We start from the raw sequence: 50,641 nt of genomic DNA, 5'->3' as shown, positions 1-50,641 counted from the left end.
GCCTTGGGCCGAAGCCAGCCCACCCGCTCGGCCAGGAGGCCCACCCCAAAGGCCACCCCCAAGGCCAGGACAAGGCCGCCCACCTAGAGCACCTGGGACCAGTTCACCGCCCGCACGCTGGGCACGTTGCGCAATCGCTCATCCAAAAGCCTCTGCTCGGCCTCGCTCAGATCTACCCGGGTGCTGATGCGGAAGAGGGAGGACAACGGAGAGGTGGGGCTCGAGGTCACCCCCATGGCGCTCTTCCCCAACGAGGCGATGGCGTCCATGATGTCCCGAAGGAGCCCAGCCCGGTCGTCGGCCAGCACCTCGAGCTGCATCACCCGCCCCAGCCCCTCCCAGTAGGCCGGCACCACCCGGGCCGCATCCTGCTCCATCAGGCGGCGCATGTTGGGGCAGCCCATCTTGTGGATGGTAACCCCCCGCCCCCGGGTGATGTAGCCCAAAATGGCATCCCCCTTGGCTGGCTCGCAGCAGCTTGCCAGCTTGATGGGGGCCTGCAAATCCGGCTCCAGGCGGATGCCAAGGCCATTCCTAAGGGGCCGAGGCCGAGGAGGGGGCGGCTCGGACCGGGGCAGCAGCAGGCGGGCCACCTGCTGGGGGGCTACCCGACCTCCCGCGATGGCCGCGTAGAGGTCCTCGGGGGCTGGGCTTTTGATGAGCTTGCGCCCTACCTCCTCGAGCTGGCTTTCCAAGGGCTTGGGCAGCCCCCGCCGCTTGAAGTATTTCTCCAGCATGCGCATCCCCTTCTCCAGGGTCTCGGCCCGCTCAAAGGCGCGGAAGAACATGCGGATTTTCTGCTTGGCCGAGCGGGTCTTGGCATACTCCATCCAGTCCTTGGAGGGATGCGCGGTCTTGGCGGTGAGAATCTCCACGATCTCGCCGTTTTGCAGCTCATAGCTAAGGGGCACGATGCGCCCGTTGACCTTGGCCCCCACCATGTGGTGCCCCACCTCGGTATGAATGTGGTAGGCGAAATCCACGGGGGTCGAGCCTTTGGGCAGGTTGATGATCTTGCCCTTAGGGGTGAAGACGAAGACCCGCCCCCCTAGGAGCTCCTTGGTCACCGCCTCCACAAAATCGCGCGAGCTGCTGAACTCCTGCTGCCAGTCCTGGATGTTCTTGAGCCAGCCCACCCGCCGCTTCAGCTCCTCGGGGTCGGTCAGGCCCTCCTTGTACAACCAGTGCGCGGCGATGCCGAACTCGGCCACCTGGTGCATCTCCTTGGTACGAATCTGCACCTCCAGGGGCAGGCCGTTCACCGCTATAACGGTAGTGTGCAACGACTGGTAGCCGTTGGGCTTGGGCACGGCAATGTAGTCCTTGACCCGGCCCGGAATGGGCTGCCACAGGGCGTGCACCAGGCCCAGCACGTGGTAGCAGACCTGCTTCTCCCGCAACGCGTTCTCCTCGGTGTTGGGGCTCTTCCTGGGCTCCAGGATGACCCGAAGGGCCAGAAGGTCGTAAATCTGCTCCAGCGCTTTTCCCTCCCGCTGCATCTTCTTCCAGATGGAGAAAAGGTGCTTGGTGCGGCCCGCGACCTCAAAGCGCTGAACCGATTGGCGCAAGATGAAGTCGCGCGAGAGGGCCTGTTCCAACTTCTCCCGGGCCGCCTGCACCGCCGCCTCCCGCTCCGCCCGGTGGCTCCTGAGTCGGGCTTCCAGGTTGGCGAAAGCCTCGGGCTCGAGGTAGCGGAAGGAGAGGTCCTCCAGCTCGAGCTTGACCTGCCCAATCCCCAACCGGTGGGCCAGGGGTGCGTAAATTTCCAAAGTTTCGCGGGCGATGCGCTGTTGTTTCTCAGGGGGCATGTACTCCAGGGTGCGCAGGTTGTGCAGCCGGTCGGCCAGTTTGACCACGATAATCCGCACGTCCTCGGCCATGGCGATAAACATCTGCCGCAGGTCTTCGGCGTGCTTTTCCTCAGCGGGCTTATCCTCCTGGGCGGCGTGGGCCAGCTTGTAGAGCTTGGAAACCTTGGTCTCGCCCTCCACAATTCTGCGCACCGCTGGGCCAAAGCGCTCTTCTAGCTCCTCCGGCCGCACCTCGGTATCCTCAATGGTGTCGTGCAGAAGGCCGGCCATTATGGTCTCGGCGTCCAGCTTCAGCTCGGCCAGAATCTGCGCCACAGCCACGGGGTGGGTGATGTAGGGCTCCCCGCTTCTGCGCTTTTGCCCTTGGTGGGCCAGATAGGCAAACTGCAAGGCCTTTTGCACCCCAGCCTGCGCATCGGGCGAGAGGTAGTGGAGGTAGGGGGCCAAGCTCTCCCAAAGGGCCTCTACAGACAGGGACTCAGACTGGGGAGCAGGGGTAGAAACCGGTTCGGGGGTATGTGGGGTCATGGCAAGAAACTCGGCCCGTCTTCCGTCGGGCCCCCAGGTTGGCCTCCCTCAGTCTACCACCTCAGCCTCCTTGACCGCCCTAAACCCAGGGTTAAAATCGGCCCCATGAGCAACCCCAGGCCCCTTCTGGCCCTAGGCGACCTCACCTGGGACGTGCTGGCCAAACCCGACACCCTGCTCCTGCCTGGGGGCGACACCACCGGACGGGTTTTGCTGATGGGGGGAGGCAGCGCCGCCAACGTGGCGGTTTGGGCAGCGCGGGTGGGTTACCCCAGTGCCTTCCTGGGGGCGGTAGGCCGCGACCGCTTCGGCGAGTTCGCTGTGCAGGAGCTGGAGGCCGAGGGGGTATCCTCCCACATCGTCTGGAAACCCCACACCCCCACCGGGGTAATCCTGGTGCTGATTGACGCGGCCGGGCAGCGCTCCATGCTTACCTCCCAGGGGGCCGACTTTGAGCTACGCCCGGAGGAGCTGCCCAGCCAGACCATCCAGCAGGCCGGGCACCTGCACATAACCGCCTGGTCGCTTTTTACCGACCCCCCCCGGGCAGCCGCCCTCAGGGCGGTGGGGACAGCACAGGAAGCGGGGCTTAGCGTCTCCTTTGACCCGGCCTCGTTCCAGATGATCCGCGAGATCGGCCGGGAGGAGTTCCGTCGGCTGACCCGTGGGCTTTCCCCTGACTTCGTCCTCCCTAACCTGGATGAGGGTCAGGCCCTAACCGGGGCCCGCCACCCTGAAGACGTGTTGGAGGCCCTGCGGGGACTCTACCCAAAGGCCATGGTCCTGCTCAAGCTGGCCGATAAGGGGGCCCTCATCCTGGACGGAGAGCGGCTTATCCGGCTGGAGGCCACCCAGGACCAACCGGTAGACGCCACCGGCGCTGGAGACTCCTTCTGCGGTGCCTTCTTGGGCCATTACCTGCGCTCCTACGATCCCTTGGCCGCAGGGCAGCTCGCGGTCCAGGTGGCGGGCTGGGTCATCGCCCGCTTTGGCGCCCGCCCCCCGGCGGACACCGAGCTGCAGGAGCGCATTGCCCGCTACGGCTACCGGGCCCCGGCGTAGGCTAAGGAAGTATGCGCAGCCCCAGGCGGGGCGGTTCGGTGGGGTAGAGGTCCTTCAGGGCCACCACCCCCACCCGGGTCCCCCCACGCCGGCCGCTGAGCTGGGCAGCCAGGCTGGCGAACTCCTCCAGGGGAATCCCCCCCTGGGCCAGCTTCTCGGGAATCCATCCGGCCCCACTCAAGCGGCTCTCAACCACCTGGGTCAGGGCGTTAAACTTCCGCCGGAGCTCCCCCGAGCTGGCCGGAAGCAGCAGGGTGGTGGAGGCCAGCACCTCGCCCTCGGCAAAGACCTGCTCCCGGGCCCGGTACTCAATCACTACCTGCACCCGGCCCTCCGGGTCCACACCCCGCACCCTGGCCAAAAGCAGCCCTGACCCCAGGTTTAACAGCTCAGGCAGCTCCGCCACCTCCATCCCCCGAAGCCCGAGCAGGCGCACGCGGTTCTCGGCCCGCCGGACAACCTCGAGCAAGGCCATCTGCTCCCTCCCAGGCAGCACCACCTCCTCCGCCAGTAGGCTCATCCGCAAGGCCCTCTCCAGACCAGCCGCGATAACCCGGTTGCGCTCTTTTACCTGCTGTAGCTCCCGCTGGGCCTCCAAAAGCCTGGCCCACAAATCGGCGTTTTCCCGTTGTAGGCTTTCAAGCTGGCGTCCAAGGCCCTCGTCCAGCGCTGGGGCCACCGACGCCCTTCCCAACACCGCGATATCCCCCTCCAGGTTGCGCTTCTCCTGTTCCAGCTGGCGCAGCCGGGCCTCGAGCACCTGGGTCCGGCGCCGCAGCTCCCCAAGCCGCTTCTGGGCCTCCTGGCGGGCCTGTTCGAACCGGCGAAGCTGCTGCTCAGCCCGCTGGGCCTGCACCCTGAGCGTCTCTCGATCCGACAAGAGACGGCTGTTCTCGGTCTGCAGCAGGGTCTTCTCTCTCTCCAGGCGCTCCCGCTCCTGCAAAAGGTCGGCTCGAGCCTGCTTCAGCTCCTCCAAGGCCACCCGCTGGGCCTGGCCCTCGGCCTGCAACCTTTCCAGCTCCTGCCGAAGCCGCTCCCGCTCCACAAGCACCTCTTCCAGGTCCTGACGGGTCTGGCGCTGGAGCTCTACGTTTTGGCTAAGCTGCCGGGCCAAAAGGGTGAGGCTCCGCTCAAACTCATCGCGCTCAGCCTTGAGCTGTTCGTACTGGCTAAAGATGGTGGCCGCTCGGCTCTCCAGCCGCCCCACCTCAGCCCGCAACCGGTCGCGCTCCTGCCGCACCGCCTCTGCCCGAAGGATGGTCTCCCGGGCCTCCCGCACCAACAGGAAGAAAGCCCCAAAAGCCCCCAGGGCAATGAGCACCCCGGTGGCCACAGCCACCAAAGTGGCCGTGGCGCGGGGCCGCAAACCCAGGAAACGCCAGTGGCGCTTGCCAACCCGCTTGGCTACCAGATCGCCCACATAGGCCACCAGGCCCGCCACCAGCACCAGCAAAATCAGAATGGCCCAGAAGGTCATAGCGCTTCACGGTCGCACGGCCAAGCTCCACGGGGGCTCACAGCTCGTACTCGTCGCCCAGATAGTGGGTGCGCACCCCCGAGTCGCGGGCGAAGGCCTCGGGGGTCCCGTGGAAGGCCATCTGCCCGTCGTACATAAGGTAGATGCGGTCGGCAATGGCCAAAGTCTCCCGCACAGCGTGGTCGGTGATGAAGATGCCCACCCCCCGCCGCTCGCGCAGCTCGGAGATAAGCTTTTGAATATCGCGGACATTCTTGGGGTCCACCCCGGTAAAGGGCTCGTCCAGCAGGATAAAGTCGGGGTTGGTGCAAAGCGCCCGGGCGATCTCCAGCCGCCGCCTCTCCCCACCCGAGAGGGTATAGGCGTATTTGTCCTTGAGGTGGGCGATGCCCAGCTCCTCTAAGAGGGCCAGGGCCCGCTCGAGCCGCTCCTTCCTGGCCAGGGGCTGGAACTCCAGCACCGCCAGAAGGTTTTCCAAAGCGGTCATGCGCCGGAAGGCCGAGGGCTCCTGGGGCAAATACCCCAAGCCCAGCCGGGCCCGCTTGTACATGGGAAGACGGGTCACATCCCGCCCACCCAGGCGAATCTGGCCCGCATTGGGCTCTATGAACCCCACCAGCATGTAAAAGGTGGTCGTCTTGCCGGCGCCGTTGGGGCCAAAAAGGGCCACAATCTCGCCCCGGGTAAGCTCTAGGCTTACCCCCCGCACCACCTCCCGCCGGCCGTAGCGCTTGACCAGGCCGCTGGCCTCCAAACGGGCAATGGAGGAGGGCTTTTCTGGGACCACTGGCACTACCGCTTCCATCTACCCCCAGGGTAGCACCCCCGGCTAAGCCGGCTGTGAGAGATATGACCCAAAGCCATGGGTTCCTTGCCAGCCCCCGACCCTGCTATCCTTTTGCCTATGGTCGTGACCCGCATCGCGCCCAGCCCTACAGGCGACCCTCACGTGGGCACCGCTTATCAGGCGCTGTTCAACTACGTCTTTGCCAAGCAGCACGGCGGCAAGTTCATCGTCCGGATAGAGGACACCGACCGCTCCCGCTACAACCCCACCTCCGAGCGGCGCATCCTGGAGATGCTGGAGTGGCTGGGGCTCTCCCCTGACGAGTCTCCACTCAAAGGGGGGCCCAATGGCCCCTACGTGCAGTCCCAACGCCTGCCCATCTACCACCAGCACGTGCAGATGCTGTTGGCCAAAGGCGCGGCCTACCGGGCCTTTGATACCCCCGAGGAGCTGGCCAAAGCCCGGGAGGAGGCCCTCCGGGCGGGCAAGCAGGAGATGGGCTACAACCGGCGCTACCGCGACTACCCTCCTGAGGAGGCCGAGCGGCGGGCTGCCGCGGGGGAGCCCCATGTGGTCCGGCTCAAGGTGCCGCTGGAGGGAAAAACCATCGTGCACGACCTCCTGCGGGGGCCGGTGGAGTTTGACAACGCCACCCTAGACGACAAGGTCATCCTGAAGGCCGACGGATACCCCACCTACCACCTGGCGGCCATGGTGGACGACCACCTGATGGGCGTGACCCACGTGATACGGGCCGAGGAGTGGCTCACCAGCACCCCCTTCCACATCCACATCCTGCGGGCTTTCGGCTGGAAAGAACCCGTCTGGTGCCACACCCCTCTCCTGCGCAACCCGGACAAGTCCAAACTCTCCAAGCGCAAGATGGACACCAGCGTGGACAGCTACCGCGCCCAGGGCATCCTGCCTGAGGCCCTGCTCAACTACCTCGGCACCATGGCCTGGAGCATGCCCGATGGACGGGAAATCTTTAGCCTCGAGGAGATGATGGCTCACTTCCGGCTGGAGCGCATCCGGCTGGGGGCCCCGGTCTTTGACCTGGAGAAGCTCCGCTGGATGAACGGGAAGTACATCCGCGAGGTGCTAAGCCTGGAGGACCTGACCGAGCGGGTCAAGCCCTTCCTGGAACGGGCCGGCCTCACCTACCCCTCCGAGGACTACCTGAAGCGGGTGGTTGAGGCCATGCGAGCCCGCTTTGAAACCCTGCAGGAGTTCGTGGACAAGTCCATGTACTTCTTCAGCGAGGCCTACCCCATGCAGGAGAAGGCCCTGGCCAAGCTAAGGGAAGGGGCCCCGTTCTTGCCGGAGCTGCACGAGCGGCTCCAGAAGGCCCCAGATACGCTTCCCGAAACCACCGAGCCCCTCTTGAGGGGCTACGCCGAGGCCAAAGGGGTCAAAGCGGCCCAGGTAATGCAGCCCCTCCGAGCGGCCCTCACCGGCTCGCTGGAGACCCCAGGGATGTTTGAGCTCCTGGACATCCTGGGCAAGGAACGGGTGCTGCGGCGGCTCGAGCGGGCCATGGAGCGGATCAAGGCCCTATAGGCCCACCTGCCGGATGGCCTCCACCGCCTGAGGGTTCTCCAAGGCCGAGAGGTCCCCCGGGTTCTGCCCCAGATAGGCGGCCCGAATGACCCGCCGCATCACTTTGGCGTTGCGGGTTTTGGGCAGATCACTCACAAACAGGACCCGCTCCGGCTTTAGAGCTTTGCCCAACCGGGCCGCAATGGTTTCGGCGATGGCTTGGGCCAGCTCAGGCCCCTCCAGGTACCCTGGGCGCAGCACCACAAAGACCACCGCCACCTCCCCTTTCACCTCGTGGGGCACGCCTATGGCCGCGGCCTCCTTCACCGCTGGATGCTCCACCGCAGCGCTCTCGTACTCCGCAGGCCCCACCCGCTTTCCGGCCACCTTGAGGGTATCGTCGCTGCGCCCTTGGATGAACCAGTGGCCCTCCTCATCCAGCAAGGCCCAGTCCCCGTGCACCCATACGTTCTCAAATCGGCCCCAGTAGGTACTCAAATAACGCTCAGGAGCGTTCCAAAAGCCCTTGGTCTGCCCCGGCCAAGGCTTCAGAACCGCGAGTTCTCCCACCTCACCACGCACCGGACGGCCCGAGGCGTCCAGCACCTCGGCGTGGATGCCCGGGGCCGCGGTGTTGAAGCCCATGGGCTTTATAGGCCGCCAGACGGTGCAGCCCAGAATGCCCCCCCCGACCTCGGTACCCCCGGAATAGTTGATGATGGGCAGCCGGCCGCGGCCCACAGTATGGAAGAACCACAAGTAAGGCTCCAGGTTCCAAGGCTCCCCGGTGGAGCCCAGCACCCGCAGCCTGGAGAGGTCGTGTTCCTGCACCGGGGCATCCCCTAGGGGCATCAACGCCCGCACCAAGGTGGGCGAGAGGCCCAGGTGGGTCACCCCATGACGCGCGCACAGCGCCCAAAGCCGACCCGCATCGGGGTAGTCCGGAGCCCCCTCGTACAGAAGCACCCGGGCCCCCAAGGTGAGGGCCCCCAGAATGGCCCAAGGGCCCATCATCCAGCCCATATCGGTAAACCAGAAGAGGGTCTCTCCCTTTCGCAGGTCAAAGAGGTGGGCCATGTCCTGGGCCGCTTTCAGGGGGAACCCCGCGTGGTAGTGCACGGTGCCTTTGGGCCGGCCGGTGGTTCCGGAGGTGTAGATGAGCATGAAGGGTTCCATGCTCTCCACCGGTAGGTAGGGGGCTTCCTTGGGCTGAGCAGGGACCAGCTCGTCCCAGGCCACCTCGCCTGAGGCCAGGGGGACATCGCCGAAGCGACGCACCACCAAAAGCTGCTTTACGCTGGGCGAAAGCCTAGCCGCGGCTCGAGCGTTCTCCAACAAGGCCACCCGACCACCCCTGCGAAGGAACCCATCCGCCGCGATGAGAAGGCAGGCCTCAGCGTCTTGCAACCGGGTGGCCGCGGCCTCGGGGGCGTAGCCGGAGAAAATGGGCACGAAGATGGCCCCAATCCGGGCCACAGCCAAAGCCGCAACCGCGGTCTCTGGGAGCATCGGCAGGAAAAGGCCCACCCGGTCCCCCTTCCCAACCCCCAAAGCCCTAAGCGCATGGGCGGCCTGGGCTACGGCCACCTCCAACTCCTGGTAGGTGAGCTGCCGCACCGCCCCGTCCTCGCCTTCCCAAAGAAGGGCCGGCTCATTCGGGCGCTCCTCGGCATGGCGAAGGGCGTTTTGGGCCAGGTTGAGCCGACCCCCCACAAACCAGTTGGGCCACTGGGGCCCTTGGGAAAGGTCCAGCACCCGTTCGTAGGGCACAGACCACCGCAGGTCCAAAAGCTCCAAAGTAGCCTGCCAAAAGCGCTCCGTTTCCTCGATGCTAAGCCGGTAGAGCGCTTCGTAGCCATCTAACCCAAAGTGCTGCAACAGGGCCTCAATGTGGCTGCCACGGGTGTAGGCTTCGGAGGGAAACCAGATGGGCTTGTTCATGGATGGCCTCGCGTTTAGCTTGGGCTTAGTCTACCCTGAGGTCCCCTGGATACGCCCACAGCCTCAGCGCTTGCGAAACAACCTGAAAATTCCCCGGCCTCGCTGGGGTTTCTCCCCTTTTTCAGGCTTGTTCGACTGAGCGGGAGGCGCAGGGGGCGGCTGAACCGTCTGCAAGAAGGCCTTCAGGGTTGCCCGGATGGCCGGATCTTTGGCCAGCAGGTTGCGCACGATTCGGTCCAGGTGGGGTGGAAGGTGGGTAGGCGGGGGAAGCTTGTGCAGGTGGGCGTAGGTGAGCTCCTCTAGGCTCTCTCCCAAAAAGGGTCTTTTCCCCACCAGGAGTTCAAAGGCCATCACCCCGAAGGAGTAGGCGTCGGAAGCAGGGGTGGCGGGCTCTCCCAAGAACAGCTCGGGAGCCATGTAAAAAGGGCTCCCCGCCCGCTCTAGGGGTTTGGGGTTCTCCCGGGTTTTGGCCACCCCGAAGTCGCCCAGCTTGAAGCGGGCCCCATCCACAAAGATATTGGAGGGTTTCACGTCCTGGTGCACGACCCCCCGCTCGTGCAAGTACAAAAGGGCCTGGGCCACCTGGGTCAAGCACTCCAAGGCCGCCTCCCGGCTTAGCGGGCCCTTCTTGAGGAGGTCCTCCAGCGTCCCCTCCGGGAAATACTCCAGGGCCAAGAAGGCTCCCTCCCCTTCAGGCCTACCGGAGAGGCCCCGCACCAGGTTGGGGTGGTGCAAGGTAAGGGAAAGGGCTACCTCCTGAGCGAAGCGTTCGGTTAGGGTCCGGTCCGTGCGCACCTCGCGGCGCGGCACCTTAAGGGCCACCTGGGTACCGTCAGGGGCGCGGGCCAGGTAGACCTGGGAGGAACGGCCTAGGCCCAGCAGCATCTCCAGCTTGAAGTCTTGGCGGGTGAGGCGACGGTAGTCCATGGCGTCCGCGGCTATTAGACCACAACCTTTATTAGGAGAGGGTTAGGCGCTCTCCCGGCGCCAAAGCCGCCCCCCCAACCCCAAGCAGCCCCGCTCGGTGGACAAAGGCCACCCCGTCTTGGGCAATGGGGGGGAAGGTGTTGTAGTGAACCGGCAGAACCTGCTTGGCTCGGACGAGCTCCAAAGCCTTTAGGGCATCCTCGGGGCCCATGGTGAAGTGGTCGCCGATGGGCAGCACAGCCAGGTCAATGGAATAGGAGGACAGCAGGGCCATATCGCTGAACAAGGCCGTGTCGCCCGCAATATATAGGCGCTTGCCGGCCAGCTCGAGCACGCACCCCTGGGCTAGCCCCCCATACGTGCCATCGGGAAAGGAGGAGGAGTGCCAGGCCGGCACCCACTTGAGCCAGCCCCCCGCAAAGCGGTAGGTGCCGCCCAGGTTCATCCCCACCCCCTTGGCCCCCTGCCGCTCGGCGTAGGCCACAATCTCGTAGTTGGAAACGATAGGGGCCCCGGTACGCCGGCTTATGGTCACGCTGTCGCCGTAGTGGTCGCCGTGGGCGTGGGTCAGCACGATCAAGTCGGCCTCCACTTGCTCGGCCGCCAGGGCCGCCTTGGGGTTTCCGGTGAGGAAGGGGTCCACCACAACGCGGGTGCTGCCATCGCTTATGAAAAGGGCCGAGTGTCCCAGATACTGAACCTCGAGCACAGTACCACCTCCTGACGCCTACCCAGTATAGGCCCACCGCCCAAAAAGGGGTTTACCCCCCCTCAGCCAGCCGCTGGAGCACCCGCTCCACGCTGCGATCAAAGGCCACCTCGGCCATCCGCCGCAAGGCCCGCCCACCCCATTTCTCTCCCTCGGGCAGCTCGGCGTGGATGCGCAGGGTAAGCCGGTAGACTAGTTCTCCCTCCACCGCATGGCCCTCCCCCTCGAGCTCGGCCCAGAACCTGGGTTGCTCTGGCAAGGACAAGGCCACCAGGCGGGCCACCGGCCCCCGGGTTTCTATACGGCTGCGGAAGGGGAGCTGGATTTGGCCCAGGAAGGGGGCCTCGGCCAGCAGGTGGCCCTCCACCAGGCTGCCCCGGCGGCCCAGCGCCCCAAAGGGCGGCTTTCCCGCAAACACCCGCTCAGGAGCCCACAGGTTGGCCGGAGGCCCGGCAATGCGCAGACAAAAGGACTTTTCCAGCAGCATATACTCCCGTCCCGAGGCGGCGCTTAGCTCACCCACTCCACCCGCACCCGCCCGGCCTGGGCCAGCCGTTCAATCTCCTCGTCGGTGACGTTGCGCAAGCGAGAAAGCTGGGAAAATTCCGGGGTTGCCGAGGCCAGACCCACCCGCACCACCAGCACCTCCTCGCCCTCGGCCTTCCCAATGCGCCAGACCAGGTAGTTGCCGAGCCGCTCGAGCAGGTCGTTCATACCCTAAGCCTACCCGGTGAGGAAGGCTGGGTAAAGAGCGCCCACCGCAGTAGACTTGGCCCGTGGAAGCCATCGTGCTGGCCGGGGGTAGCCCAGAAGACCCCCTGGCGAAAAAATTCGGCGTGGCCAGCAAGGCCCTCCTGCCCTACCGGGGCCGCCCGCTGGTGGAGCAGACCCTAGCAGCGCTTCACCAGGCTGGTCTGGAGGTGGTGCTGGTGGGCCCCCCGGCCCCCTTGCACCCCTCGCCAAAGGCGCACCTGGCCGACCGGGGCAGCCTCCTGGCCAACCTCGAGGCGGGCCTGCAGGCCGCTCAGGGAAAGAGGGTGCTGGTGTCCACCGGCGACATGCCCTTCCTCAGCGCAGAGGCGGTGCGCTGGGTCCTGCAGAATGCCCCCGCCGCAGGCTTCGTCTACACCATTGTGACCCGTTCAACCATTGAGGCCCGCTTCCCGGGAATGCGGCGCACCTACGCCAGGGTACGGGAGGGGGTTTTCACCGGGGGGAACATCGCTTTGCTGGACAAAAGCCTTTTCCAGAGCGCCTTGCCCCTCATTCAGCGGGCCCTGGCGCTGCGCAAGCGGCCCTTAGCCCTGGCCCGGATGATCGGCCTGGGCACCCTGCTGCGGGTGCTCCTGGGCCAGGCCGGTATCCCCGAGCTCGAGCGGCGGGTCTCGCAAATCCTAGGCCTGCCGGCTCGAGCCCTCCTCACCCCCTACGCAGAGGTGGGGGTGGACCTAGATAGGGAGGAGGACCTGCGCTGGCTCGGTGTAGACTAAGCCCAGATGCGAACGGTTCGTGAATTACGTTTGGCGGGCCTTATCGCCTACCTGGCCGCTTTGGTTTCAGGGCTTATGGTATCGGGGCTGCTGCACCTGGCCTTCGGCGGGCGGGGCCAGTTTGGCTGGGAGGGCTTCAACCTCCTGGGCCTCCTGGAGGGGCTGGCCTTTTTGATGGTCTTCACTCTTACCCTATGGCTGGCCAAGCGAGCCGTGCGGGTAACCACCACCACCCTGCTTTCCGCCGGCCTTTTCGCCCCCACCTCGGCCCGCAAACTGGCGCGGCCGGTGCCGGTCATCAACGCGCTGCAGTCCTTTGAGGGAAACATCGCGGTCCTCCTAGAAGGCGGCCAGCCGGTGGGGGTCATCGGCATCGCCGACTCCCTGGTGCCCTGGGACGAGGCCCCGGTGGTCCCGGGGGACACCGCGGCCAGCGAGCTAGGCTCCTTGTTCCGCCAACACCAGATCGTCTTCGTGGCTGACGGCAACAACATCCACGGCATGATCACCCGCGAGCGCTACTTCAAGTACCTGGGGGCCCCGTAGGTCTGTCCAAATAACCCAAGCCGGCCCTTCCTCTGGCTTATGCTCAAGGTGTTAGGATTTGGAGAGACCCATGAGCAAAGCTCTGGACATCGTAGACCTGCTCAACTTGGCCGTGGAACGGGGCGCCAGCGACCTGGTCATCACGGTAGGCCTTCCCCCCATGATTAAGCTGGACGGGGTGTTCCACCGCACCGAGCACGAGCCCCTCACCCCCCAGGAGACCCGTCGCCTCACCTACGCGCTTATGGATGAAAAGCAGCAGCGGGTGTTTGAGGAGGAAAAGGAGCTCGACTTCTCCTTCAGCCTTCCGGGCAAGGGGCGCTTCCGGGTCAACGTCTTCCTCCAGCGGGGCAGCGTGGGGGCAGTCTTGCGGGTGGTGCCCTCCAACGTCAAAAGCTTTGAGGAGCTGGGGCTACCCAAGAAGATCGCTGAAATCGCGCTAAGCCCCCGTGGCTTGGTGCTGGTGACGGGCCCCACCGGCTCGGGCAAGTCCACCACCCTGGCCTCCATGATCGACTACATCAACGAGCACAAGGCCGTCCACATCGTAACCATTGAAGACCCCATTGAGTTCTTCCATCGCCACAAGAAGGCCATCATCAACCAGAGAGAAATCGGTTCCGACACCCACAGCTTCGCCAAGGCGCTGCGCGCGGTGCTGCGCCAGGCCCCCGATGTCATTCTGGTGGGCGAAATGCGCGACTACGAGACCATCTCCGCGGCCATCACCGCCGCCGAAACCGGCCACCTGGTGATGGGCACCCTGCACACCAACAGCGCCCCCGAAACCATTGACCGCATCATTGACGTTTTCCCGGAAGCCCAGCAGGAGCAGGTACGGGTGCAGCTCTCCAACAACCTGGTGGCGGTGCTTACCCAGCAGCTCTTGCCCAAGGCCTTTGGCACAGGACGGGTGCTGGCCTATGAGCTGATGATAGCCACCCCTGCGGTGCGGGCCCTGATCCGCGAGGGCAAAAGCCACCAGCTCGTGAGCGTAATCCAGACCGGCGGCCAGCACGAGATGATCACCATGGACGCCTGCTTGGCCGACCTCTACAAGCGCAAACTGATCAGCTACGATATGGGCCTCTCTCGGGCAATAGACCCAAAGGAATTCGCCCGGCTGGCCGGAGCGCTCGGCACCCCCCAAGCCCCAACGTCTCCGCGGCGCCCCTAATAGACCGACACCCTAGCCGTTATTTGAACGTTTGTAGCGTTAAGAATGTGACCGGCTCTCAAACAACCCTTACCCTTGAATCGAGCAACAGGCGCCAGGACGCGGCAGCCACCAAGGTCTATGGCAAAAACGAGGGTCTTCCAGGTATTCAGGAGCCGCATCGCTCAAAACGCGGCCGCGCTGTATGCGGTGCAGTTCTTAGCCTACCTACTGCCCCTTGTTTCCCTACCCTACCTGGCGCGGACGCTCGAGCCGCACCACTTCGGCCTGGTGGCCTTTGCCCAGAGCTTCGCCAACTGGCTGGCGGTGGTGGGGGAGTACGGCTTTAACTACTCGGCCACCCGCTCCTTGGCCCGCCAGCGGGAGCGCACCGACGCGGTAAGCGGCATCGTGGCCTCGGTCATGGGGGCCAAGCTGCTGCTGGCTATGGCCATGGCGGCCATCACCCTGGCGGCAGGGCTTCTTATAGAAACCTTCCGCAGCCATGCCGACCTCGCCTTTTGGGCCCTGCTGGTGGCTGTTGCCATCGCTTTGAGGCCCACCTGGTACTTCCAGGCGGTGGAGCGGGCCTGGGTGGTGGCGCTGATGGAGGGCCTGATCCGGGTAGGGCACCTGGTGGGCATCTTTACCTTCGTGCGTGGCCCCCAGGACGCCTGGGTGGCCCTGGCTGCACAGGCCATCGCCACGGGGATGATAGCGGGGCTCGAGCTTTACTTGATGTACCGCGAGGTCCCCCTGAGGCTCCCTAGCCTGCCCTTGAGCTGGGTGGCCTTGCGGGTCAGCTGGAGCCTCTTTCTCTCCCGGGCCTCCGACAGCCTCTATACCTCGGCGAACGGGCTTATCCTGGGCCTCCTCAGCACGCCTTTGCAGGTGGGCATTTTTGAAACCGGCAACCGCCTGGTTCGACCCGGACTCTCCATCCTCTGGCCGCTGGCCCAGGCCATCTACCCCCGCATCAACCACCTGATGCGCCGGGACGCGGCGGCCGCCATGCGGCTGAGCCAGCTAGCCCTATGGGCCACCCTGGGCATCGGCCTGGTGGGGGGAGGGCTGCTGGCCCTGGCAGCCCCTTTTCTGGTTGAGCTGCTCTTCGGAAAAGCCTACGAGGCCTCGGCACGGGTTCTTCAGGTGCTGGCGCTGCTCCTACCGGTGGTGGCCTTTGGCTACTCCCTCTCCATGCAGTATATGTTCCCTCGGCAGATGGACCAGGAGGTGATGTACTCGGTGGCCAGCGCGGGCCTGCTCAACCTGCTCCTGGCCGTGCTGCTGGCCCCCCGTCTGGGGGCTTTGGGTATGGCCATCGCGGTGGTCCTGGCGGAGGCTTGGGCGGCCCTGTTCCGCTTCTCCGTACTCAAGCTGCGAGGGGTTTTATGAGGCGGCGGATTCTCTTCTACCTTCCTGTCCTGGGCTACGGCGGGGTGGAGCGGGTCACCCAGCACCTAGCCCAAGGCTTGGCCGACCGATACGACATCCTCATCGCCGGCCAAGGCGCAGAGCCCAACCACCTCCTCGCCCAGGCCCCCCTACCCCCAAACGTGACCCTTTTGCCCGCACCCACCCAGCGCGCGGCGATGAAACACCGGGCCATCCCCACCCAGGCCTTGCGGCTGGTCAGGCTCATCCAGCGCCATCGGCCCCACCTTCTGGTGTCGGCCTGGCCGCGGGTCCACCTCACCGTGGGCCTGGCCTACCGGCTCTTACCCAGCCCTCAACGACCCCGCTGGGTGCTCACCGAGCACAACGAAATCCAAGGCTACCTGGGAAGAGGCTGGCGGGCGGCGCTTAAGGCTTGGCTACTCCAGCGCTGGACCCACCGAGCCGACGCCTATGTAGCGGTCTCCCAAAAGGTCGCCCAGCTCTCTGGGGCCGTCTACCCCAAGGCCCGCTTTCGGGTCATCTACAACCCCGCCATCACCCCTGAGCTCGAGCAAAAAGCCCAGGAACCCGTGGCCCATCCCTGGTTTCAAGGCCAAACACCGGTGGTGCTCTCGGTAGGCCGCCTGGAGGCCATGAAGGACTTCCCTACCCTCCTCCAGGCCTTCCGCCTGGTGCTGGAGCGGGTGCCTGAGGCCCGGCTGGTCATCCTGGGGGAGGGGGTGCTGCGAAAGGAGCTCGAGGCCCTGGCCGAGGGGCTGGGCCTGCAGGACAAAGTCTGGATGCCCGGCTTTGACCCCAACCCCTACCGGTACATGGCCCGGGCCACGGTTTTCACCCTGTCCTCGGCCTACGGGGAGGCCTCGCCCCTGGTGCTGAGCGAGGCTATGTACCTAGGCAAACCGGTGGTCCTCACCCGGTTCGCTACCGCCCTGGAGTTTGTGGACCCCGAACAGGATGGGCTGCTGGTGGAGGTCGGCAACCCCGAGGCCCTAGCTCAAGGGCTGGTGCGGGTGCTGCAAGACCCGGGGCTGCAAAAGCGCCTGGGTGCCCAAGCCCGCACCAAGGCACAAGCTCGGTTCTCCGTTGAACAGGCGGTAAGGAACTACGCGACGCTGTTTGAAGAGCTGATAGAAAGCGCCTAGGGGGAAGCATGCCCGATAGACGATTCGCCATCTACCTACCCTCCTTGCTGGGGGGCGGGGCCGAGCGCTCCATGCTCAACCTGGCCGTCGGCATGGCCCGGCAAGGCCTCCTTGTGGACCTGGTGCTGGCCGAGGCCACAGGCCCTTACCTACCGTTGGTTCCACCTGAGGTGCGGCTGGTAGACCTGAGGGCCCGCCGGGTACTCCAAAGCCTACCGGGCCTGGTGCGCTACTTGCGCCAGGAAAAACCCTTGGGGCTGGTCTCGGCGCTTGACCACGCCAACGTGGTGGCCCTGTGGGCCCGCCGCCTGGCCCGGGTGCCCACCCGGGTAGCGGTCTGCATGCAGAACACCCCCAGCCAAGACGCTCGGCATGCCCCTTCCCTGCGGGGCCGGCTGCTGCCGTTGGCCATGCGGTTTTTCTACCCTTGGGCGGACGGCATCGTAGGCGTCTCGCAAGGCGTGGTGGAGGACTTCATTCGCCTTACCGGCATCCGCCAAAAGGTGCAGGTCATCCACAACCCGGTGGTCACCCCCGAACTCCTCCAGCGGGCCGAGGAGCCGCTCGAGCACCCCTGGTTCCAGCCCAAAGAGCCCCCGGTGTTGCTCGGGGTAGGCCGCCTAACCCGACAGAAAAACTTTCCCAACCTGATCCGGGCCTTCGCCGAGGTGCGCAAGCGCCGGCCGGTTCGGCTGCTCATTCTAGGAGAGGGGGAAGAGCGGGCCTCGCTGGAAGACCTCGTGCGCTCCTTTGGGCTAGAAGGCGAGGTGGGGCTGCCAGGCTTCGTGCAAAACCCCTACCCCTACATGAAAAGGGCGGCGGCGTTCGTCTTGTCCTCGGACTGGGAGGGGCTGCCCACGGTGCTTATTGAGGCGTTGGCCCTCGGCACCCCGGTGGTGGCCACCGACTGCCCCAGCGGCCCGCGGGAAATCCTCCAGGGCGGACGCTGGGGCCGACTGGTCCCGGTGAACAACCCTACGGCCCTGGCCCAGGCCCTCGAGGCCACCCTGGCTGAGGGCCGGACCGCGTCTCCCGAGGAGGCCTACCACCCCTACACCCAAGCCGAAGTGGTCCGGAGGTACTTGGAACTCCTGGAGGGGGTGTGACATGGCACGGCTGGCCTACGGGCTGCTCTGGCTGTACGTTTTTACCCTCCCCTGGGAAAACATCCTGCTCATCCCTGGGCTGGGCACCCTAAGCCGCTATGTGGGCATCCTAGCGGCCCTGACAACTTTAGCCTACGTGCTGACCTCCGGCCGCCTCCGGCTACACTGGGTACACCTGAGCGGGCTGGGGTTCGTGCTGCTGGCGGTGCTGAGCTACTTCTGGAGCATCGCACCGCAAGACACCCTGGAGCGAATCCTCCAGTACGGCCTCTTGTGGATGTTCTTCTGGGCCCTTTTCGTGGTGTTGGAGGACGATCTGGCGGTGCGGCAAATTCTGAGCGCCTACGTGCTTGGGGCCTATGTGGCCGCTGGCAACACCATCTACAACTTCCTCAGCGGAAGCGAGGTGGTCTACCAACGCTACGCCGCAGCCAACTTTGACCCCGGCGACCTCTCCTTTGTGCTCTCCATAGGCATCCCCCTGGCCTGGTACCTGGCCCTGTGCGACGAAAAGAGCCGGCTGGTCTGGCTCTACCGCCTCTACCCCCTGCTGGCCCTAGGGGTGGTCTTCCTCACCGCGGCTCGAGCCGGGCTTCTGGGGGTGGCGGTGGGGCTCCTTTTCGTGGTGCTGACTCTCCCCCGGGCCTCCTGGAGGCTCAAGGCGCTGGTGGGGGTGCTGGCCGCGCTGGCCCTGAGCCTTATTCCCAGCCTCATCCCTCCGGAGAGCTTCTCCCGGCTGGCCACCCTTTTTGACGAGGTCAGCAGCGGAACCCTCAACGACCGCACCAACATCTGGGCAGCCGGCTGGCAGGTCTTTGGCGAGCACCCCGTCTTGGGCACCGGGGCCGGCACCTTTGGGGCCACCCTGGAGGCCCACCCCTGGTTCCGCCAGTGGGTGGCCCCACACAACCTCTTCGTGGCCATTGCTGCCGAGATGGGGGTGGTGGGACTGGCCGGGATGCTTTTGCTGCTGGGGGGGGTGGTGGCCTGCCTCCTCTCCATGCCCCCCCTCGAGCGGCTCCTGTGGGGCTCGGTGTTCCTGATCCTGCTGCTGGCCTGTATGGCCCAGAACTGGGAGTGGCGCAAGCAGACCTGGTTCGTGCTGGGCATGATTCTGGCCCACTACAGCGCCCTGCGGCTTTGGAGCCCCACAAGCAACGCGCTAAGGAGGCTGGCATGAGGCGAATCCTCCTCCTGATCACCTCCCTAGGGCACGGCGGGGCCGAAACCCAGGTGGTGGAGCTGGCCCGCGGGCTGGCCCAAACGGGCTGGGGAGTACAGGTGGTCTGCATGACCCCTCTAGGCCCCAAGGCCCAGGACCTGGCCCAGGCGGGGATTCCGGTAGACTCGCTGGGAATGCGGCCAGGCCGCCCCAGCCTAAAGGGTTTTGTCCGCATGGTGCGGCTGGTGCGCGAATTCCAACCCCAGGTGCTGCATGCCCACATGGTCCACGCCAACCTACTGGCCCGGCTGGTACGCCCGCTGGTCCGGGTACCGGTGGTGCTCTGCACGGCCCACAACATCATTGAGGGGGGGCGCTGGCGCGAGCTGGCCTACCGCTTGACCGATCCCCTTTGCGACCTCACCACCCAGGTGAGCCAAGCCGGGCTAGAGCGCTACCTCAAGGTGGGGGCCATTCCGAAGGGCCGGGGCCTCTACATCCCCAACGGCGTGGACACCAGGCGCTTCGCTCCTGACCCCGAGGCCCGCTTGGCCCTGCGCCGGGAGATGGGGGTGCAGGAGGAGTTCATCTGGCTGGCCGTGGGCCGCTTCGCTCCGGCCAAGGACTACCCCAACCTGCTCCAGGCCTTCCGTGAAGTATCCCAGGCACACCCCGCAGCCCGGCTTTGGCTGGTGGGCCAAGGACCGCTGCTCGAGCCCATGAAGGGGCTGGCCCAGTCTATGGGGCTAGAGGACAAGGTCCGCTTCCTGGGGGCCCGCGGGGACGTACCCGGCCTTATGAACGCCGCCGACGCCTACGTGATGTCCTCCGCCTGGGAGGGGATGCCCATGGTGCTGCTGGAGGCTGCGGCGGTGGGGCTGCCCATCGTGGCCACCGACGTGGGGGGCAACCGCGAGGTGGTTGAGCAGGGGGAAAACGGCCTCCTGGTATCCCCGAAGGACAGCTCCAGGCTGGCCATGGCCATGCGCGCACTCATGGAAAGGCCAGCCGAGGAACGGACCCGAATGGGCCAGGCCGGGCGGGCCTTGGTGCTGCAACGCTATGACCTTCAACGCATCATCCAGCGCTGGGAGGACCTCTACCAGGAGTTGCTGAGCCAAAAAACCCTCAAACCCATAGGAGAACGCTGATGCCCAAGCTGCTCATCGTGGCCACCACTGCCCTATTCTTCACCGAGTTCCTGCTGCCCTACGCCACCCACTTCCGGCGGCTGGGCTGGAGGGTGGACGGGGCCGCAGCGGGGGCTCCCGACTGCAAGGAGGCCCAAGCGGCCTTTGACCGGCTCTTCCACGTGCCCATGTCCCGCAGCCCCCTAGACCCCCGCAACCTACCCCTGGGGATGCGCACGCTCAGGGCCTTGGTGGAGCGGGAGGGTTACGACATCGTTCACGTGCACACCCCCATCGCAGCCTTCGTGACCCGAATGGCCCTGCGCAGATGGCAGGCCCAGGGGCAGGGCCGGCTCATCTACACCGCCCACGGTTTTCACTTCCACCCTCGAGGCCACCCAGTCAAAAACGCCCTGTTCTACAGCCTCGAGCGGCTGGCAAGCCCCTTTACCGACTATTTGGTGGTGATGAACGAAGCCGACCGCCGGGCAGCAGAGAGGCTGGTAGGACCGGCGCGAACTGTCTACATGCCCGGCATTGGGGTGGACCTGGACTTCTACGGGCGTCCCACACCCCTCGAAGCGGTGGCCCGGTTCAGGGCCTCCTTGGGGCTGGAGCCTGAGCAGCCCTATTTCCTGATGATTGCCGAGTTCATCCCTCGTAAACGCCACCGCGACGCCCTGAGGGCCTTCAGCCTGCTGCCCCGCCAAGAGGCCCACCTGGTCCTTGCCGGCCAAGGCCCCTTGCTGGAAGAGATGAAGGCCTTAGCAGCCCGGCTGGGCATTGCCAAGAGGGTGCACTTCCTGGGCTTCCGCCGGGATATTCCCACCCTCATTCAAGGGGCGGTGGCCACCCTGCTCCCTTCCGAACAGGAGGGCCTGCCCAGGGCCATCATGGAGTCTTTCTGCCTGGGGGTTCCGGCCATCGGGGCCGACGTGCGAGGTATCCATGAACTGCTGCGGGAGGGAGCCGGGCTGCTGCACCCGGTGGGGGATGTGCAAGCCCTGGCCCGGGCCATGCAGTTCGTGTTGGAGCACCCCCAGGAAAGCCGACAGATGGGCCAAACAGGACAGGAGCGGGTCAAGGCCTACGACCTGCGCAACCTCCTGCACCTGCACGAAGAGCTCTACCACCGCGCTTTGCAACCCAAGCCCATTCCCCAAAGGGTCTAAGGAAACTCCACGATGGAAGGATCGCTGCTTATCCTCACCTTTCTAACCGCTGTCGCGACAGTAGGCTTGTCCATTCCCTTGGCCAGGGCTTTGGGGATTGTAGACCGGCCCGGGGCCATCAAAATCCACACCCTACCTACCCCCCGCTTTGGCGGGGTGGGCATCGTGGTGGCCTTTGGGCTGTGGGGCTGGTGCCCACCATGGCCAACGCGGTCAACCTGATTGACGGCATGAACGGCCTGGCCTCGGGCAACGCTATAATCTCCGCTTTGGGAGTCGCCGTTCTCCTTTGGGGGACCCCCCAGGCCACGCTGGCCCTGCTGGCCGCGGCCAGCCTTCTGGGCTTTCTGGTCTGGAACTATCCCCAGGCCAAAACCTTCATGGGGGACGTGGGCAGTCTCTCCACCGGGTACATGCTGGCGATGCTCTGGATAGCGGCCACTACCCACGGCGGGCAGACCTTCCTGGCAGCGGGGGCCATGCTGGCCTTCCCCCTCTACGACACACTAGCCGGCATCGTCCGCCGCTGGCGGCGGGGAAAGCCCATTTTTGACGGGGATCGGGACCACACCTACGACCGCCTGGACCAGCTTTACATCCAAAACCCCTCCAAGACCGTCCTGGTGGTCTGGTTGCTCAGCGGACTGCTGGTGCTGCTCGGCCTGTGGGTCAACCAAAGCCCCCTTCCCTGGGGTCTGGCCGGCCTGGGCCTGTCCCTAGCGCTTCTGCTTTGGGGAGCCTATCGGCTAGGCTCTCTTTAGGATGGAACTCTATCTGGGCACCGGGGGCTACACCCATGAGGACTGGGTGGGCCTCCTCTACCCCCCGGAGGCAAAAAAGGAAGACTGGCTCTCCATCTACGCCCAACACCACAACGCAGTAGAGCTAAACGCCTCGTTCTACCACATTCCCGGGGTCAAGGCCTTCGCCGGCATGCTCCGGCGCAGCCAGGGGCGGGTGCGCTGGGCCATCAAGCTCCACCAGAGCATGACCCACCAGCGCGATGCCACCGAGGCTGACTACCAACGGCTTTTTGAGTCGGTAGCCCCCCTGCGGGAGGCCGGGGTGCTGGGGCCCTTTCTGGCCCAGTTTCCCCAAAGCTTCCACCGCACCCCCGAAAACCGCCGGTACCTGGCCAGCCTGGCCCAGCGCTTTGCCGACCCCACACTGGCCCCCGGCGGCCTGGCGGTGGAATTCCGCCACGCCTCCTGGGACGCTGAGGATGTCCGGCAGGCTTTCCGGCAGAACGGGCTCATCTGGGTCAGCCCGGACTACCCCGACCTGCCCGGGCTACCCAAAAGCGCCCTCCACGTTACTACCGAAACTGCCTACATCCGTCTTTCGGGCCGCAACCGAGCCAAGTGGTACGAAGGGAAAGACCAGTCTGAGCGGCACGACTACCGCTACAACGAGGGAGAGTTGCGCCTTTGGGTGCGCGCTCTGCAGGCCGCTGCAGAGCAGGAGACCATCGTCCAGGCCTGGTTCATCTTCAACAACACCACCAAGGGCCATGCCCTGGCCAACCTCGCAACGCTCAAAACGCTCTTGGAAGAAGCGGGGTGCTGACACCCAGCACCCCCGAGCGTCAACCCAAAACGTCGGTTTTTCCCGTCCCAAACGGGTTGTTTGCGCTTGACCCGACGGGTCCTTTGTAGCAACCTGAAGTATGGCAACCGCCATGAGGAAGGAAGTCTGGCAGGACGTGGAGGTCAACCTGGAGCTTTCCCTGGAGTTTGACCCCGAGGCCTTCTCAAAACGCCATCCCGGGCTCTCCTTGGTGCTGGCTGAGCTGCTCATCGGCCCGCCGCGCCACTGGCGCGACCCCGCCGAGCTGCTGCCCTATGCGGGCTGCAAGAGCCTGGAGGCCAGGCTACCCCGCCTGCGCTTCAGCCCCCTGGAAACCCGCTTCCTGGCCCGGGCCCTAGATCAGCTCTTCACCACTATTGAGTTCAGCATCGTGGGGCACAAGGTGCTGACGGTGCCCCCACCCAGCAAGGCCACCAAGCTGCCGGAGGGCTGGCGGGCCCGCAGCGGGGTCTGGCTCTGCCACCAGCCACTCGTAGGCTGAGGGCCCCCAAACCAACGGGGGAGGCAGGGGCAGCCCCCCGGAGGCTGGAAGATTGATGAGTGGCCGCTTAGGCTAAAAGCGCAGCCCAGGGCGGCTGCCTCCTATGCCGCAACGCATCCTTCTGGTCTACACCAAAGCCGGAGGCGGCCACTACGCTATGGCGCAGACCCTGTACAAGCTCCTCAAGGAGCTCGAGCCCGACGCGGAGGTGCGCCTCTTCAACTTCTTTGACGTGGGTCCTCGCTGGATTGCTCAGGCCATCCAGGACGGCTACAACTTCGCGGTAAACAAACAGCGCTGGCTCTTTACTGTCTTTCAGGCCTTTTACCAGACCCGCCCGGCCATCCAGACCTTCGCCCGCGTGCTGGGCATGCGCCTGGCCCCAGCCATCAACGAGTACCTAGAAGCCTTTCAGCCCGACAAAATCATCTACTGCTACCCGGTGAACCACGGCTTCCGCCGGCTGCCCTACGTGCGCAGGCGCAAACCCAAGACCCTCACCGTGGTCACCGACATCTTCAGCCCCCACCTCTACTGGTTTGTGGACCCCAAAGACCAGTACGTGGTGGCCAGCCCCGAGGCCTACAGCATCGCCCGGCGGCACCGGGTACCCCCGGAGAACCTCCACTACTTCCAGACCCTTATAGACCCCAAGTTCAATCAGCCCTTGCCGCAAAGCGAGGCCGAGCGGTTGCGCAAGGAGTGGGGCCTAGAGGAACCCTACACGGTGCTGGTGACCGGGGGTGGGGCGGGGCTGAAGATTAGCTTCAAGCTAGTGCGGGAGCTGGTGAAAATCCCCGGCATCAACGTGGTGGTGGTCTGTGGCTACAACCAAAGGCTCTACCACCAACTCCTGGGCTTCAAGGAGCAACAAGGGCTGAAAAACCTGGTGCTCTTCGGCTTCACCCAACAGATGTACGAGCTCATCAACCTGGCCGACGTGGTGGTCTCCAAAGCGGGGCCCGCCACCATCGCCGAGGTGCTCTCGCTGCGCAAAAACCTCATCGTCTGCGACTATGTCTGGCCCCAAGAGCACGGCAACGTGGAGCTAATCCGCCATGAGAAGCTAGGCTACTATATCCGCCACCCCAAGAAGATTGCTGCGAAAATCCTGGAACTCAAGTCACGCCCCCCAGAACAAAGGGGCCTCGAGCTCAAGAACGAAATAGTGCGGCTGGCCGAGTATATCCTCAAGCTCTGAGACACCTACTCAAGCCTTGCCCAGTATCTGGTCTATCCGCTCTACGACCTCCGGGGGCAGGTCCACGCCCGCTGCCCCCAGGCTCTCCTTAATCTGCTCGGGCTGCGTGGCCCCGGTGATGGCGCTCGTAACTCCCTTTTGGCGCAGGACCCAGGCCAGGGCAAGCTGGGTGCGGGTCAGACCCACCTCCTCGGCCACCTTTTTGAGTTCCTTAACCTTCTTGACGTTCTCCTCGTTGAGAAAACGGCTGGCAAACTGAGGGTAGCGCTCAAACCGGCTGTCCTTGGGGATGCCTTCATCGTAGCGACCGGTCAGCATGCCCATCGCTAGGGGACTCCAGACCACCACCCCCAGGCCAAACCGCTCCGTTTCGGGAAGAATCTCCTGCTCTACCCGCTCCCGGTAGAGCATGGAGTACTGGGGCTGCTCCACCGCCGGGGGGTGTAGGCCGTTGGCCCGGGCAAACTGCACCGCTTCCACAATCCGGGCCGCCGGCCACTCGGAGGTCCCCCAGTAGAGCACCAGACCACGGTCCACCAGGTTGCTCATGGTGGTCACGATTTCCTCCATGGGCACCTCGGGGTCGTAGCGGTGGCAGAAGTAAAGGTCAAGGTAATCGGTGCCCATTCGCTTGAGGCTACGCTCGAGGCTCTCCCGCACATGTTTGCGGGAAAGCCCCCGCCCGTTGGCATCCTCGCTGGTCGGCCAGAAAACTTTGCTCGAGAGCACCAGCTCATGGCGAGGAAACTGCTCCAGCAGCGCCTTGGTCATCAGCTCCTCGGCCAGCCCCTTGGCGTACACATCCGCGTTGTCAAAGAAATTTACGCCCCCCTCATAGGCGATTCGGGTGATCTCCTTAATCCGCTCCAGGTCCTTGACCGCATCGCCGTAGGTAACCCAAGCGCCCAAGGATATCTCCGAAACCTTGAGGCCCCACTGGCCCAGCTTGCGATAGCGCATCGGCATACTTTCCTCCGCCCGCCATCTTATTGCCTTCAGGCCAGCACAATGTGGCTTTTCTCCCTTAGCGCTCCTCCAGCTCAATCACCGCAGCCGGGGCGGTAAAGCCTATCGCCTTGTGCGTGCCATCGCAGAAGGGCTTATTGTTGGAGTGGCCACAGCGGCACAGGGAAACCCGTGGCTTCTCAATGACCTGCTCCTGGTCGCCTTGGCGCAAAACAAGTCTGCCGCCAGTTTCAATGCCAATAGAACCATTCTCCCTGAACTCAATCCTCATACCCCTGAGTTTACCGGAAAACCAGGGCTTTGACCTTTGGCCGCTTGCGGCGGAGAATACCTCTTGGATGTACGCCACCCGCCTTGCCTATGTGCACCTGTACGTGCGGCACCTCGAGGCCTCCGTCACCTTCTACACCCGCTTCCTTGACCTGCAGGTGGTTGAGCGGTTTGAGCAAACCTCGCTGCTGGTCTCCTCAGAAAACCCGGCCCACTTTGAGCTGGCCCTGAGCCAAGGAGAGCCCTCCGGGCCGGTGGCCCTGGGTTTTGCACTGCCCAGTGAAGCGGAGTTCCAAGCCGCCCAGGAGTTTCTCCGGCTCGAGGGGGTGCCCTTCCGCAAGGAGGATCGCGGCATCACCTGGGTCCTCTGCCTGAAAGACCCCGACGGCAACACCATTGAGCTCTTCCTGGACCGGCGCCAATCCGGAGGGAGGAAGTTCTGGCGAGGGGAAGGCCGGGTTCAAGGGGAATAGAAGGAGGGAAAATGCGTCTATTGGGCTTCTTGGCAAGGCTGGTGCTGGTCTTGGCAGGCCTGGGGTTAGCGGCTGGGGTAGTGGGCCTCTTCTGGCTCCGGGGTGCCACCCTCCCCCAGCACACCGGCCGGCTGGCCCTAAAAGGGCTCCTGGCCCCGGTGGAGATGTACCGGACCCCCGAGGGGGTGCTCCACATCAAGGCCCAGACCGACCACGACGTTTTCTTTGCGCTGGGGGTGGCCCACGCCCAGGACCGGCTTTGGCAGATGGAGTTTCAGCGGCGAATTGGGGCCGGACGGCTCTCCGAGGTGCTGGGCCGCGCCACCTTGGATCAAGACCGCTTTCTGCGCACCTGGGGCTTTTATCGTGCCGCCGAGCAGGCTTACCTCAGCCTCTCGCCCGAAGGAAGGGCAGTGGTGGACGCGTATGTGGCCGGCATCAACGCCTACCTCTCCATCCGCCCGCCCCTGCCCTTGGAGTTCCGCCTGCTGGGCTTTCAGCCAGAACCCTGGAAGCCCGCCGACGTCTTGGTCTGGGCCAAGATGATGGCCTACGACCTCTCGGGCAACTGGCGCAACGAGCTCGAGCGGCTGCAGTGGGCGGCTAAGGGCATGAGCCCCGAGCGGATGCGCCGGCTTAGGCCCCCCTACCCCGAGGATGCCCCGACCGTGTTGCAGTCCGAAGACCTGCGCCAGCCCCCTCCCCCCAGGCCCGACGGCGAGTCGGCCCGCAGCCTGCTGAGCCTAGCGGACCGCCTGCCCAAAGTCCTACACCTACCGGGGGAGATGTGGGCCTCCAACAACTGGGTCATCGGCCCCGCCCGGAGCGCCACCGGCAAGCCCCTACTGGCCAACGACCCGCACCTGGGGCTTGGGGCCCCCTCCATCTGGTACCTGGTGCACATGGAAGCCCCCGGCTACAAGGCCATTGGAAGCAGCTTTCCCGGGCTTCCGGCGGTGGTCATTGGCCGCAATGAGCACATCGGCTGGGGGGTGACCACCGTGGGGGCGGATGTGCAGGACCTCTACATCCTGGAAGAGGCCCCGGGCGGCTACCGGTACAAAGGCCGGGTGGAGCCCTGGCGCATCCGCACCGAGGTCATACGGGTCAAGGGCGAGCCCGAGGTTGTCCTCAGGATCCGGGAAAGCCGCTATGGTCCGGTCATCAACGACGTGGTGAACAACCCTGGGGCCCGTCCCCTGGCCCTGCGCTGGACCAGCCTGGACCCTACCGACCGCACCCTGGAGGCCTTTTTGGGCATCGCTCGAGCCCGCAACTGGCAGGAGTTCAAGGCTGCCCTCTCCCTCTACAACGCCCCCAGCCAGAACTTCGTCTACGCCGACGTGAAGGGAAACATCGGCTACATGGCCCCGGCCCGCTTCCCCATCCGTCGGCCAGGCCACAGCGGGCTGATGCCGGTTCCAGGGGATGGAAACTGGGACTGGCAGGGCTACCTGCCGCAAGAGGAGTGGCCCCAGGTCTACAACCCCAAGGAGGGCTTCATCGTCACCGCCAACAACAAGGTCACCGCCCCAGGCTACCCCCACACCATCTCCTTGGAGTGGGAGGAACCCTACCGGGCAGAGCGCATCCGCGAGCTTATCTTGAGCAAGGACAAGCTCACCCTAGAGGACATGGTGGCCATGCAGCAGGACATAAAAAGCCTGCTCTACCGGGAGTTCAGGCCGGTGCTGGAAGCCCTCAATCCCCTTTCGGAAAGTGCGCGCCGCTGGAAGACCCGCCTGCTGGCCTGGGATGGGGTGATGCGGGCAGAGCAGACCGAGCCCACCGTCTTCCAAACCTGGTACACCGAGCTCAGCCGGCTGCCCAGCCAGGAGGTGGGGCAGCCCTTTTGGGAGGAACCCCGCTACCTGCTCGCGGCCATGCGGGAGGATGACCCAGCCTGCCGAACACCCGATACGCAGACCTGCTTGGAGTACGCCGCGTTGGCCCTGGACAAAGCCCTAGACCGCTGGGGCAGCAACCCACCCCCCTGGGGCCAGGTCCACCGGGCCACCTTTGCCCATCCTGTCTTGACCAACGTTCCCTTCCTCAGGCGCTTTTCCGACCGCAGCCTGCCCCATGGGGGGGACCGCTACACCCTAAACCGCGCCTCCTACGACCCTGCCACCTTCCGCATGACCGTAGGCAGCAGCTACCGGCAGATTCTGGACTTCGCGGACCTGGAGCGCTCCTTATTCATCCACCCCATGGGCCAGTCAGGCCACCTGCTCTCCGCCCAGTACGACCGCCTCCTGGCCCAGTGGGCCCAGGGCGGCTATCTCCCGATGCGGATGGGAGAAACCCGCTTTGCTGCCCGGCAGACCCTGGAGCCCGCCCCCTAAGCCACCCAAAGGCCGTTGTAGCGCTTCTGGCAGGCGTCTAGCCCCTCGGTGGCCCAGATCTGGGCGGCCTCGGCGGCCACCCGCACCACCCGCTCCATACGAGGCTGCAGCTCGGGGGAAAACCCTGAAAGCACCCAGCCAGCCCCCTCTTCGGGACTGGGGGGTTTCCCAATGCCGATGCGCAGGCGGTGAAACCCGGGGCTGCCCAGGTGCTGGGCGATGGAGGCCACCCCGTAGTTGCCCGCCGCACTTCCCCCGGCCTTGAACCGGAGCCGGCCCGGGGGCAGGTCCAGCTCGTCGTGGACCACCAGGATGTGTTCGGGTGGAACCCTGTAGAAGCGGGCCAGAGGGGCCACCGCCTCCCCACTGGCGTTGTAGAAGGTGGCGGGCTTAATCAGCAGGCCCGCTGAGCCCCCAAACCCGGCCTCGGCCACCCAGGCCTTACCCCGTAGGCGGAACCTCGAGCCCAGCAGGTCAAGCACCCAAAACCCCACGTTGTGCTTGGTGCGGGCGTACTGCAGGCCCGGGTTGCCCAGCCCCACAATCAGGAACATAACCAAAAAAAGGGCCGATCAGCGCAGCGCTTTCTTCGGCCCCAAGAGCAAAGGACGTTACTTCTCCTCTTCCGCCTTGCCCTTCTTGATGACCTCCACCTCGGTAGGGGCCTCCGCAGCTTCTGCGGCCAGCTTTTCGGCGTCCTCAGGTGGAACGATGGCCACAATGGTATCGCGGGGGTTCATGGCCAGCTTCACCCCCGGGGGCAGGCTTACCTCGTCGGCGTGGATGCTGTCCCCGATGCGCAGGTGGCTCACGTCCACCTCAATGAACTCGGGAATCGCCTTAGGGGACACGCGCACTTGAATATCGCTGTTGACGAGCTGGAGTACTCCCCCTTCCCGCACCCCTTGGGCGGTGCCCACCACCTTGACCGGCACCCACATCTGTACCGGCTCGTCGGAAAGAGCATAGAAGTCCACATGCTCCGGACGACGGCGGCGCTTGTCCAGGTTTACCTGGCGCACCAGGGTGTCCACCTTCTTACCCCCCTCAAACTCGAGGGTAATCACATGGTGAATGCCAGCCGAGAGGAAAACCTTGTTGAACTCCTTTAGGTCTACCACCACCTTGTAGTTCTCGTGGCGGTTGTAGACCACCCCGGGCAGCTTGCCCGCGTTGCGCAGGGCTTCTGGCCTCTCGTTTCCACGGGTCTGGGCCTTGATACGGTATTCCATCGCCTTCCTCCAGGATTTTAGGAACCGCAGCCTGCGGTCAAGACACAAGCCTTTCAAGTCTACCACAAACCCTAAGGCCCTGCCGCCTTGGGTCCCTCGAGGGCGGCGAACTCCGTTACCAAGGCCCCGATGCGCTCGGTCTGGGGGTGCCACACCCGGATTCCCGCCTCTTGCAAGGGCCTGGCGGTCACCCGCCCAATGGCCAGCGCCCAAACCTCCTCGAAAGCCTCCTTAAGGATCTCCAGCCGCCCCTGCTCCCGGGCGTAGCTCAGCAGGCACTCCACCTGGGGCACGCTGGTGAAGACCACGGCATCTACCTGGCGGGTGAGGATTTCCTCCAGCAGCCGCTCGAGGTCAGCCTCGGGAGCGCAAACGTGGCGGTAGGGCAGGAGTTCCTCGAGCTCCGCCCCCTGCTCGCGGAGGAAACGCACGAGCCTGGGTGCAGGTTGGCCGTAGAGTTGAAGGAAGACCCGTTGGCCCGCGAAGGAATGCGCCTGCAGGGCTTCAATTAGGCCCTCGACGGTGCCGTCTTCGTCCTTGGCGAGGGCCTCGAGGCCGTGCCGCCTGAGGGCCCGCTCGGCCTTGTAGCCGCGCAGGGCGACCTTGCTGCGCTGGAGCTGGGACCGCACCTCCTCCCACAACCCCAGGACCTCGGCCTGCTTGTGCAACTCCTCAAGCCCCACCCCGGTGGTGAAGATGACCCAGTCCGCGCCCTCCTGGGCGAACTTGCGGAGCTGGGCCTCGAGCGTGTGGGGCTCGGCCAGCACAGTCTGGATGGTGGGGCGGAAGAGGGGGATGGCTCCCTGCTTTTTCAGGATCAGCGCCAGATCCTCCGCCCGACGGGGGCCGCATAAGGCAAAGCGCATCCCCAAGAGCTTCATGTGCCCACCTTCGCCGCCTCGCTGACGGGAACGCCCACCCAGACGTCTCCCTCCTCCAGCTTCACCGCGTAGACCGGAACGCGGACCGAGGGGTCGTCGAGGTACTCGCCGCTCTCGAGGTCGAAGCGGTGCTTCAAGAGCGGCGAGGCCACGTACAGCCGCTCCCCCTTGCTGCCCACCAGGCCGCGGCTGAGCACGTTGGCGCGGGTGAAGGGGTCGAAGTTGGAGAGGGCGAACAGCCGCTGGCCCACACGGAAGATGGCCACCTGCCTCCCCTCGACCAGGGCGCAGACCCCGAGTCCGGGCAGGATGTCCTCCATCCGGCAGACCCGCACCCACTTCACGGTTTCACCCCCGTCGCCAGCGGCAGCGGCAGGGTTTCGCGCTCGAAGTCGTAGGCCGGGCGGTGCTGGCCGCGCTGTTCCACCATGACAATATTGTCGTCGGGGGCGTCGGAGTTGATGAAGTGGCGGAAGTGCTTGAGCTTCTCGGGGCTCTCCAGCGTGGCCTTCCACTCGCAGCGGTAGGTCTGGATGTGGTGGGCCATCTGGGCCTCGAGCTCCGCCGCCAGACCCAGCTTGTCCTCCACGATCACCTCGCGCAGGTACTCGAGGCCGCCCTCGAGCTTCTCCAGCCACACGCTCGTGCGCTGGAGCCGGTCGGCGGTGCGGATGTAGAACATGAGGAAGCGGTCGATGTAGCGCACCAGGGTCTCCTCGTCGAGGTCGGCGGCCAGCAGGTCGGCGTGGCGGGGCTTCATGCCGCCGTTGCCGCAGACGTAGAGGTTCCAGCCCCGCTCGGTGGCGATCACCCCCACGTCCTTGCTCTGGGCTTCGGCGCACTCACGGGTACAGCCCGAGACCGCCATCTTGATCTTGTGCGGGGCCCTGAGGCCCTTGTAGCGATTCTCCAGGCGAATGGCCAGCCCCACCGAGTCCTGTACTCCGTAGCGGCACCAGGTGTCGCCCACGCAGCTCTTGACGGTGCGCAAGGCCTTGCCGTAGGCGTGGCCCGACTCGAAGCCGGCGGCGATGAGGTCGGCCCAGATGTGCGGGAGCTGCTCGAGTCGCGCCCCGAACAGGTCCACCCGCTGCCCGCCGGTGATCTTGGTGTAAAGCCCGTACTTCTTCGCCACCTGGCCGATGGCGATGAGCTTATCGGGGGTGATTTCCCCGCCGGGGATGCGGGGCACCACCGAGTAGGTGCCGTCGCGCTGCATGTTGGCCAGGAAGCGGTCGTTGGTGTCTTGCAAGGGTACGTGGGCCTCCTCGAGCACGTGCTCGTTGTAGAGCGAGGCCAGGATTGAGGCCACCGCCGGCTTGCAGACCTCGCAACCGTATCCCTTGCCATAGTCCCGTAGCAAAGCCTCAAAGGTCTTGTAGCCCCTGACCCGCACGATGTCAAAGAGCTCGCGGCGGCTGTAGGGGAAGTGCTCGCAGAGGTGGTCGCTGACCTTTTCACCCAGCCGCAGCAGCTCCTCTTTGAGGACGTCGCCCATCATGGCCACGCAGCCGCCACAGCCGGTGCCGGCACGGGTGGCCTTCTTCAGCGAGGCAATATCGCGGCAGCCCGAGCGGATCGCCTCGCAGATGGCCCCTTTGGTCACGTTCTCACACGAGCACACCCGCGCCGTCATGGGCAGGCTGGCCCTCATGGCACGCCCCTCAACGGGGGGAATGAGCAGATGTTCGGGGTTGTCGAGCTCCACAGCGTTGAGGGTCAGGTTGTGCAGGTTGGCGTAGTCGGAGGCATCGCCCACCAGGATGCCCCCCAGAAGCCGCCTGCCCTCCTCGCTGAGCACCAGCTTCTTGTAAACGCCCTTGCCGAAGTCGCTGTAGAGCACCTCCCGCGCGCCCGGCGTCTGGGCGAAGGCGTCGCCGAAGCTGCCCACCTCCACGCCCAACAGCTTGAGCTTGGTGGACAGGTCCGCACCGCTGAAGGTCCGCTCGCCGCCCGTGAGGTGCTCGGCCAGGACGCGGGCCATCTCGTAGCCGGGGGCCACCAGTCCGTAGATGCGACCCTGGTAGAGCGCGCACTCCCCGATGGCGTAGATGTGGGGGTCGGAGGTACGGCAGTGCTCGTCGATGACGATGCCGCCACGCTCACCCACCTTCAGGCCGCTTTGACGGGCCAGCTCGTCGCGTGGGCGAATCCCCGCCGAGAAGATTACCAAGTCGGCCTCGAGGCTGCTCCCGTCGGCGAAGCGCAGCGCTGCTACGCGATCGCCTCTGGCCTCGATTCGCTGGGTGGACTTGGAGACGTGCACCCCGATCCCCATGGCCTCGAGCTTCCTCCGCAGCAGCCGACCCCCTAGCTCGTCAAGTTGCAGAGGCATCAAGTGGGAGGCCAGCTCAACCACGTGGGTTTCCAAACCCAGCTTCAAAAGCGCCCCGGCGGCCTCCAGCCCCAGCAGGCCACCCCCGATCACCACACCCTTCCGGCTGTGCCTGGCCCAGGCCTCGATGCGGGTGAGGTCCTCGAGGGTGCGGTAGGTGAAGCAGCCCTGGAGGTCGCGCCCCTCGATGGGCGGCACGAAGGGATAAGAGCCCGTGGCCAGCACCAAGATGTCGTACCCTACCTCGAGGTCCTCGGCCTGCACCACCCTGCGCTCCCGGTCAATACCGGTGGCCTTGGCGTTTATAACCCGCACCCCCCAGGCCTGGTACTGCTGGTATGTGCCGAGGGATAAATCGGGGCGCGGCTGCTCAAAAAACGCGCTCAGGCGCACCCGGTCGTAAGCTAAACACGGCTCCTCGGCGATTACCGTGAGCTCGTAATCAGAGGTCCTAGAACGCAAGGTTTCCAAAAATTTATGCCCCACCATGCCGTTGCCGACCACCACTATCCGGCGAAGCATAGCAACCTCCTAGGTGGAAAGTAGGCGCACTGCTCTAGGCCCGCGCTTTTCCCCTGACCTCTTGGTCGTTGGTCTCCACGCACCTTCACGCCACCTCCTGGCGTCCATACTTCTCGGTGAGCAAGTACAACAAGTACTCCTTGAGCTCCACATAGGTTCGATGCTCAAGCACCCGCTTCCGGTCACGTGGACGCTCCAGACCAACCTCTACCACCTCCCCCACGGTGGCTCGAGGGCCATTTGTCATCACCACGATTCGATCTGAAAGGTAGATAGCCTCGTCAATGTCGTGGGTCACCAGCAGGATGGTTTTTTGCTCCTCACCCCAAAGCGCCCGCAAGAACGCATCCTCAAAGGCGGCGTTCCAGATATTCAGAAGTTGGTCCTGTAGGGTTGTACGAGTGAGCGCGTCAAGGGCTCCAAAAGGCTCGTCCAGCAAAAGGAGCTTGGGATTGATAGCGAGCGCTCGAGCGAGGGCAGTGCGCTGTTTCATCCCACCGGAAACTTCACCGGGCCGCTTGTAACGATGCTCCCACATCCTGACAATCCTCAAGAACTTCTCAGCAACGCGGGCCTTGTCCTCGGCGGTAAGGTCGCGGTGCACCGAGTCCACTGCTTCGTAGACGTTCTGGTAGACCGTCAGCCAAGGCAGCAGCGAATAGTTCTGGAACACCACCCCTCGGTCAGGCCCGGGGCCGTCTAGCTCCCGGCCCTCGAGGGTAATCCGACCGCTGGTAGGCCTTGAAAGCCCCGCGACCATTGAAAGCACCGTGGACTTTCCACAACCCGAGTGGCCGATAAGCGAGACCACCTCGCCCTGCTCCACCCGTAGGCTAAACTTCTCAACCGCCACGTAGCTGCCGAAGCGCTTACTCACCTCAGAGAGAAGAAGGTAACCACCCATCTGGTCCTCCCCACTCCCCGTCAAACACGGACCTTCCTCAGCGCATACCCCAGAACCGAGTCTAGGACCCAACCCACCAAGCCCACCAGGAGAATGGCGGCCATCACCCGGTTTAGGTCAAGGGCGTTGTAGCTATCCCAGATGAAAAAGCCCACACCCGTGCCACCCGACAACATCTCCGCAGCAACAATCACCATCCAGGCAATGCCCAATCCCAAGCGAAACCCAGTCAGGATGTAGACAAGGGCATAGGGCAAAAGAACGCGGGTGAGGTATTTCCAGGGCGAGAAGCGGAAGACTCGAGCGACATTTTTGTAGTCCTCGGGAACCGAAGCGATGCCGGCTGCCGTGTTAATCAGGGTAGGCCATAAGGAGCAAATGGCAATCACGAACACAGCGGCTTTTTCCGAGGCCGCGAAGGCGGCCAAGCCCACCGGAAACCAGGCCAAGGGCGAGACTGGGCGCAACAATTGGATAACCGGGTTCAGTGCGCCGCGCAACAGCTCGCTTGAGCCAACAAGTACCCCCAAAGGCAGGGCAATCAAGACCCCTAGGAGAAACCCCGCGAATACCCGCAGCAAGGATACCCCAAGCTGGATGGCAATACCCTTGTCGTTGGGGCCATTGTCGTAAAAGGGATTGCGAATCAGCTCCAAAAAAGTCTGCAAAGTAGCCAAAGGATCGGGAACCCTAGGGGCCACAGTGTGGCTTAGGAGATACCAGACGGCCCCAAAGAGCAAAAAACCCACCACCACGCTAAGAGAGCTCCAAATCCATCTGGGAGCCTTGAGCTTCTTGCGCGTGGACCTGCCGAACAGAGCAGCTCGTTGCATGGGCACCTCCAGCACAAGAACCGGGAAAAGACCTACATCCACCCCTTTACAGCTCCTTGATCTCGTATTGCCTGATTGCAGCCTCGGGGTTTCTGGGGTCAAAGGTTACCTCATCAATGAAGCCACTCAGGGGCTGCATATCGTCATTGGGCACCACCACCTTGAGTTCTTTAGCTACAGAAGCGTAAAACTCCTGAGCGAGGATTGCCTCGGCAATCTTTTCGTAGTCCGGCTTCTCCTTGAGCATCCCCCAGCGCCGGTACTGGGCTAAAAACCAAATGGCGTGAGACTTACGGGGAAAATTCACTAGGCCGTTGCGATGAAACCACATCATATCCTCGGGGTAATTTCTGCGCCCAAGGCCGCCGCCCATCTCGTATATGCCCTGCAGGCGCCCATCCACCACATCCGAAGGAGCATTGATGTATTGGCGTCGGGCGATAACTCGAGCTGCCTCACGACGGTTGGTGGAGTTGTCAAGCCACCTGCAGGCCTCAAGGATGGCCTTGGTAAGGGCCTTTGCCTGGTCAGGATCGCCCCTGAAAAATTCGTTGTTGAAAACCAGGGCCTTTTCGGGGTGGTGCTTCCACACATCCTGCGAGGCGACCACGGTAAAGCCAACGCCCTGTTTGACCGCTACCCCATTCCAAGGCTCACCCACACAAAAGCCGTCCATGTTGCCTACCCCCATGTTGGCAACCATCTGGGGTGGAGGAATGGTGATGACCTTGACGTCCCTCACGGGGTTAACCCCGCAGGCCCCCAAGAAATAGCGCAACCATAGGTCATGTGTTCCACCCGGAAAGGTCATGGCGAAGGTGAGCGGCTTGCCCTCGGTCTTTTTGGCCTGAATGAGTCTGCCGATCCCCCTGAGGTCTTTGAAGCCCACCTTGCCCCCAAAGTCTTTCTGTGAGAGGGTGATGCCCTGCCCATTCGCGTTCAACACCATTCCTATAGGCATGATCCTCCCTGCCGGTCCGCCAATCCCGGCGTAGACCGAAAAGGGCATTCCGAATAGGCAGTGGGCCGCGGTGAGCTCGCCATTCAGGAGATGATCACGGGTAGTGGCCCAGCTTGCTTCCTTGGTAACCTCTACATCCAACCCATACCTCTTGAACAAACCCAGCTCTCCCGCCATGATGACCGGGGCAGCATCGGTGAGGGCGATAAAGCCAATCTTGAGCCTCCTGCCCCGGGCAAAACCCCGCATAAGGCCGGTCAGCCCACCGCCAGCAAGCCCCGCAACGCCCTTTTTGAGCACCTGTCTGCGCGTGATTTTCATACCTAGCTCCTTGATGCCCCCACCTTGGATTTCTCGAGCGTCCCCGGCGCTGTGGAGCAGCCCGTTTTGAGAACTTCTCGAGCCCGCACCACCTCGCCGACAATCCAAAGCGCTGGGGGTGAAACCTGAACTCCTCCTTCCGCCACCCTCCCGAGTGAGCAAAGCACCAACCGCTCCTGGGGGGTACTGCCGTTCTCCACGAAGGCCACCGGTTCGTCCGGCGATCTGCCCGCCGCAAGCAGGGCTCGAGCGAGCTGAGCCCGGGCTTTGACCCCCATCAGGATCACCAAGGTGTCAATGCGGGCGTAAGGGGCAAGGTCGGGTATCCTCCCCCCCTGGGTATGCCCCGAGAGCACCGCGAAGCCACCTGCCACCCCGCGCAGGGTCAGGGGGATACCGGCCAGGCCGGGCAGGGCCAGGGCGGAGCTGATGCCGGGCACCAGCTCCACCGCGATGCCCTGCTGGGCCAAAAAGGCCCACTCCTCTCCCCCCCGGCCATAGACCATGGGGTCGCCCCCCTTCAGCCGCACCACCTTGCGCCCGGAGCGGGCGTGGAAGAGCATCTGCCCGAAGATCTCGCCCTGCACCCGCTCCTGCTCCCCTTGCTCCTTGCCCACGTAGATCAGCTCGGCCAGGGGGTTGACCCGCTCCAACAGCTCCAGCACCGCGGGGCCGACCAGCCGGTCGTAGAGCACCACCTCGGCCTCCTGCAACACCCGCAGGGCCTTGAGGGTCAGCAGCTCGGGGTCGCCCGGACCCGCCCCCACCAGGTAGACCTTGCCCCTCTGCTCTCTCTCGCCCTCACCCTTGCGGCTTATACTCACGACGGCACCTCCAACTCCGATGCGTTGCGGTCATGGTCATGGTCGTGGCCGTGGTTGGGGTTGTGGTGCAAAGCCGCCAGGAGCACCTCCCGTGCCGCCTCCATCTCCCCTAGAGCCACCAACTCCAGCGCAGGGCTGTCGACCATGCGGTACCAGGCGGCCTTGCGGGCTTCGAAGTCGTCAGGGAACGTCGCGGCGACGATAGGGCGGAAGGAGCGCAGCAGCTCGAGGTAGGGAGCGTACTCCGGCCCGAACTCCCGGGCCAGCTTCTGCCTGATCCGCACCCCCAACGCAGGGGCCGCCCCGCCGGTGGAGACGGCGATGACCAACTCCCCCTGGCGGTGCACCGCGGGCAGGATGAAGTCGCAGTGGGCGGGGTCGTCTACCGCATTGAGCCAGATGCCGCGCTCACGGGCCTCCTGGGCGACGAGGGCGTTGAGCGATTTGTCGCTGGGGTGCGAGAACACCAGGGAGAAGCCCGCCAGGTCGCCCCGCTGATATCCCCGCCGCAGCCAGGCCAGCCGATCCTCGCGGTGGAGGGGCTCGAGGCCAGGGTGCTCGTGGGGGGAGAGCAGCGTCACCCTGGCCCCCACCGCCAAGAGCCCCTTGACCTTGGCCTCCGTCTCCCAGCCCCCACCCACGAACAGCACCTTCCTCTCGCGCAGGTTCAGCATCACGGGGTAGTACATGTCTGGGCTCCTCCTAATCGGCGGCTACCGCAATGGCTTCGGAATGGGCGACTGGGGTAAGGCTCACGGCGGCCACCTTGAACTCGGGCATCTGGCAGATGGGGTCGAGCGCTGGGTTCATCAGCCGGTTGACGGCCTGCTGTCCGTCCCAATGGAAGGGCACGAAGAGGGTGTCGGGGCGAATCTTGGGATTGTGCTTGACCCGGTAGCGAGCGCTGGCACGCGGGCTGCTGACCTCGGCCAACTCGCCCTCGGCGAGCCCCAGGCGCTGGGCGGTTTCGGGATGGACCTCCAGCAGTGGCTCGGGGCACTTCCTAAAGAGGCGCCCCAAGCGGCGGGTGTGGTTGCCGGTGAGGTAGTGGTAGAGCACCCGCCCGGTGGTGAGGTAGAGCGGGTAGGCAGCGGCGGGCTCCTCGGCGCTGGGCCGGAAGGGGGTGGGGCTGAAGCGGGCACGCCCGTCGGCGTGGGCGAAGCGCTGGGCGAAGGGCCGGGGCGTGCCGGGGTGGTCTTCGGACGGGCAGGGCCAAAACAGCTCTTCTCCGGCCTCGAGGCGCTCCCAGGTGATGCCGTAGTAATCGGCTTTAGCGCCGCGGGTGGCCCGGCGCAGCTCGTCGTAGACCTCTTTGGGGCCGCTGTAGCTGAAGTATTGTCCCGCTCCCAGCCTGGTAGCCAGGTCACAGAGGATCTCCAGGTCGCTCCTGGCCCCAGCGGGGGGAAGGCGCACCGCCCGGCGCAGCACCACCCGACCCTCGAGGTTGGTCGTGGTGCCGTCCTCCTCGCTCCACAGCGCCCCAGGCAGCACCACCCTGGCGTGGCGGGCGGTCTCGGAGAGGAAGGAGTCGATCACCACCAGGTGTTCCATGCGCTCGAGGCTCTCGCGCACCCAGTCTGAGCGCGGGGAAGAGGGGATGGGGTTCGAACCCATCACCAGCATCCCCCGGATTTCCCCTCGAGCGACGGCCTGCAGTATCTCGAAGGCCGAGTACCCCTTGCCAGGGAGTTGCTCGGGCTCGACTCCCCATACCCGGGCGACGGCCTGGCGGTCGGCAGGGTCTTCGATGCTGCGGTAGCCCGGTAGCTGGTCGGCCTTCTGGCCCATCTCGCGTCCCCCCTGGCCGTTGGCCTGGCCGGTGAGGGTGCCAAACTCAGCCCCCAGTGCCAGCGCCAGGTTGATGAAAGCCAGGCTGGTGGCGACGCCGCGGGAGTTCTGGTCGGCCCCGCGCCCGGTGAGGATGAGGGCCTTGCGGGCGCTGGCCAGTAGAAGGGCGGCCTGTTCGACCTCGTAAGGCATGAGCCCGCAGACCTCCGAGGCCCAGGCCGCCGTACACCCCTGCACAGCCCTCAGGGCCTCCCTAAACCCCTGGGTGCGCTCGGCGATGAAGCTGTGGTCGAGCCGCTGCTCCCTGGCGAGCAGGTAGAGCAGGCTGTTGGCCAGCGCGAGGTCGGTGCTGGGGCGCACGGCCAGGTGCAAAGCGGCGAGGTTGGCGGTGGTGGTGCGCCGGGGGTCTACCACGATAAAGCGGGTTCCGCCCTCCTTGGCCCGCTGCAGGTGGGGCATCAGCATGGGCAGGCACTCGGCGGCGTTGGAGCCTACCAGCAGGATCACATCGTGTTGGGGAAGGTCGGCGAGGGGACGGTTGAGCCCCCGGTCCAGCCCAAACGCTAGGTTCTGGGCCGCTGCCGCCGCCGACATGCAGTAGCGCCCGTTGTAGTCCACGTGCGGCGTTTGTAGGGCCAACCGGGCGAACTTGCCCAGCAGGTAGGCCTTTTCGTTGCTCAGGCTGGCCCCGCCGTACACCGCGTTGGCGCTCCTGCCGTGTTCGGCGGCGATGCGCTGGAAGCCCTGCACGGCCACCTCCAGGGCCTCTTCCCAGCTTGTGGGCTCGAGCCGCCCACCCTTGCGGACCAGAGGGGTTCTCAGGCGTTCGGTGTGCCCCAGCAACTCGCCCGAGGTCAGGCCCAGCACGCAGAGCTTGCCCCCGTTGATGGGGTGGGGCAGGGGTTTGACCGTGCCGTCGGCGTGCAACTGCATTGCGCACTGCATGGCACAGAAACAGCAGTGGGTTGGGATGCTGCAAATCGCTTCCATAAGGCTGACCTCTTGGGATGGGAAACCGGGTCTCCCATGCCAGGGAGTATATTTAAGTCCTTTGCAATTTGTCAATGGAATTTTTGACTTTTGTCTATTTAAGATTTAACAGTAGGCAAAATAAACAGAATAAATAAACAAATTATCATCGGTATATTTACAAAGTGTCACAAAAAACCGATTCACCTTGTTAAAAGCAGCGCCAAGCCCCGATGGCAGAAGCCTCTAAATCCGTTGCACTATCCCAGCAGGACCTGACTGGAGATGGCCACCCAAGGTCTTATCAGGCAGGAGCTAGCGGCAACGCAGACAAGCCTTTACGAATTGAGGCCTCTATGCTAAGCTAGTGGGCGGCCTGGAGCAGGGCCGGCCCGCCTCCAGCAAGCGGGGCCCCATCGTCTAGTGGCCTAGGACGCCGCCCTCTCACGGCGGTAACAGGGGTTCGAATCCCCTTGGGGTCACCAACGGGCGACTAACTCAGCTGGTAGAGTGCATCCCTTACAAGGATGAAGTCGGGGGTTCGAGTCCCTCGTCGCCCACCACGCGCGGAGTAGCCAACGCCTTTGAGCAGCGGGCCGGCATGGGGGCAGTAGTTTTTTGGCGCTGTTGCGTTCCAAATTTTATTTGTGGTACAAAGTTATTTGCGGAGGTGCTAAATGCGTGGGCTTAGCTTTCTAGCGGGCCTTTTGCTCTCCTCTGCCCTAGCAGGGGGCCTGGGCTACGGCTTCCTAGGCTACCAAGGTGGTCCCCATGGGGGAGGTGGCGGTTTTGGCACAGCAACCTTCGGGGAGGTTTCCTGGGTCTTTGGCGGGGAAAGCTACGGGGGAGCGAGCCTGAGCGGCGGAGTCTTCCTCACGGGTCCCTTGTTCCCGCTCCAACAGGTCTATCTGCTCCCGGCGGTGGGTTTGGGCGGGGAGGAGCGGGCCGGAAATAGAGGTTTCCTTCTGGACCTGGGCCTCAGGGCCTTCTTCTTCTCCTCTAGCCCCGGGTGGGCAATAGGCCTTGGGGTAGGGTACGCCTTCCCCCTGGGCTTCCCGGGAGGGGGCGCCTACCTGCGGCTCCTTATCGGCGGAGGAACCCCGTGAAGCCGGAAGAAGCCCATAAGCTCCTGAATATAGCCGAAGCAGCGGAGGCAGAGGGGCGGCTGCGCCTCTCCCTTTTGGGGGGATGGAGCCTGGTCCTCTGGGGTGGGATTTGGACCCTAGGCTACGGCCTCGCTGCACTGGCCCCAGCATGGGCGGGGTTGTTCTGGGTTCTGGCTGCCCCTTTGGGCATCCTCGTCTCCTTCTTCCTGGGCATAAGGCAAGGCAGGTGGGTGCAAAGTGAACGGGGGCACCTCACCTTCGCCCTTTGGGGTCTGCTCACCCTCTTTTACCTTTACTGGTCCTCCCTACTCTCCCCCAAGGGATTAGCCGGCCAGGGCTTGCTGGTAAGCCTGGTGGCCCTGGGGCTGGCCCTTACAGGGCGCATCTGGCAGGTGCGCGGGCTTCTGTCTGCCGGGCTTGGCCTTTTCCTTCTGGATGCCCTCCTCTACCACCTCCTTCCTCAGGCCTTCCCCTGGGGCATGGCCCTGGCCGGCTTCGGGGCCTTCCTCTACGGAACACAGCTCCTATGGCGCTGGACCCGCTGATCCACCAGGAGACCCGCCTTCGCCTGATGGCGCTGCTGGCCGGGCTTGGGGAGGGGGCCAAGGCAGAGTTCTCCTGGTTGAAAGGGGCCCTGGGCCTCACAGAGGGCAACCTGTCCAGCCATCTACAGAAGCTCGAGGAAGCAGGGTATGTAGCGGTAGAGAAGGGGTTTGTGGGCAGAAGGCCCAGAACCTGGGTCGGCCTGACCCCTGAGGGCCTGAGGGCCTACCAAAGCTACCGAGAGACCCTACTGGGCCTGCTGGAGCCCTCGTGAGGAGCCCTAGCCCCAGTGCCCCCCCTCCCTCAAGGCAAGGGTAAACCAAGGGGGTATGCCCTCCCTGAACCGCCTCCCGGCAAACTCGCGGGCAAAGGCCCCGTAATCCCGGCTTTGTATGGCCTCCCAAGCTGCCTCCATCAGGCGGTGCAGGTAGCGCAGGTTGTGAAGCGAGAGCATGCGCAGGGCCAGGATTTCCTCGGCCCGCACCAGGTGCGAAAGGTAGGCCCGGCTGTAGTGAGTACAGGCGTAGCAGTCGCAGGCCGGGTCAATGGGGCGGGGGTCGTCTAGGTAGCGGGAGAGCTTGAGGTTGAGCCGCCCTTCGGGCACCAAAGCGTAGCCAAAGCGCCCGGTGCGGGTGGGGTAGACGCAGTCAAACATGTCCACCCCCAAGGCCACCGCGGCCACCAGGTCTTCGGGGTGGCCCACCCCCATCAGGTAGCGGGGTTTGTGGTCGGGTAGGAGCCTCGTGGAAAGCTCCACCGCCGGGTACATGTCTTCCTTAGGCTCCCCCACCGCCAACCCCCCGATGGCAAAGCCCGGGGTGTCAAAGGCCACCGTGGCTAGGACGCTGGTGCGGCGTAGCTCCAGATCAACCCCCCCCTGAGCGATGGCAAAAAGGGCCTGGTCAGGGCGGGTTTTGGCCTTGAGGGAGCGCTCGAGCCAACGCAGGGTACGCCCAACAGAGGCCTTCAGGTAATCGGGGCTAGAAGGGTAGGGCGGACACTCGTCAAAGGCCATGATGATATCGGCCCCGAGTGCTTCTTGGGCCTCAATGCTGCGCTCTGGCGTGAGCACAACCAGGTCGCCGTTCAGGTGGCTGCGAAAGGTCACGCCCTGTTCGTCAATTTTGCGCAGGTCACCCAGGCTCATCACCTGAAAGCCCCCCGAGTCGGTGAGCCAGGGACCGTCGTAGGCAGCAAACCAGTGCAGTCCTCCCAAGGCCCGCACCCGCTCCGGCCCCGGGCGCAACAGCAGATGGTAGGTGTTGGCCAGAACAATCTGTGAGCCTATTTCCTTGAGTTCCCTGGGCGAAATCCCCTTCACGCTGCCCTGGGTGCCCACCGGCATAAAGAGGGGGGTCTTCACCACCCCATGGGGGGTGGTGAGAAGCCCGGCGCGGGCCCGGCCTGACCGGGCGGTGATGGAAAACTCAAACACCTGGGTATTCTCTAGGCTGTTGGGCTCCCGTGCAAGGCCAAGGTGACTCAATTGGCGGTGCAGGTGCTGGGGGCTTGGCAGCTAAAGGTGCGGGCTTCCTCAAAGGTGGGGCCATTGTAGGCGGTTTCCAAGCCCTTGCCCAGCACCTTAAAGCCGGCCTCAACCTTGCTGCCGCCGTTGATGCCGCTTTTGAGGGTGGCCGCGCCGCTGTTTCCCGAAAGGGTCAGGTTGATAAAGGGTCTGGCCTCGAGGTTCGGCCCGGCCACCCCATAGAACTTGACCCCCATTGCCAACCCCACAAAAGCCTGGCCCATCCCCTGCACCGGCACCGAGTAGTTGAAGCTGGGGTTCAGGGCAAAGCTGGCGGCAAAGGTGTTGTTCCAGCCGCCGTTGGTGGTGCGGTTGCGGTTGTAGTCAAGCTGGAGGTTGGTGGCGAAGGTGGGGGCGATGCCCACCGAGACCGTCACCTTGCCGCCGGCCTGGCTGCTTACGCCGGCGATGAGCTTGGGTTGCAGGACCACCACCACCGGCACCCCTCCCACCAAAAAAGCCCGCTTGATGTTCCAGGAGGCCAGCTCCTTGTTCAGGCTAAAGGGGCTGTAGCTGGCGTCGGCCTGGATGGCGGCCGTCACCTGGGCCTTGAGGGTGCCGCTCATCCCGGCCTTGAACACCTCAACGCTGCCGTTGCTGAACTTGAGGTTGAAGCTGGGCCTGAGGGTCTGCTCCACAAACCCGTTGAGGGTAATGGCCGACCCGGGCACCCCCGGGATATCAAACCTCACATCGGTCAGGTTGATGCGCCCGGTAAAGCTCTGCACGCTCACCCCGGGCAGGGCCTGGGTCAGGTTGGCCTCGCCAATGGGCAGGTCGCTCTCTAGGCTCACCTCCCCCGAGGCAACGGCTTCCTCGAGGGTCGCGTCCTCGGTTTTGAGGTAGAACTTGCGCACCGCCTGACCACCCACCATTCCCGCCCCAGCCAAGGTGGCCTCGGTAATCCGGCGCACCAGCCCCTCGCCTTCATCGCTGATCACAATCTGCCCTGGGGAGAGGTCTTTGTCGGTCTGCACATTCATCTCGGAAGCGCCCACCGAGTCCACCTCCTCTTCGCCCAGGACCACCGCACCCGGCTTCAGGGCAAGGTGGTTCTGTGGCGCTGCGGGGCCACAGGCCAGCAAGGCTAGGGCAATCCAGGGGAGAAGCGGAAGCAGCCTCACGGCACCGCCTCCATCCAGGTCTCGGCCACATCGCGGACCGGGGCTTCGCCCAGGTAGGCCCGGGTATGGCGGTTGAACTCTTCGTTGCTCAGCTTGCCCCGAAACAACTCGCGGCTGGGGGCTGGGGTGCTGGTGTACAGGAGCCTAAAGCGGGAAGGCCCTAGGGGGGGCACCACCAAGTAGGCGGCCTGGCCCTGGGCGTTGCGGTCGGCGGCCAAGGGAAAGGTGTGCTTTCCTGCGGGCAATTGCACGTTGCGCTCGAGGACCACCGTGGTTCCATCGGGGTCCATGGTAACCAGGGTCACGTAGCCTGGCTGGCTTAGGGTAAAGCTGAAAAACACCCGCTCGCGCAGCCTATACTTGGCCCCCTCACCCCGGTCGGGGGCAAAATCGCTGATGACAGGTTGCAAGCCCCACTCACGCCGCTCCTTATCGCCAAACCCTACCTGCGGTGCGCAGCCCACCAGCAAGAGCAAGAAAAAGCCCAGAAATCTCATCCCTAAAGTCTAGCTTAGGTTTTCTTAGAGGATGACAGGGGCCTGGATTAAGGAGGGCTTTAGAAGAATACTTATCGGCGTGGAGCGGTACTTATTGGTGGCGCTGGGCGGGGCCATCGGGGCGCTCCTGCGCTACGGACTGGGGGCCTGGGTACAGGCCCTGAGCGGGCCCGGGTTCCCTTGGAGCACATTCTTAATCAACATCACCGGAAGCTTCTTTATCGGTGTTGTGCTGCGGCTCAGCCTGGAGGGGGCCCTCAGCCCTGAGTGGCGGCTGCTTTTGGCGGTGGGGGTGCTGGGGGGCTACACCACCTTCTCCACCTTTAGCTGGGAAACCCTTGCGCTGGTGCAGCAAGGGGAGTGGTTCAAGGCCTCCTTGTACGTGCTGGGCAGCGTGGTTCTGGGATTCTTGCTGGTCCTTCTTGCCTATCGCCTAGCCGGGAGGTGGCTGTGAAGCTCGAGGGAGAAGCCGAGCTGTTGCGAATCTTTCTGGGGGAATCCGACAAGTGGCAGGGGCAGCCTCTCTACGAGGCCATCGTCCTAGAGGCCAAGAAGACCGGCCTGGCGGGGGCCACCGTTTTAAAGGGATGGGCTTTGGGGCTCATTCCCGCATCCACACCGCCAAGATTCTGCAGCTCTGCGAGGACCTCCCAATCTGCATTGAGATTGTGGACACCGAGGAGAAAATTCGGGCCTTCCTGCCCACCCTCGAGCGAATGGTGCAGAGGGGCTTGTGACCATGGAGAAGGTGGAGGTCATCCAGTACCGCTCCCGCGACTGAGCCCATGGTAAAGGTCGTGCTCTACCAACCCGAAATTCCCCAGAACACCGGCAACATCGCCCGAACCTGCGCGGTTACGGGAGCAGAGCTGCACCTAATCCGCCCGCTCGGCTTCCGCCGGGGAAGCCCCAAGCTCAAACGGGCCGGGTTGGACTACTGGCCGGAGGCAGACATCGCCCTGCACGACTCCTGGGAGGCCTTCTTGCGCTCTTTGCCTCAGGACGCCCGGCTTTGGGCTTTTAGCAGCAAGGCCTCTTGCCCCCACACCGCAGCCCACTACCGCCCCGGCGACTACCTGCTGTTCGGCCCGGAGAGCCGGGGGCTTCCCCCAGAGGTGCTGGAGGCGTTCCCCGCGGTGTGCATCCCCATGCCTGGGAAAGGGACCCGCTCGCTCAACCTGGCGGTCGCGGTGGGCGTGGGGGTGTACGAGGCGCTGCGGCAGATTTACGGCTGGGGTCAGGCAGGAGCCTCTAGGTAGCCCCGCAGGTGCTCGAGCAGCTCTCGAGCCGCCAGGTCCACCGACGACTCGGGGTAGGCTACCCAGTGTACCCCCAGCGAAAAGCCCGCGTCCTCAATGAGCAAGGCCCGCAGCGCACCGGCCGCGACCTCCGGCTCCACAAACGAGCGGCAGGCCAGCCCCACACCCAACCCGGCGGCCGCTGCGGTTTTGACCCCATAGAGGCTGCCGCACTCCAGTACCTGTTGCGGCACAATTCCGTGCCGCTCAAGGAACTGCTCTAGGCGCAGGCGCAGACGGGAGTTGCGCTGGGGCACCAGGAGCACCGCGCCCTCGAGCTGCCCCAGCGCGGCCCCCCCTAGGTCCGCCCAGGGATGGCCCGGGGCCACCACCAGCACCACCTCGTCCGAGGTAAGACGGCGGGCCAGCAAGGGCTCGGGAAGGTCGTCCGTGCCCCCCAAAACCAGCGCCGCCTCCAAGTCGCGCTGGTAGACCTTCTCTATCAGCTCCAACGTTGTGCCGTTGGTTAGGTGAAGCTCGCAGCGATTCAGATGCGCCTTGGCCCAAAGGAGAAGCCGGCTTTGGTAGCGGGGAATTAGGCTCCAGGCCAGGCCCACCTCCAGCCTGGGAACGCGCCGGTAGCGCCGCTCCTGAATGAAGCGGGCGGCGTGGGCCAGGCTGCGGTTGACCGCGCAGGCGTAAGGCAAAAGAGCCTTACCTGCTTCGGTGAGGACGATGCCCTGTGGGGTGCGCTCGTAAAGGGACTGCCGCAATACGCTCTCCAGCGCTTTTAGGGTCTTGCTCACCGCAGGCTGGCTGAGGTTCAGGACCTCGGCAGCCCGGCTCAAGCTGCGCAGCTCGGCCACCACACAGAAAACCACCAGGTAGCGGGGATTTAGGCGCATACTCGGCCACCGCCATCATACCCCAAACGTGAAGAGGTGCATAACCTTTTGCTATTTGCTCAGATGAAAGGTTATGCCTACCCTGGGGTTACGCGCGAGGAGGCTGGAGCCTTATGCTCAGGGAAAGGGCTTAATATCCCAGGGGGGTATTTGACAATATACCCCATAGGGATATATCGTATGGAGCAGGAGGATCGCCTATGCTCTTCAAGCACATCTACGAGGAAGGCTTGGCTCAAGGGAGCTACTTCATCGGCTGTCAGGCCGCGGGGGTGGCGGTGGTGGTGGACCCTCGCCGGGACATCCAGGTTTACCTGAACGAGGCACAAAAGAACGGGATGCGGATTGTGGCCGTTGCCGAGACCCACATCCACGCCGACTACCTCTCCGGGGCGCGCGAACTGGCCAAGGCCACTGGGGCCAGGCTCTACCTAAGCGACGAGGGGGACGAAAACTGGAAGTACAATGGCCTAGAGGGCTTTGACCACCAGCTCCTCAAGGACGGGGACCAGATTAAAATCGGCAACCTTACCCTCACCGCGGTGCACACCCCCGGGCACACCCCCGAGCACCTGAGCTTCCTGGTGCAGGACGGCGCAGTGGCCAGCGAGCCGGGCTACTTCCTGACCGGCGATTTCGTGTTCGTAGGGGATGTGGGCCGCCCCGACCTCCTAGAGGAGGCGGCCGGAATCCAAGGCACCGCCGAGCCGGGGGCCCGCCGGCTGTTCCGAAGCCTCAAGGAAAAGTTCCTCACCCTCCCCGACTACGTACAGGTATGGCCCGGGCACGGAGCCGGCAGCGCCTGCGGCAAGGGGTTGGGCGCGGTGGCCAGCACCACCGTGGGCTATGAGCGCCGCTTCGCCTGGTGGGCCGACTACCTGCGTAGGAACGACGAGGAAGGCTTTGTAAAGGCCCTGCTCTCGGGCCAGCCTGAGGCCCCCTACTACTTCGCCCAGATGAAGCAGCTCAACCGGGACGGGATGCCCATCCTGGGCAGGCTTCCCGAGCCTCCCCAGCTCACCCCTGAGGCCTTCCGCCGGCGGCTGGCCGAAGGGGCCCTGCTGGTAGACACCCGGGACAAGCTGGCCTTTGCTGGGGGGCACCTCGAGGGGGCCATCAACATCCCCGCGGGCAAGAACTTCTCCACCTGGGCAGGCTGGCTGCTGCCCTACGAACGTGACCTGGTCTTGCTGGCCTCAGCCGAGCGGGTGCCGGAGCTGGTCAAGCAGCTCGTCCGCATTGGGCTGGACCGGGTGGTGGGGTTCATCCCAACCCTGGAAGGCTATGCCGAGGGGGAGCTAAGAACCGTCCCCCAAATCACCGCAGCCGAGGCCAAGGCCCGCTGGGAGAAGGGTGAGGTGTTCATCCTGGACGTGCGTGGGGCCGACGAGTACAAATCCGGCCACATCCCAGGGGCCCTGAACATCCATGCCGGTCGGGTAATGCGGCACCTGAGCCAGATACCCAAGGACAAACCGGTGGTGGTGCACTGCCTGGGCGGTGACCGCTCCTCTACCGCCATCAGCGCCCTGATGGGGGCCGGCTTCACCAACCTCATCAACTTGACTGGAGGTATCCGGGCCTGGCAACAGGAGGGCTTCCCCATAGAAAAAAGCCCTGCCCTGGCCCTGGTGGGCGCCTAAGCCCCGGTCTAGGAGGTGGATTGTGAACCTGGATGTGCGGGTTGCTTACCAGACCCTAGAGCGCTACCGGGTGGTAGACATCCGTGAGCCCCATGAGTGGGCCGAAGGCGTCCTACCAGGGGCGATAAGGCTGCCCTTATCCAAGCTGGAGAAGCTGGCCCCCTTGTACCTCGAGCGCGAGGCGCCCACCCTGCTTTACTGCCGCAGCGGCAACCGCTCCCAGGAAGCCCTCAAAACCTTGCAGAAGCTGGGCTACAAGAGGGTCTGGCAGCTCGAGGGAGGGATAAAGGCCTGGCGCGAGGCTGGAATTCCCTGTGCAAGCCCCGTTTAGGAGAGGAAGAAGATGCTCACCCTATACAAAGACATCAGCCCTACCGAAGCCCGCAGGTTACAGGAACAGAAAGCGCTTTTCGTAGATGTGCGGGAACCCGAGGAGTTCGCCCAGGCACGCATTGAGGGTGCCCGGCTCATCCCCCTTTCGGAGTTCGCTGCGCGGTACCAGGAGATTCCCAAGGACGCGCCGGTGGTGCTTTACTGCCGCAGCGGGGCCCGCAGCGCCCAGGCTGCGGCCTGGCTCTCGGCCAAGGGGCATCCAAACGTCCTGAACCTGGACGGGGGCATCCTGGCCTGGTACCAGGCTGGGTTGCCGCTGGACACCGAGCCACAAGAGGCCGTCTACCAACACACCGCCTTCACCGAGCTCACCCCCCAAGAGGCCCAGGCCTGGATTCGGGAAGGGGCCTATGTGGTGGATGTGCGGGAGCCCTACGAGTACGCTATGGGGCACATTCCGGGGGCGGTCAACATTCCTCTAAGCCGCTTCGTCGCCGAGGCCAGCCAACTCCCCAAGGACCGCAGGCTGCTTTTGGTTTGCGCCTCGGGCAACCGCTCCTCCCAGGCCGCGGAGTACCTGATGGGGCAGGGCTTTGAGGGAAACCAGGTGGGGAACCTCGAGGGCGGCACCTACGGCTGGATGGCTGCAGGGCTAGAGGTGGAGCGTTGATTGGCTGGCTCAAAAACCTGCTCGGGGGAGGACCCAAGGTGGGCCGCCTAAGCCCAGAAGAAGCCCACCAGAGGGCCAAGGCCGGGGCCATCATCCTGGATGTGCGCACCCCCTTAGAGCGCAAGGAGGAGAAAATCCCAGGCTCCTTGGGCCTGCCGCTGGACAGGCTCCCCAGTGAGTGGGAGCGGCTTCCTAGGGACAAGGAAATCATCTGCCAGTGCCGCAGTGGGGCCCGCAGCGCCCAGGCCGCCCGCTTTTTGGCCGAGAAAGGCTACCGGGCGTACAACCTGGCGGGCGGCCTGGAGGCCTGGAAGCGGGCGAAGCTACCGGTGAAATGATGCAGGACATCTTCCCTACCGAGCTTTCCCTTTGGCAGAAGCGGGGCGCTCTGCTCCTGGATGTGCGCTCGCCGGAGGAGTACGCCCTAGGGCACATCCCAGGCTCGCGCAACCTCCCCCTGGAGAGGCTTCTTGAGCACCTGGGCGAGCTAAGAAGCCCCATCGTAACCCTCTGCGCCACGGGAAGCCGGGCGGGCCTGGCCGCCGAGGTGCTGGCCTACGAGGGCTTTGAGGTGGGCCGGCTGGTGGGGGGCATCCAGGGCTACGCCGCCCAGGGGTACCCCCTCGAGCGAACCTCTGGCCCCCTAGCCCCCCACAGACCCGAGGAGGCCCTGTGCTCCTAGCCCTCACCGGCGCGGTCCTGATTGGGCTGGCCCTGGGCATGCTGGGCTCGGGGGGCTCCATCCTCACTGTGCCCATCCTGGTCTACCTGGTGGGCGAACCCGACAAGCTGGCCATCGCCGAGTCCCTGGCCATTGTGGGCCTAATCGCGCTGGTAGGGGCCATACCCTACGCCCGCAAAGGGCTGATTGACTGGCGGAACGTGGTCTGGTTCGGCCTTCCGGGGATGGTGGGCACCTACTTGGGGGCCTACCTGTCCAAGTGGGTGCCGGGGGTCTGGCAGCTCGGCCTCTTCGCGGTGGTAATGCTCCTCGCGGCCTACTTGATGTTCCGCCCGCCCCGGCTCGAGGCCAACCCCCAAAAGCGCGCCCCCCTCAAAATACTGGTGGACGGGCTAGCGG

General features: G+C 64.6%; 53 protein-coding genes, 2 tRNA genes and 1 pseudogene. 31 read left to right on the top strand and 25 right to left on the bottom strand.

Annotated elements, in window-relative coordinates; translation table 11 throughout:
- Window positions 1-83 precede the first annotated feature (83 nt).
- Entirely contained in the window at window positions 84-2,339 is a 2,256-nt protein-coding gene (locus tag Mlute_RS01390; RefSeq protein ID WP_119358982.1) for a RelA/SpoT family protein, read from the bottom strand.
- 105 nt (window positions 2,340-2,444) lie between these two features.
- Here Mlute_RS01390 and Mlute_RS01385 point away from each other — a divergent pair, with 105 nt between their 5' ends.
- The gene (locus tag Mlute_RS01385) at window positions 2,445-3,401 is read left to right on the top strand and encodes a carbohydrate kinase family protein (protein WP_119358981.1); all 957 of its coding nucleotides are present in this window, start codon (window positions 2,445-2,447) and stop codon (window positions 3,399-3,401) included.
- Window position 3,402: 1 nt separating this feature from the next.
- Here Mlute_RS01385 and Mlute_RS01380 read toward each other — a convergent pair whose 3' ends face one another.
- Both Mlute_RS01380 and lptB read right to left on the bottom strand, forming a co-directional pair.
- Window positions 3,403-4,878, bottom strand: coding sequence for a DUF3084 domain-containing protein (locus tag Mlute_RS01380; RefSeq protein ID WP_119358980.1), 1,476 nt, complete (start codon window positions 4,876-4,878; stop codon window positions 3,403-3,405).
- 37 nt (window positions 4,879-4,915) lie between these two features.
- Window positions 4,916-5,683, bottom strand: coding sequence for an LPS export ABC transporter ATP-binding protein (gene lptB, locus Mlute_RS01375; RefSeq protein ID WP_119358979.1), 768 nt, complete (start codon window positions 5,681-5,683; stop codon window positions 4,916-4,918).
- Window positions 5,684-5,782: 99 nt separating this feature from the next.
- Between lptB and gltX the strand changes: the two genes are divergently transcribed.
- Window positions 5,783-7,225 (top strand): glutamate--tRNA ligase, encoded by a 1,443-nt coding sequence (gltX, locus tag Mlute_RS01370; RefSeq protein ID WP_119358978.1) that lies wholly within the window; start codon window positions 5,783-5,785, stop codon window positions 7,223-7,225.
- Here gltX and Mlute_RS01365 read toward each other — a convergent pair.
- The 5 genes from Mlute_RS01365 to Mlute_RS01345 form a co-directional block, all read right to left on the bottom strand.
- Window positions 7,220-9,145, bottom strand: a complete 1,926-nt coding sequence (locus Mlute_RS01365) for an AMP-binding protein (protein ID WP_119358977.1) — start codon at window positions 9,143-9,145, stop codon at window positions 7,220-7,222. The genes gltX and Mlute_RS01365 overlap by 6 nt on opposite strands.
- Window positions 9,146-9,208: 63 nt before the next feature.
- Window positions 9,209-10,072, bottom strand: coding sequence for a serine/threonine-protein kinase (locus Mlute_RS01360; RefSeq protein ID WP_119358976.1), 864 nt, complete (start codon window positions 10,070-10,072; stop codon window positions 9,209-9,211).
- 31 nt (window positions 10,073-10,103) lie between these two features.
- On the bottom strand, window positions 10,104-10,781 hold the full coding sequence (locus Mlute_RS01355; protein WP_119358975.1) for a metal-dependent hydrolase: 678 nt from the start codon (window positions 10,779-10,781) through the stop codon (window positions 10,104-10,106).
- A gap of 52 nt (window positions 10,782-10,833) precedes the next feature.
- Window positions 10,834-11,304 (bottom strand): DUF3809 family protein, encoded by a 471-nt coding sequence (locus Mlute_RS01350; RefSeq protein WP_245958801.1) that lies wholly within the window; start codon window positions 11,302-11,304, stop codon window positions 10,834-10,836.
- Complete coding sequence (locus Mlute_RS01345) at window positions 11,292-11,495, bottom strand: DUF3248 domain-containing protein (RefSeq protein ID WP_119358973.1); 204 nt, start codon at window positions 11,493-11,495, stop codon at window positions 11,292-11,294. The genes Mlute_RS01350 and Mlute_RS01345 overlap by 13 nt, the downstream gene beginning before the upstream one ends.
- Before the next feature lie 62 nt (window positions 11,496-11,557).
- Here Mlute_RS01345 and mobA point away from each other — a divergent pair, with 62 nt between their 5' ends.
- The 13 genes from mobA to Mlute_RS01280 all read left to right on the top strand — a co-directional run bounded on the left by mobA (window position 11,558) and on the right by Mlute_RS01280 (window position 24,352).
- Complete coding sequence (gene mobA, locus Mlute_RS01340; RefSeq protein ID WP_119358972.1) at window positions 11,558-12,271, top strand: molybdenum cofactor guanylyltransferase; 714 nt, start codon at window positions 11,558-11,560, stop codon at window positions 12,269-12,271.
- Between the two features lie 6 nt (window positions 12,272-12,277).
- The gene (locus Mlute_RS01335) at window positions 12,278-12,817 is read left to right on the top strand and encodes a hypothetical protein (RefSeq protein WP_119358971.1); all 540 of its coding nucleotides are present in this window, start codon (window positions 12,278-12,280) and stop codon (window positions 12,815-12,817) included.
- A 70-nt stretch (window positions 12,818-12,887) separates the two neighbouring features.
- Window positions 12,888-13,994 (top strand): type IV pilus twitching motility protein PilT, encoded by a 1,107-nt coding sequence (locus tag Mlute_RS01330; protein ID WP_119358970.1) that lies wholly within the window; start codon window positions 12,888-12,890, stop codon window positions 13,992-13,994.
- Window positions 13,995-14,114: 120 nt separating this feature from the next.
- A complete protein-coding gene (locus Mlute_RS01325; protein WP_119358969.1) occupies window positions 14,115-15,368 on the top strand; it encodes an oligosaccharide flippase family protein in 1,254 nt (417 codons plus the stop codon).
- Entirely contained in the window at window positions 15,365-16,513 is a 1,149-nt protein-coding gene (locus Mlute_RS01320) for a glycosyltransferase (protein ID WP_119358968.1), read from the top strand. The genes Mlute_RS01325 and Mlute_RS01320 overlap by 4 nt, the downstream gene beginning before the upstream one ends.
- Before the next feature lie 8 nt (window positions 16,514-16,521).
- Window positions 16,522-17,619, top strand: a complete 1,098-nt coding sequence (locus Mlute_RS01315; protein ID WP_119358967.1) for a glycosyltransferase — start codon at window positions 16,522-16,524, stop codon at window positions 17,617-17,619.
- Between the two features lies 1 nt (window position 17,620).
- Entirely contained in the window at window positions 17,621-18,799 is a 1,179-nt protein-coding gene (locus tag Mlute_RS01310) for an O-antigen ligase family protein (protein ID WP_119358966.1), read from the top strand.
- Entirely contained in the window at window positions 18,796-19,932 is a 1,137-nt protein-coding gene (locus Mlute_RS01305; RefSeq protein WP_119358965.1) for a glycosyltransferase, read from the top strand. Before Mlute_RS01310 ends, Mlute_RS01305 begins: the two co-directional genes overlap by 4 nt.
- Window positions 19,932-21,083, top strand: a complete 1,152-nt coding sequence (locus tag Mlute_RS01300; protein ID WP_119358964.1) for a glycosyltransferase — start codon at window positions 19,932-19,934, stop codon at window positions 21,081-21,083. The genes Mlute_RS01305 and Mlute_RS01300 overlap by 1 nt, the downstream gene beginning before the upstream one ends.
- A 182-nt stretch (window positions 21,084-21,265) precedes the next feature.
- Window positions 21,266-21,844, top strand: coding sequence for a glycosyltransferase family 4 protein (locus tag Mlute_RS01295; protein ID WP_245958800.1), 579 nt, complete (start codon window positions 21,266-21,268; stop codon window positions 21,842-21,844).
- 1 nt (window position 21,845) lies between these two features.
- On the top strand, window positions 21,846-22,649 hold the full coding sequence (locus tag Mlute_RS01290; RefSeq protein ID WP_119358963.1) for a DUF72 domain-containing protein: 804 nt from the start codon (window positions 21,846-21,848) through the stop codon (window positions 22,647-22,649).
- Window positions 22,650-22,749: 100 nt separating this feature from the next.
- A complete protein-coding gene (locus tag Mlute_RS01285) occupies window positions 22,750-23,151 on the top strand; it encodes a hypothetical protein (protein ID WP_119358962.1) in 402 nt (133 codons plus the stop codon).
- 103 nt (window positions 23,152-23,254) lie between these two features.
- The gene (locus Mlute_RS01280) at window positions 23,255-24,352 is read left to right on the top strand and encodes a glycosyltransferase (protein ID WP_119358961.1); all 1,098 of its coding nucleotides are present in this window, start codon (window positions 23,255-23,257) and stop codon (window positions 24,350-24,352) included.
- Between the two features lie 9 nt (window positions 24,353-24,361).
- Here the strand turns inward: Mlute_RS01280 and Mlute_RS01275 are convergent, their stop codons facing one another.
- Together Mlute_RS01275 and Mlute_RS01270 are read right to left on the bottom strand one after the other, a co-directional pair.
- Complete coding sequence (locus Mlute_RS01275; protein WP_182482442.1) at window positions 24,362-25,312, bottom strand: aldo/keto reductase family protein; 951 nt, start codon at window positions 25,310-25,312, stop codon at window positions 24,362-24,364.
- Between the two features lie 64 nt (window positions 25,313-25,376).
- Entirely contained in the window at window positions 25,377-25,589 is a 213-nt protein-coding gene (locus Mlute_RS01270; protein WP_119358959.1) for a CDGSH iron-sulfur domain-containing protein, read from the bottom strand.
- A gap of 67 nt (window positions 25,590-25,656) precedes the next feature.
- On the opposite strand from Mlute_RS01270, the gene Mlute_RS01265 reads away from it, so the two are divergent.
- Together Mlute_RS01265 and Mlute_RS01260 are read left to right on the top strand one after the other, a co-directional pair.
- Complete coding sequence (locus Mlute_RS01265; protein ID WP_119358958.1) at window positions 25,657-26,061, top strand: VOC family protein; 405 nt, start codon at window positions 25,657-25,659, stop codon at window positions 26,059-26,061.
- 11 nt (window positions 26,062-26,072) lie between these two features.
- Window positions 26,073-28,406, top strand: coding sequence for a penicillin acylase family protein (locus Mlute_RS01260; RefSeq protein WP_119358957.1), 2,334 nt, complete (start codon window positions 26,073-26,075; stop codon window positions 28,404-28,406).
- On the opposite strand, the gene pth is transcribed toward Mlute_RS01260, so the two are convergent.
- The 11 genes from pth to Mlute_RS16365 form a co-directional block, all read right to left on the bottom strand.
- Complete coding sequence (gene pth / locus Mlute_RS01255; protein WP_119358956.1) at window positions 28,403-28,960, bottom strand: aminoacyl-tRNA hydrolase; 558 nt, start codon at window positions 28,958-28,960, stop codon at window positions 28,403-28,405. The genes Mlute_RS01260 and pth overlap by 4 nt on opposite strands.
- Window positions 28,961-29,017: 57 nt before the next feature.
- Window positions 29,018-29,638, bottom strand: coding sequence for a 50S ribosomal protein L25 (locus Mlute_RS01250; protein ID WP_119358955.1), 621 nt, complete (start codon window positions 29,636-29,638; stop codon window positions 29,018-29,020).
- Between the two features lie 71 nt (window positions 29,639-29,709).
- Window positions 29,710-30,519, bottom strand: coding sequence for a uroporphyrinogen-III synthase (locus Mlute_RS01245; RefSeq protein WP_119358954.1), 810 nt, complete (start codon window positions 30,517-30,519; stop codon window positions 29,710-29,712).
- Window positions 30,516-30,863: a nitrite reductase small subunit NirD gene (gene nirD, locus Mlute_RS01240; RefSeq protein ID WP_220452048.1), complete on the bottom strand. Its 348-nt coding sequence runs from the start codon at window positions 30,861-30,863 to the stop codon at window positions 30,516-30,518. Before nirD ends, Mlute_RS01245 begins: the two co-directional genes overlap by 4 nt.
- Window positions 30,860-33,376, bottom strand: coding sequence for a nitrite reductase large subunit NirB (gene nirB / locus Mlute_RS01235; protein ID WP_119358952.1), 2,517 nt, complete (start codon window positions 33,374-33,376; stop codon window positions 30,860-30,862). The genes nirD and nirB overlap by 4 nt, the downstream gene beginning before the upstream one ends.
- Window positions 33,377-33,461: 85 nt before the next feature.
- On the bottom strand, window positions 33,462-34,280 hold the full coding sequence (locus Mlute_RS01230; protein WP_119358987.1) for an ABC transporter ATP-binding protein: 819 nt from the start codon (window positions 34,278-34,280) through the stop codon (window positions 33,462-33,464).
- Window positions 34,281-34,300: 20 nt separating this feature from the next.
- Window positions 34,301-34,948 (bottom strand): nitrate ABC transporter permease, encoded by a 648-nt coding sequence (gene ntrB / locus Mlute_RS01225; RefSeq protein WP_220452047.1) that lies wholly within the window; start codon window positions 34,946-34,948, stop codon window positions 34,301-34,303.
- Window positions 34,949-35,159: 211 nt separating this feature from the next.
- Window positions 35,160-36,395, bottom strand: a complete 1,236-nt coding sequence (locus Mlute_RS01220) for a CmpA/NrtA family ABC transporter substrate-binding protein (RefSeq protein WP_119358951.1) — start codon at window positions 36,393-36,395, stop codon at window positions 35,160-35,162.
- A gap of 2 nt (window positions 36,396-36,397) precedes the next feature.
- A complete protein-coding gene (gene cobA, locus Mlute_RS01215; RefSeq protein WP_245958799.1) occupies window positions 36,398-37,219 on the bottom strand; it encodes a uroporphyrinogen-III C-methyltransferase in 822 nt (273 codons plus the stop codon).
- Window positions 37,216-37,908, bottom strand: coding sequence for a precorrin-2 dehydrogenase/sirohydrochlorin ferrochelatase family protein (locus tag Mlute_RS01210; protein ID WP_245958798.1), 693 nt, complete (start codon window positions 37,906-37,908; stop codon window positions 37,216-37,218). The genes cobA and Mlute_RS01210 overlap by 4 nt, the downstream gene beginning before the upstream one ends.
- 13 nt (window positions 37,909-37,921) lie before the next feature.
- The gene (locus Mlute_RS16365) at window positions 37,922-39,940 is read right to left on the bottom strand and encodes a molybdopterin oxidoreductase family protein (protein ID WP_220452046.1); all 2,019 of its coding nucleotides are present in this window, start codon (window positions 39,938-39,940) and stop codon (window positions 37,922-37,924) included.
- Window positions 39,941-40,385: 445 nt separating this feature from the next.
- Between Mlute_RS16365 and Mlute_RS01200 the strand changes: the two genes are divergently transcribed.
- The 5 genes from Mlute_RS01200 (at window position 40,386) to Mlute_RS01180 (ending at window position 41,899) form a co-directional block, all read left to right on the top strand.
- A tRNA-Glu gene (locus Mlute_RS01200) sits at window positions 40,386-40,461 on the top strand.
- A 2-nt stretch (window positions 40,462-40,463) separates the two neighbouring features.
- Window positions 40,464-40,539, top strand: a tRNA-Val gene (locus Mlute_RS01195).
- A 114-nt stretch (window positions 40,540-40,653) separates the two neighbouring features.
- Window positions 40,654-41,082 (top strand): hypothetical protein, encoded by a 429-nt coding sequence (locus tag Mlute_RS01190; protein WP_119358949.1) that lies wholly within the window; start codon window positions 40,654-40,656, stop codon window positions 41,080-41,082.
- A complete protein-coding gene (locus tag Mlute_RS01185; protein WP_119358948.1) occupies window positions 41,079-41,627 on the top strand; it encodes a hypothetical protein in 549 nt (182 codons plus the stop codon). Before Mlute_RS01190 ends, Mlute_RS01185 begins: the two co-directional genes overlap by 4 nt.
- Window positions 41,609-41,899, top strand: a complete 291-nt coding sequence (locus Mlute_RS01180; protein ID WP_119358947.1) for a winged helix-turn-helix domain-containing protein — start codon at window positions 41,609-41,611, stop codon at window positions 41,897-41,899. The genes Mlute_RS01185 and Mlute_RS01180 overlap by 19 nt, the downstream gene beginning before the upstream one ends.
- 6 nt (window positions 41,900-41,905) lie before the next feature.
- Here the strand turns inward: Mlute_RS01180 and tgt are convergent, their stop codons facing one another.
- The 3 genes from tgt to Mlute_RS01165 are packed head-to-tail and all read right to left on the bottom strand — an operon-like array spanning window position 41,906 to window position 44,771.
- On the bottom strand, window positions 41,906-43,060 hold the full coding sequence (gene tgt, locus Mlute_RS01175) for a tRNA guanosine(34) transglycosylase Tgt (RefSeq protein WP_119358946.1): 1,155 nt from the start codon (window positions 43,058-43,060) through the stop codon (window positions 41,906-41,908).
- A 47-nt stretch (window positions 43,061-43,107) separates the two neighbouring features.
- Window positions 43,108-44,274, bottom strand: a complete 1,167-nt coding sequence (locus Mlute_RS01170) for a hypothetical protein (protein WP_119358945.1) — start codon at window positions 44,272-44,274, stop codon at window positions 43,108-43,110.
- Window positions 44,271-44,771, bottom strand: coding sequence for a DUF4384 domain-containing protein (locus Mlute_RS01165; RefSeq protein ID WP_119358944.1), 501 nt, complete (start codon window positions 44,769-44,771; stop codon window positions 44,271-44,273). The genes Mlute_RS01170 and Mlute_RS01165 overlap by 4 nt, the downstream gene beginning before the upstream one ends.
- A 79-nt stretch (window positions 44,772-44,850) precedes the next feature.
- Between Mlute_RS01165 and crcB the strand changes: the two genes are divergently transcribed.
- The 3 genes and pseudogenes from crcB (at window position 44,851) to Mlute_RS01150 (ending at window position 46,030) form a co-directional block, all read left to right on the top strand.
- Window positions 44,851-45,225 (top strand): fluoride efflux transporter CrcB, encoded by a 375-nt coding sequence (gene crcB, locus Mlute_RS01160; protein WP_182482441.1) that lies wholly within the window; start codon window positions 44,851-44,853, stop codon window positions 45,223-45,225.
- Window positions 45,222-45,552 (top strand): annotated as a pseudogene (locus tag Mlute_RS01155) (DUF190 domain-containing protein). The gene crcB and the pseudogene Mlute_RS01155 overlap by 4 nt, the downstream one beginning before the upstream one ends.
- A gap of 4 nt (window positions 45,553-45,556) precedes the next feature.
- A complete protein-coding gene (locus Mlute_RS01150; protein WP_119358943.1) occupies window positions 45,557-46,030 on the top strand; it encodes a tRNA (cytidine(34)-2'-O)-methyltransferase in 474 nt (157 codons plus the stop codon).
- Here the strand turns inward: Mlute_RS01150 and Mlute_RS01145 are convergent.
- Entirely contained in the window at window positions 46,009-46,914 is a 906-nt protein-coding gene (locus Mlute_RS01145; RefSeq protein WP_119358942.1) for a LysR family transcriptional regulator, read from the bottom strand. The genes Mlute_RS01150 and Mlute_RS01145 overlap by 22 nt on opposite strands.
- A 200-nt stretch (window positions 46,915-47,114) precedes the next feature.
- Here Mlute_RS01145 and Mlute_RS01140 point away from each other — a divergent pair, with 200 nt between their 5' ends.
- The 6 genes from Mlute_RS01140 to Mlute_RS01115 all read left to right on the top strand — a co-directional run.
- A complete protein-coding gene (locus Mlute_RS01140; RefSeq protein WP_119358941.1) occupies window positions 47,115-48,557 on the top strand; it encodes a rhodanese-like domain-containing protein in 1,443 nt (480 codons plus the stop codon).
- 22 nt (window positions 48,558-48,579) lie between these two features.
- Complete coding sequence (locus Mlute_RS01135; protein ID WP_119358940.1) at window positions 48,580-48,888, top strand: rhodanese-like domain-containing protein; 309 nt, start codon at window positions 48,580-48,582, stop codon at window positions 48,886-48,888.
- Between the two features lie 12 nt (window positions 48,889-48,900).
- The gene (locus tag Mlute_RS01130; RefSeq protein ID WP_119358939.1) at window positions 48,901-49,560 is read left to right on the top strand and encodes a rhodanese-like domain-containing protein; all 660 of its coding nucleotides are present in this window, start codon (window positions 48,901-48,903) and stop codon (window positions 49,558-49,560) included.
- A complete protein-coding gene (locus tag Mlute_RS01125; RefSeq protein ID WP_119358938.1) occupies window positions 49,557-49,898 on the top strand; it encodes a rhodanese-like domain-containing protein in 342 nt (113 codons plus the stop codon). The genes Mlute_RS01130 and Mlute_RS01125 overlap by 4 nt, the downstream gene beginning before the upstream one ends.
- On the top strand, window positions 49,895-50,242 hold the full coding sequence (locus tag Mlute_RS01120) for a rhodanese-like domain-containing protein (RefSeq protein ID WP_245958797.1): 348 nt from the start codon (window positions 49,895-49,897) through the stop codon (window positions 50,240-50,242). Before Mlute_RS01125 ends, Mlute_RS01120 begins: the two co-directional genes overlap by 4 nt.
- A partial coding sequence (locus tag Mlute_RS01115) for a sulfite exporter TauE/SafE family protein (RefSeq protein WP_147371017.1) occupies window positions 50,233-50,641 on the top strand: 409 nt, incomplete at its 3' end. The genes Mlute_RS01120 and Mlute_RS01115, both read left to right, overlap by 10 nt.

Origin of the sequence: Meiothermus luteus (assembly GCF_003574085.1) — a bacterium.
Classification (GTDB): Bacteria; Deinococcota; Deinococci; order Deinococcales; family Thermaceae; genus Meiothermus; species Meiothermus luteus.
Note: the sequence above shows the minus strand (reverse complement) of the source record. Positions and strands in the feature narration are given on the sequence as shown.

Excerpts from the sequence above, each read along its gene's own strand:
- Mlute_RS01390 (WP_119358982.1), bottom strand. The coding sequence starts at position 2,339 with ATGACCCCACATACCCCCGAACCGGTTTCTACCCCTGCTCCCCAGTCT.
- Mlute_RS01385 (WP_119358981.1), top strand. The coding sequence starts at position 2,445 with ATGAGCAACCCCAGGCCCCTTCTGGCCCTAGGCGACCTCACCTGGGAC.
- Mlute_RS01380 (WP_119358980.1), bottom strand. The coding sequence starts at position 4,878 with ATGACCTTCTGGGCCATTCTGATTTTGCTGGTGCTGGTGGCGGGCCTG.
- lptB (WP_119358979.1), bottom strand. The coding sequence starts at position 5,683 with ATGGAAGCGGTAGTGCCAGTGGTCCCAGAAAAGCCCTCCTCCATTGCC.
- gltX (WP_119358978.1), top strand. The coding sequence starts at position 5,783 with ATGGTCGTGACCCGCATCGCGCCCAGCCCTACAGGCGACCCTCACGTG.
- Mlute_RS01365 (WP_119358977.1), bottom strand. The coding sequence starts at position 9,145 with ATGAACAAGCCCATCTGGTTTCCCTCCGAAGCCTACACCCGTGGCAGC.
- Mlute_RS01360 (WP_119358976.1), bottom strand. The coding sequence starts at position 10,072 with ATGGACTACCGTCGCCTCACCCGCCAAGACTTCAAGCTGGAGATGCTG.
- Mlute_RS01345 (WP_119358973.1), bottom strand. The coding sequence starts at position 11,495 with ATGAACGACCTGCTCGAGCGGCTCGGCAACTACCTGGTCTGGCGCATT.
- Mlute_RS01335 (WP_119358971.1), top strand. The coding sequence starts at position 12,278 with ATGCGAACGGTTCGTGAATTACGTTTGGCGGGCCTTATCGCCTACCTG.
- Mlute_RS01330 (WP_119358970.1), top strand. The coding sequence starts at position 12,888 with ATGAGCAAAGCTCTGGACATCGTAGACCTGCTCAACTTGGCCGTGGAA.
- Mlute_RS01325 (WP_119358969.1), top strand. The coding sequence starts at position 14,115 with ATGGCAAAAACGAGGGTCTTCCAGGTATTCAGGAGCCGCATCGCTCAA.
- Mlute_RS01320 (WP_119358968.1), top strand. The coding sequence starts at position 15,365 with ATGAGGCGGCGGATTCTCTTCTACCTTCCTGTCCTGGGCTACGGCGGG.
- Mlute_RS01315 (WP_119358967.1), top strand. The coding sequence starts at position 16,522 with ATGCCCGATAGACGATTCGCCATCTACCTACCCTCCTTGCTGGGGGGC.
- Mlute_RS01310 (WP_119358966.1), top strand. The coding sequence starts at position 17,621 with ATGGCACGGCTGGCCTACGGGCTGCTCTGGCTGTACGTTTTTACCCTC.
- Mlute_RS01305 (WP_119358965.1), top strand. The coding sequence starts at position 18,796 with ATGAGGCGAATCCTCCTCCTGATCACCTCCCTAGGGCACGGCGGGGCC.
- Mlute_RS01300 (WP_119358964.1), top strand. The coding sequence starts at position 19,932 with ATGCCCAAGCTGCTCATCGTGGCCACCACTGCCCTATTCTTCACCGAG.
- Mlute_RS01290 (WP_119358963.1), top strand. The coding sequence starts at position 21,846 with ATGGAACTCTATCTGGGCACCGGGGGCTACACCCATGAGGACTGGGTG.
- Mlute_RS01285 (WP_119358962.1), top strand. The coding sequence starts at position 22,750 with ATGGCAACCGCCATGAGGAAGGAAGTCTGGCAGGACGTGGAGGTCAAC.
- Mlute_RS01280 (WP_119358961.1), top strand. The coding sequence starts at position 23,255 with ATGCCGCAACGCATCCTTCTGGTCTACACCAAAGCCGGAGGCGGCCAC.
- Mlute_RS01275 (WP_182482442.1), bottom strand. The coding sequence starts at position 25,312 with ATGCGCTATCGCAAGCTGGGCCAGTGGGGCCTCAAGGTTTCGGAGATA.
- Mlute_RS01270 (WP_119358959.1), bottom strand. The coding sequence starts at position 25,589 with ATGAGGATTGAGTTCAGGGAGAATGGTTCTATTGGCATTGAAACTGGC.
- Mlute_RS01265 (WP_119358958.1), top strand. The coding sequence starts at position 25,657 with ATGTACGCCACCCGCCTTGCCTATGTGCACCTGTACGTGCGGCACCTC.
- Mlute_RS01260 (WP_119358957.1), top strand. The coding sequence starts at position 26,073 with ATGCGTCTATTGGGCTTCTTGGCAAGGCTGGTGCTGGTCTTGGCAGGC.
- pth (WP_119358956.1), bottom strand. The coding sequence starts at position 28,960 with ATGTTCCTGATTGTGGGGCTGGGCAACCCGGGCCTGCAGTACGCCCGC.
- Mlute_RS01250 (WP_119358955.1), bottom strand. The coding sequence starts at position 29,638 with ATGGAATACCGTATCAAGGCCCAGACCCGTGGAAACGAGAGGCCAGAA.
- Mlute_RS01245 (WP_119358954.1), bottom strand. The coding sequence starts at position 30,519 with ATGAAGCTCTTGGGGATGCGCTTTGCCTTATGCGGCCCCCGTCGGGCG.
- nirB (WP_119358952.1), bottom strand. The coding sequence starts at position 33,376 with ATGCTTCGCCGGATAGTGGTGGTCGGCAACGGCATGGTGGGGCATAAA.
- Mlute_RS01230 (WP_119358987.1), bottom strand. The coding sequence starts at position 34,280 with ATGGGTGGTTACCTTCTTCTCTCTGAGGTGAGTAAGCGCTTCGGCAGC.
- Mlute_RS01220 (WP_119358951.1), bottom strand. The coding sequence starts at position 36,395 with ATGAAAATCACGCGCAGACAGGTGCTCAAAAAGGGCGTTGCGGGGCTT.
- Mlute_RS01210 (WP_245958798.1), bottom strand. The coding sequence starts at position 37,908 with ATGTACTACCCCGTGATGCTGAACCTGCGCGAGAGGAAGGTGCTGTTC.
- Mlute_RS16365 (WP_220452046.1), bottom strand. The coding sequence starts at position 39,940 with ATGCAGTTGCACGCCGACGGCACGGTCAAACCCCTGCCCCACCCCATC.
- Mlute_RS01190 (WP_119358949.1), top strand. The coding sequence starts at position 40,654 with ATGCGTGGGCTTAGCTTTCTAGCGGGCCTTTTGCTCTCCTCTGCCCTA.
- Mlute_RS01180 (WP_119358947.1), top strand. The coding sequence starts at position 41,609 with ATGGCGCTGGACCCGCTGATCCACCAGGAGACCCGCCTTCGCCTGATG.
- Mlute_RS01165 (WP_119358944.1), bottom strand. The coding sequence starts at position 44,771 with ATGAGATTTCTGGGCTTTTTCTTGCTCTTGCTGGTGGGCTGCGCACCG.
- Mlute_RS01150 (WP_119358943.1), top strand. The coding sequence starts at position 45,557 with ATGGTAAAGGTCGTGCTCTACCAACCCGAAATTCCCCAGAACACCGGC.
- Mlute_RS01145 (WP_119358942.1), bottom strand. The coding sequence starts at position 46,914 with ATGCGCCTAAATCCCCGCTACCTGGTGGTTTTCTGTGTGGTGGCCGAG.
- Mlute_RS01140 (WP_119358941.1), top strand. The coding sequence starts at position 47,115 with ATGCTCTTCAAGCACATCTACGAGGAAGGCTTGGCTCAAGGGAGCTAC.
- Mlute_RS01130 (WP_119358939.1), top strand. The coding sequence starts at position 48,901 with ATGCTCACCCTATACAAAGACATCAGCCCTACCGAAGCCCGCAGGTTA.
- Mlute_RS01120 (WP_245958797.1), top strand. The coding sequence starts at position 49,895 with ATGATGCAGGACATCTTCCCTACCGAGCTTTCCCTTTGGCAGAAGCGG.